This window comes from Bradyrhizobium sp. P5_C12 (genome assembly GCF_054049735.1).
In genome coordinates this window covers 170,652-227,549 of sequence record NZ_JBFULU010000008.1, presented here as the reverse complement: position 1 = coordinate 227,549, position 56,898 = coordinate 170,652, and the positions used below count along the sequence as shown (strand labels likewise).

The 56,898-nt window shown below is 65.3% G+C and carries 52 protein-coding genes (2 of these 52 running past the window's edge); 29 read left to right on the top strand and 23 right to left on the bottom strand.

Annotated elements, in window-relative coordinates; translation table 11 throughout:
• The 8 genes in view from paaB to ACXJMY_RS10580 are tightly spaced (at most 55 nt apart) and all read left to right on the top strand, a layout consistent with a single transcriptional unit that may run on beyond the window.
• Positions 1-89, top strand: partial view of a 1,2-phenylacetyl-CoA epoxidase subunit PaaB gene (paaB, locus tag ACXJMY_RS10615; RefSeq protein ID WP_194476975.1) — the 3' end only. It extends 199 nt beyond the left edge of the window; the window shows 89 of its 288 coding nt (coding positions 200-288); the start codon falls outside the window, past its left edge; the stop codon is at positions 87-89.
• Entirely contained in the window at positions 89-865 is a 777-nt protein-coding gene (paaC, locus tag ACXJMY_RS10610; protein WP_456619269.1) for a 1,2-phenylacetyl-CoA epoxidase subunit PaaC, read from the top strand. The genes paaB and paaC overlap by 1 nt, the downstream gene beginning before the upstream one ends.
• Positions 859-1,368 carry a 1,2-phenylacetyl-CoA epoxidase subunit PaaD gene (paaD, locus tag ACXJMY_RS10605; protein WP_456619268.1) on the top strand — a complete coding sequence of 170 codons (510 nt, stop codon included), beginning with the start codon at positions 859-861 and terminating at the stop codon, positions 1,366-1,368. Before paaC ends, paaD begins: the two co-directional genes overlap by 7 nt.
• A gap of 2 nt (positions 1,369-1,370) precedes the next feature.
• A complete protein-coding gene (paaE, locus tag ACXJMY_RS10600) occupies positions 1,371-2,453 on the top strand; it encodes a 1,2-phenylacetyl-CoA epoxidase subunit PaaE (RefSeq protein WP_456619267.1) in 1,083 nt (360 codons plus the stop codon).
• Between the two features lie 55 nt (positions 2,454-2,508).
• Positions 2,509-2,955 (top strand): hydroxyphenylacetyl-CoA thioesterase PaaI, encoded by a 447-nt coding sequence (paaI, locus tag ACXJMY_RS10595; RefSeq protein WP_456619266.1) that lies wholly within the window; start codon positions 2,509-2,511, stop codon positions 2,953-2,955.
• Positions 2,956-3,008: 53 nt separating this feature from the next.
• Positions 3,009-4,340, top strand: a complete 1,332-nt coding sequence (paaK, locus tag ACXJMY_RS10590) for a phenylacetate--CoA ligase PaaK (protein WP_456619265.1) — start codon at positions 3,009-3,011, stop codon at positions 4,338-4,340.
• A gap of 52 nt (positions 4,341-4,392) precedes the next feature.
• Positions 4,393-5,397, top strand: coding sequence for a quinone oxidoreductase family protein (locus tag ACXJMY_RS10585; RefSeq protein ID WP_456619299.1), 1,005 nt, complete (start codon positions 4,393-4,395; stop codon positions 5,395-5,397).
• Between the two features lie 2 nt (positions 5,398-5,399).
• Entirely contained in the window at positions 5,400-6,458 is a 1,059-nt protein-coding gene (locus ACXJMY_RS10580) for a YeeE/YedE family protein (RefSeq protein ID WP_456619264.1), read from the top strand.
• Here ACXJMY_RS10580 and ACXJMY_RS10575 read toward each other — a convergent pair.
• A complete protein-coding gene (locus tag ACXJMY_RS10575) occupies positions 6,437-7,354 on the bottom strand; it encodes a DMT family transporter (RefSeq protein ID WP_456619263.1) in 918 nt (305 codons plus the stop codon). The two genes, ACXJMY_RS10580 and ACXJMY_RS10575, sit on opposite strands and share 22 nt — an antisense overlap.
• 100 nt (positions 7,355-7,454) lie before the next feature.
• Here ACXJMY_RS10575 and pdxR point away from each other — a divergent pair, with 100 nt between their 5' ends.
• Complete coding sequence (pdxR, locus tag ACXJMY_RS10570; protein WP_456619298.1) at positions 7,455-8,885, top strand: MocR-like pyridoxine biosynthesis transcription factor PdxR; 1,431 nt, start codon at positions 7,455-7,457, stop codon at positions 8,883-8,885.
• A 10-nt stretch (positions 8,886-8,895) separates the two neighbouring features.
• On the opposite strand, the gene ACXJMY_RS10565 is transcribed toward pdxR, so the two are convergent.
• The 5 genes from ACXJMY_RS10565 to ACXJMY_RS10545 all read right to left on the bottom strand — a co-directional run bounded on the left by ACXJMY_RS10565 (position 8,896) and on the right by ACXJMY_RS10545 (position 13,666).
• Positions 8,896-10,119 (bottom strand): bifunctional alpha/beta hydrolase/OsmC family protein, encoded by a 1,224-nt coding sequence (locus ACXJMY_RS10565; RefSeq protein WP_456619262.1) that lies wholly within the window; start codon positions 10,117-10,119, stop codon positions 8,896-8,898.
• Positions 10,120-10,146: 27 nt separating this feature from the next.
• Positions 10,147-10,812 (bottom strand): sulfite oxidase-like oxidoreductase, encoded by a 666-nt coding sequence (locus ACXJMY_RS10560; protein ID WP_456619261.1) that lies wholly within the window; start codon positions 10,810-10,812, stop codon positions 10,147-10,149.
• Positions 10,813-10,815: 3 nt separating this feature from the next.
• The gene (locus tag ACXJMY_RS10555; protein WP_456619260.1) at positions 10,816-12,138 is read right to left on the bottom strand and encodes an MFS transporter; all 1,323 of its coding nucleotides are present in this window, start codon (positions 12,136-12,138) and stop codon (positions 10,816-10,818) included.
• A 33-nt stretch (positions 12,139-12,171) separates the two neighbouring features.
• Positions 12,172-13,392 (bottom strand): cytochrome P450, encoded by a 1,221-nt coding sequence (locus ACXJMY_RS10550; protein ID WP_456619259.1) that lies wholly within the window; start codon positions 13,390-13,392, stop codon positions 12,172-12,174.
• 64 nt (positions 13,393-13,456) lie between these two features.
• On the bottom strand, positions 13,457-13,666 hold the full coding sequence (locus ACXJMY_RS10545) for a ferredoxin (RefSeq protein ID WP_015687579.1): 210 nt from the start codon (positions 13,664-13,666) through the stop codon (positions 13,457-13,459).
• A gap of 154 nt (positions 13,667-13,820) precedes the next feature.
• On the opposite strand from ACXJMY_RS10545, the gene ACXJMY_RS10540 reads away from it, so the two are divergent.
• Positions 13,821-14,468: a TetR/AcrR family transcriptional regulator gene (locus ACXJMY_RS10540; RefSeq protein WP_456619258.1), complete on the top strand. Its 648-nt coding sequence runs from the start codon at positions 13,821-13,823 to the stop codon at positions 14,466-14,468.
• On the opposite strand, the gene ACXJMY_RS10535 is transcribed toward ACXJMY_RS10540, so the two are convergent.
• The 4 genes from ACXJMY_RS10535 to ACXJMY_RS10520 form a co-directional block, all read right to left on the bottom strand.
• The gene (locus ACXJMY_RS10535) at positions 14,465-15,103 is read right to left on the bottom strand and encodes an aspartate/glutamate racemase family protein (RefSeq protein WP_456619257.1); all 639 of its coding nucleotides are present in this window, start codon (positions 15,101-15,103) and stop codon (positions 14,465-14,467) included. The genes ACXJMY_RS10540 and ACXJMY_RS10535 overlap by 4 nt on opposite strands.
• A gap of 169 nt (positions 15,104-15,272) precedes the next feature.
• Positions 15,273-16,286, bottom strand: a complete 1,014-nt coding sequence (locus tag ACXJMY_RS10530; RefSeq protein WP_456619256.1) for an amino acid ABC transporter substrate-binding protein — start codon at positions 16,284-16,286, stop codon at positions 15,273-15,275.
• Positions 16,287-16,298: 12 nt separating this feature from the next.
• Positions 16,299-17,648 carry an aspartate aminotransferase family protein gene (locus ACXJMY_RS10525; protein ID WP_456619255.1) on the bottom strand — a complete coding sequence of 450 codons (1,350 nt, stop codon included), beginning with the start codon at positions 17,646-17,648 and terminating at the stop codon, positions 16,299-16,301.
• A gap of 3 nt (positions 17,649-17,651) precedes the next feature.
• Positions 17,652-18,524, bottom strand: a complete 873-nt coding sequence (locus ACXJMY_RS10520) for a MurR/RpiR family transcriptional regulator (protein ID WP_456619254.1) — start codon at positions 18,522-18,524, stop codon at positions 17,652-17,654.
• 87 nt (positions 18,525-18,611) lie between these two features.
• On the opposite strand from ACXJMY_RS10520, the gene ACXJMY_RS10515 reads away from it, so the two are divergent.
• From ACXJMY_RS10515 to ACXJMY_RS10505, 3 genes are all read left to right on the top strand, one after another.
• Positions 18,612-19,799 (top strand): amino acid ABC transporter permease, encoded by a 1,188-nt coding sequence (locus tag ACXJMY_RS10515; protein ID WP_456619253.1) that lies wholly within the window; start codon positions 18,612-18,614, stop codon positions 19,797-19,799.
• 2 nt (positions 19,800-19,801) lie between these two features.
• Positions 19,802-20,911 carry an amino acid ABC transporter permease gene (locus tag ACXJMY_RS10510; protein WP_456619252.1) on the top strand — a complete coding sequence of 370 codons (1,110 nt, stop codon included), beginning with the start codon at positions 19,802-19,804 and terminating at the stop codon, positions 20,909-20,911.
• A 228-nt stretch (positions 20,912-21,139) separates the two neighbouring features.
• On the top strand, positions 21,140-21,352 hold the full coding sequence (locus ACXJMY_RS10505; protein ID WP_456619251.1) for a hypothetical protein: 213 nt from the start codon (positions 21,140-21,142) through the stop codon (positions 21,350-21,352).
• 107 nt (positions 21,353-21,459) lie between these two features.
• Here the strand turns inward: ACXJMY_RS10505 and ACXJMY_RS10500 are convergent, their stop codons facing one another.
• Together ACXJMY_RS10500 and ACXJMY_RS10495 are read right to left on the bottom strand one after the other, a co-directional pair.
• On the bottom strand, positions 21,460-22,878 hold the full coding sequence (locus tag ACXJMY_RS10500) for an amidase (RefSeq protein WP_456619250.1): 1,419 nt from the start codon (positions 22,876-22,878) through the stop codon (positions 21,460-21,462).
• Between the two features lie 149 nt (positions 22,879-23,027).
• On the bottom strand, positions 23,028-23,804 hold the full coding sequence (locus ACXJMY_RS10495; protein WP_456619249.1) for an SDR family oxidoreductase: 777 nt from the start codon (positions 23,802-23,804) through the stop codon (positions 23,028-23,030).
• A 158-nt stretch (positions 23,805-23,962) separates the two neighbouring features.
• Here ACXJMY_RS10495 and ACXJMY_RS10490 point away from each other — a divergent pair, with 158 nt between their 5' ends.
• A complete protein-coding gene (locus tag ACXJMY_RS10490) occupies positions 23,963-25,036 on the top strand; it encodes a tartrate dehydrogenase (protein WP_456619248.1) in 1,074 nt (357 codons plus the stop codon).
• A 134-nt stretch (positions 25,037-25,170) separates the two neighbouring features.
• On the opposite strand, the gene ACXJMY_RS10485 is transcribed toward ACXJMY_RS10490, so the two are convergent.
• From ACXJMY_RS10485 to ACXJMY_RS10465, 5 genes are all read right to left on the bottom strand, one after another.
• On the bottom strand, positions 25,171-25,878 hold the full coding sequence (locus ACXJMY_RS10485) for a suppressor of fused domain protein (RefSeq protein ID WP_456619247.1): 708 nt from the start codon (positions 25,876-25,878) through the stop codon (positions 25,171-25,173).
• A 90-nt stretch (positions 25,879-25,968) separates the two neighbouring features.
• Entirely contained in the window at positions 25,969-27,042 is a 1,074-nt protein-coding gene (locus tag ACXJMY_RS10480; RefSeq protein WP_456619246.1) for a malate/lactate/ureidoglycolate dehydrogenase, read from the bottom strand.
• A gap of 11 nt (positions 27,043-27,053) precedes the next feature.
• A complete protein-coding gene (locus ACXJMY_RS10475; RefSeq protein WP_456619245.1) occupies positions 27,054-27,965 on the bottom strand; it encodes an NAD(P)-dependent oxidoreductase in 912 nt (303 codons plus the stop codon).
• A gap of 18 nt (positions 27,966-27,983) precedes the next feature.
• A complete protein-coding gene (locus tag ACXJMY_RS10470) occupies positions 27,984-29,234 on the bottom strand; it encodes an allantoate amidohydrolase (protein ID WP_456619244.1) in 1,251 nt (416 codons plus the stop codon).
• A 32-nt stretch (positions 29,235-29,266) separates the two neighbouring features.
• Entirely contained in the window at positions 29,267-30,184 is a 918-nt protein-coding gene (locus tag ACXJMY_RS10465; protein WP_456619243.1) for a LysR family transcriptional regulator, read from the bottom strand.
• Positions 30,185-30,303: 119 nt separating this feature from the next.
• Between ACXJMY_RS10465 and ACXJMY_RS10460 the strand changes: the two genes are divergently transcribed.
• The 6 genes from ACXJMY_RS10460 (at position 30,304) to ACXJMY_RS10435 (ending at position 35,882) form a co-directional block, all read left to right on the top strand.
• On the top strand, positions 30,304-31,119 hold the full coding sequence (locus ACXJMY_RS10460) for a putative hydro-lyase (RefSeq protein WP_456619242.1): 816 nt from the start codon (positions 30,304-30,306) through the stop codon (positions 31,117-31,119).
• Between the two features lie 89 nt (positions 31,120-31,208).
• Complete coding sequence (locus tag ACXJMY_RS10455; protein ID WP_456619241.1) at positions 31,209-32,453, top strand: ABC transporter substrate-binding protein; 1,245 nt, start codon at positions 31,209-31,211, stop codon at positions 32,451-32,453.
• Positions 32,454-32,604: 151 nt separating this feature from the next.
• Positions 32,605-33,483 (top strand): branched-chain amino acid ABC transporter permease, encoded by an 879-nt coding sequence (locus ACXJMY_RS10450; protein ID WP_456619240.1) that lies wholly within the window; start codon positions 32,605-32,607, stop codon positions 33,481-33,483.
• Positions 33,483-34,466 carry a branched-chain amino acid ABC transporter permease gene (locus ACXJMY_RS10445; RefSeq protein WP_456619239.1) on the top strand — a complete coding sequence of 328 codons (984 nt, stop codon included), beginning with the start codon at positions 33,483-33,485 and terminating at the stop codon, positions 34,464-34,466. Before ACXJMY_RS10450 ends, ACXJMY_RS10445 begins: the two co-directional genes overlap by 1 nt.
• Positions 34,463-35,194, top strand: coding sequence for an ABC transporter ATP-binding protein (locus tag ACXJMY_RS10440; protein ID WP_456619238.1), 732 nt, complete (start codon positions 34,463-34,465; stop codon positions 35,192-35,194). The genes ACXJMY_RS10445 and ACXJMY_RS10440 overlap by 4 nt, the downstream gene beginning before the upstream one ends.
• Entirely contained in the window at positions 35,178-35,882 is a 705-nt protein-coding gene (locus ACXJMY_RS10435; RefSeq protein ID WP_456619237.1) for an ABC transporter ATP-binding protein, read from the top strand. Before ACXJMY_RS10440 ends, ACXJMY_RS10435 begins: the two co-directional genes overlap by 17 nt.
• Positions 35,883-36,257: 375 nt before the next feature.
• Here the strand turns inward: ACXJMY_RS10435 and otnC are convergent, their stop codons facing one another.
• Complete coding sequence (otnC, locus tag ACXJMY_RS10430) at positions 36,258-36,923, bottom strand: 3-oxo-tetronate 4-phosphate decarboxylase (protein WP_456619236.1); 666 nt, start codon at positions 36,921-36,923, stop codon at positions 36,258-36,260.
• 114 nt (positions 36,924-37,037) lie between these two features.
• On the opposite strand from otnC, the gene ltnD reads away from it, so the two are divergent.
• The 6 genes from ltnD to ACXJMY_RS10400 all read left to right on the top strand — a co-directional run bounded on the left by ltnD (position 37,038) and on the right by ACXJMY_RS10400 (position 46,599).
• Positions 37,038-37,955, top strand: a complete 918-nt coding sequence (gene ltnD, locus ACXJMY_RS10425) for an L-threonate dehydrogenase (protein WP_456619235.1) — start codon at positions 37,038-37,040, stop codon at positions 37,953-37,955.
• Between the two features lie 14 nt (positions 37,956-37,969).
• Positions 37,970-38,752: a 2-oxo-tetronate isomerase gene (gene otnI / locus ACXJMY_RS10420; protein WP_456619234.1), complete on the top strand. Its 783-nt coding sequence runs from the start codon at positions 37,970-37,972 to the stop codon at positions 38,750-38,752.
• Entirely contained in the window at positions 38,749-40,026 is a 1,278-nt protein-coding gene (gene otnK / locus ACXJMY_RS10415) for a 3-oxo-tetronate kinase (protein WP_456619233.1), read from the top strand. The genes otnI and otnK overlap by 4 nt, the downstream gene beginning before the upstream one ends.
• Before the next feature lie 170 nt (positions 40,027-40,196).
• The gene (locus ACXJMY_RS10410) at positions 40,197-41,888 is read left to right on the top strand and encodes a methyl-accepting chemotaxis protein (protein ID WP_456619232.1); all 1,692 of its coding nucleotides are present in this window, start codon (positions 40,197-40,199) and stop codon (positions 41,886-41,888) included.
• A 342-nt stretch (positions 41,889-42,230) separates the two neighbouring features.
• Positions 42,231-45,410 (top strand): efflux RND transporter permease subunit, encoded by a 3,180-nt coding sequence (locus tag ACXJMY_RS10405; RefSeq protein ID WP_456619231.1) that lies wholly within the window; start codon positions 42,231-42,233, stop codon positions 45,408-45,410.
• Positions 45,397-46,599: an efflux RND transporter periplasmic adaptor subunit gene (locus ACXJMY_RS10400; protein ID WP_456619230.1), complete on the top strand. Its 1,203-nt coding sequence runs from the start codon at positions 45,397-45,399 to the stop codon at positions 46,597-46,599. The genes ACXJMY_RS10405 and ACXJMY_RS10400 overlap by 14 nt, the downstream gene beginning before the upstream one ends.
• 128 nt (positions 46,600-46,727) lie before the next feature.
• Here ACXJMY_RS10400 and ACXJMY_RS10395 read toward each other — a convergent pair whose 3' ends face one another.
• Both ACXJMY_RS10395 and ACXJMY_RS10390 read right to left on the bottom strand, forming a co-directional pair.
• Positions 46,728-48,245 (bottom strand): acetyl-CoA acetyltransferase, encoded by a 1,518-nt coding sequence (locus ACXJMY_RS10395; protein WP_456619229.1) that lies wholly within the window; start codon positions 48,243-48,245, stop codon positions 46,728-46,730.
• Between the two features lie 116 nt (positions 48,246-48,361).
• Positions 48,362-49,495 (bottom strand): nitronate monooxygenase, encoded by a 1,134-nt coding sequence (locus ACXJMY_RS10390; RefSeq protein ID WP_456619228.1) that lies wholly within the window; start codon positions 49,493-49,495, stop codon positions 48,362-48,364.
• A gap of 259 nt (positions 49,496-49,754) precedes the next feature.
• On the opposite strand from ACXJMY_RS10390, the gene ACXJMY_RS10385 reads away from it, so the two are divergent.
• From ACXJMY_RS10385 to yghU, 3 genes are all read left to right on the top strand, one after another.
• Entirely contained in the window at positions 49,755-51,413 is a 1,659-nt protein-coding gene (locus ACXJMY_RS10385; RefSeq protein WP_456619227.1) for a flavin-containing monooxygenase, read from the top strand.
• Between the two features lie 167 nt (positions 51,414-51,580).
• Complete coding sequence (locus ACXJMY_RS10380) at positions 51,581-53,257, top strand: methyl-accepting chemotaxis protein (protein ID WP_456619226.1); 1,677 nt, start codon at positions 51,581-51,583, stop codon at positions 53,255-53,257.
• A 102-nt stretch (positions 53,258-53,359) separates the two neighbouring features.
• On the top strand, positions 53,360-54,235 hold the full coding sequence (gene yghU, locus ACXJMY_RS10375) for a glutathione-dependent disulfide-bond oxidoreductase (protein ID WP_456619225.1): 876 nt from the start codon (positions 53,360-53,362) through the stop codon (positions 54,233-54,235).
• 81 nt (positions 54,236-54,316) lie between these two features.
• Here yghU and ACXJMY_RS10370 read toward each other — a convergent pair whose 3' ends face one another.
• The 3 genes from ACXJMY_RS10370 to ACXJMY_RS10360 all read right to left on the bottom strand — a co-directional run.
• Positions 54,317-54,934 (bottom strand): flavin reductase family protein, encoded by a 618-nt coding sequence (locus ACXJMY_RS10370; protein ID WP_456619224.1) that lies wholly within the window; start codon positions 54,932-54,934, stop codon positions 54,317-54,319.
• 170 nt (positions 54,935-55,104) lie between these two features.
• Positions 55,105-56,379, bottom strand: coding sequence for an acyl-CoA dehydrogenase family protein (locus tag ACXJMY_RS10365; RefSeq protein WP_456619223.1), 1,275 nt, complete (start codon positions 56,377-56,379; stop codon positions 55,105-55,107).
• 315 nt (positions 56,380-56,694) lie between these two features.
• Positions 56,695-56,898: the 3' portion of a VOC family protein gene (locus tag ACXJMY_RS10360; RefSeq protein ID WP_456619222.1), read on the bottom strand. It continues 177 nt past the right edge of the window; 204 of the gene's 381 nt are visible here — the last part of the coding sequence; its start codon lies off the right edge, out of view — the gene reads right to left on this strand; its stop codon occupies positions 56,695-56,697.

The following is a 56,898-nucleotide window of genomic DNA, read 5'->3' as shown; positions in this document are numbered from 1 at the left end:
AGAAGGGCATGATGTTCGAGCCGGCGGAATCGAAGATCTACCGGCACCCGACGTTCTACGAGGTGCCGGAAGAAGTGGGGCATATGTGATGCCCATTGCCAACATCCAGGTCTCCGAAACGCCGCTGGTGCTCTACGCGCTGCGCCGCGCCGACGACGCGCTGGTCCTCGGCCACCGGCTGTCGGAATGGTGCGGGCACGCGCCGATGCTGGAAGAGGACATGGCGCTCTCCAACATCGCGCTCGATCTCATCGGCCAGGCGCGCGAGCTCTACAGCTACGCGGCCAAGGTCGAGGGTAGGGACAATGATGAGGACCGGTTGGCCTATCTCCGCGATGTCAGGCAGTACCGCAACCTGCTGCTGGTCGAGCAGCCGAACGGCGACTTTGCCCAGACCCTGGTGCGGCAGTTCTTCTATTCCGCCTTCGCCGACCTCCACTGGCGTGCGATGATGTCTTCGCGCGATACGACGCTTGCCGCCATTGCCGCCAAGTCGGAGAAGGAGAGCGCCTATCATCTGCGCCATGCTTCGGAATGGATCATCCGGCTTGGCGACGGAACGGAAGAGAGCCACGTCCGTGCGCAAGCCGCGATCGATCATCTCTGGGCTTTCACCGGCGAGATGTTTGCGGTCGATGCCGCCGAACGCGGCCTGATCCAGGCCGGGATCGCGGTCGACCCCGAGACCCTGCGCGGTCGCTGGCTGAAGACTGTCTCGGGGGTCACCGGTGAGGCCACGCTCACGCTGCCGAAGAACGACTGGATGCAGCAGGGCGGCCGTGAAGGCCGCCATAGCGAACATCTCGGCCATCTCCTCAGCGAGCTGCAATCGATGCAGCGTACTTTCCCGGGGCTGACATGGTGACCGCACTCGACGTCGACAGGGAAACCGAGTTGCGCCAGCGCGCCTGGGATGCGGCGGCCGGCGTCGTTGATCCGGAAATTCCGGTGCTGACGATTGCCGATCTCGGCGTGCTGCGCGATGTTGCTGTCGACGGAGATCATGTCGAGGTCGCGATCACCCCGACCTACTCGGGCTGCCCGGCCATGAACATGATCGCGCTCGAAATCAAGCTTGCGCTGGAGCGTGCCGGCTTCCGCCACCCAAGAGTGCGTACGGTACTGTCGCCGGCCTGGACCACCGACTGGATGAGCGAGGAGGGACGGCAGAAGTTGCGCGCCTATGGCATCGCGCCGCCGCAGGCCTCGAGCTCCCGCCGCGCCCTGTTCGGCGAGCAGGCAATCGCATGCCCGCAATGCGGCTCCGGCAATACCGAGCTGTTGTCCGAATTCGGCTCGACCTCGTGCAAGGCGCTGTGGCGCTGCAAGACCTGTCGCGAACCCTTTGATTATTTCAAGTGTCATTGACCATGTCCGCAGCCGCTCCGCGTTTCCATCGCCTGGCCGTCAACGATCTCCGTCGTGAGGCGTCCGATGCCATTTCGATGACCTTCGCCATTCCGGGTGAACTCGCCGGCGACTACGCCTTCACGCCCGGCCAATACCTCACGCTGCGGATGATGTTGGATGGCGAGGAGGTGCGCCGCTCCTACTCGATCTGCTCCGGCCCCGATGATGGCGAAATCCGTATCGCCGTGAAGAAGGTCGACGGCGGCGCGTTTTCGAATTGGGCGGCGGACGAACTGAAATGCGGCGACGAGCTCGACGTGATGACGCCGACCGGCCGCTTCGGCGTGGTCCCGCCGGCAGATAGTCCGCGCATCCATGTCGGCTTTGCCGCGGGCTCGGGCATCACGCCGATCGTGTCGATCGTGAAGGGCACGCTGGTGCGTGAGCCGGACAGTCGCTTCTTCCTGTTCTACGGCAACCGCACGACCGACAGCATCATGTTCCTCGAGGCGATCGAGGAGTTGAAGGACCGTTTCATCGATCGTCTTTCGATCTTCCACGTTATCTCGGGTGAAGAGCAGGATATCCCGATCCTTCATGGCCGGCTTGACGGCGAGAAGGTGAGGGTATTGCTGCGCTCGCTGGTGCCGGCCGTAAGCGTCGACCACGTCTTCATCTGTGGTCCCGCTGGCATGAGCGAGGACATCGAAGCGACCTGCCGCGATCTCGGCATCGCTGACGAGCGGATCCATGTCGAGCGCTTCGTCTCCGAATTCGGCGGAAAGCCGCGGCCGAAGAAGGTCGTTGCTCCGGACGCCCCGCCGAAGGCGATCGCGTCCCTGATCATCGACGGCAAGCGCCGCGACGTGCCGGTCGCGGAGGATGAGGCGATCCTCGATGCGGCGCTACGGGCCGGCGTCGATCTGCCCTTCGCCTGCAAGGGCGGCATGTGCTCGACCTGCCGCGCCAAGCTGGTCGAGGGCGAGGCGCCGATGGACCTGAACTACTCGCTGGAGCCATGGGAGCTGAAGGCCGGATTTGTGCTCACCTGCCAGGCCAAGCCATCGTCGGAGCGGGTGGTGGTGGACTATGACCACGTTTGACAGCCTTGGCCAACCAGCAGAACATCATGGGTCAAAAATCAGCCGGGAGAAGCGCGTGAACGTCAAAGCAGCCCTGTCGCCCGACGATGTGGCCCGCGCTTGCGCCGATGCGATGTGGGCGGAGGACGATGCCTCCAAAGGTCTTGGCATGGAGATCGTCGAGATCGGCCCGGGCTTTGCGACGCTGGCGATGAATGTGCGGCCCGACATGGTCAACGGCCAGCGCATCGCCCATGGCGGCTTCATCTTCACGCTCGCCGATTCCGCCTTCGCGTTCGCCTGCAATTCGCACAATGAACGCGTGGTGGCGGCGCAGGGGCAGATCACCTTCATCAAGCCGGGCAAGCTCGGCGACCGGCTCATCGCGAAGGCGCGGGAGATCAGCCGCGGCGGCCGCTCCGGGATCTACGACGTGCGTGTTACCGCGGGCGATACCGTCATCGCGGAATTCCGCGGCCATTCGCGTGTCATTGCCGGCACGTGGCTGCCGGCGCAGGACTGACAAAGACAAGACCAATCAAGAAAAGAACAAACCAATGTTGAGGGGAAACGACGATGGCTCTGACCAGGCTCAAGGAAGGTGGCAACACCTATAGTGCCGAGACGGACGCGCATGAGCGCGCCTCGCGCGACGAGATCATGGCGTTGCAGAAACAGCGGCTCGCCTGGTCGCTGAAGCACGCCTACGACAATGTCGCGCATTATCGCAAAGCCTTCGACAAGGCCGGCATGCATCCGTCCGACTTTCGCGAGCTGTCCGACCTCGCGAAATTTCCGTTCACCGTGAAGACGGACCTGCGCGACAACTATCCCTTCAACATGTTCGCCGTGCCGCGCGAAAAGCTGGTGCGCGTGCATGCCTCCTCCGGCACGACGGGCAAGCCGATCGTGGTCGGCTATACGCGAGCCGACATCGATACATGGTCGGAGGTGATGGCGCGCTCGATTCGCGCCGCCGGCGGCCGCACCGGCATGATCATCCACAACGCCTATGGCTACGGTCTGTTCACCGGCGGATTGGGTGTGCACTATGGCGCGGAAAAGCTCGGCTGCACGGTGGTGCCGATCTCGGGCGGCATGACCGAGCGGCAGGTGCAGCTCATCAACGATTTTCGTCCCGACATCATCACGGTGACGCCGAGCTACATGCTGGCGATCCTGGACGAGTTCAAGCGCCAGAAACTCGATCCGCGCCAGTGTTCGCTCAAGGTCGGCATTTTCGGCGCCGAGCCCTGGACCAACGCCATGCGCGGCGAGATCGAGGATGCCTTCGACATGGATGCGACCGACATCTATGGCCTGTCCGAAGTGATCGGCCCTGGCGTCGCGCAGGAGTGCATCGAGACCAAGGACGGCCTGCACATCTGGGAGGACCATTTCTATCCCGAAGTGATCGATCCCGAGACCGGTGCGGTGCTGCCGGATGGCGAGAAGGGCGAGCTGGTCTTCACCTCGCTGACCAAGGAAGCCTTCCCGGTGATCCGCTATCGCACCCGCGACCTGACGCGGCTGTTGCCGGGCACGGCGCGGCCGGGCATGCGGCGCATGGAGAAGGTGACGGGACGCTCGGACGACATGATCATCCTGCGCGGCGTCAATTTGTTCCCGACCCAGATCGAGGAGGTGCTGCTCGCGACCGACTGGTGCGGCGGGCACTTCATCCTCGAGCTGACCCGGGAGGGCCGGATGGACGAACTGACCATCATAGCCGAGGCTCGCCCCGAGAGCTGGGACGGCCGCGGGCTCATCGACCATGCGGACCGGATCTCGACCCATATCAAGAACACGATCGGCATCAGCTCCACCGTGCGGGTGGTTGCGCCGGCCACGCTGGAGCGCTCGCTGGGCAAGGCCAAGCGGCTCTACGACAAGCGGCCGAAGGATTGACTTGACCCTCCGCAGGGGCGACAAGGCCCGCGAGAAGTCGCGGGTCTTTTCCATGTCGCCAGCCGATACCAAATCCGTCGAGGCGCGCTGCGTCCGCCTCAATGCCAAGGCCGAAAACGCCGCCGCGGTTGCGCCGGTTGTCGAGCGCCATCCGCTCACGCGATCTCCGAACGATCTCCTGATCGAGGTGAGAGCGGCCGCGGTCAATCCGTCCGACGTCAAGGCCGCGACCGGCCTGATGCCCTATGCCGTATTCCCGCGCACGCCAGGCCGCGACTACGCCGGTGTGGTGATCGACGGGCCGGCCGGCACGGTCGGCCGCGAGGTGTTCGGCTCCTCCGGCGATCTCGGCATCCGCCGCGACGGCACCCACGCCACGCATCTGGTGGTCGAACTTGATGCGGTGGTGGAGAAGCCGAAGACCGTCTCCTGGGAAGAGGCCGCCGGCATCGGCGTGCCCTTCGTCACCGCGATGGAAGGCTTTCGCCGGGCCGGTATTCCAAAGAGCGGCGAAACCGTTCTGGTGTTTGGCGTCAACGGCAAGGTCGGCCAGGCCGCGGTCCAGATCGCGACCTGGCAGGGCGCGCGCGTCATCGGCGTGGTGCGCAAGGCGGAGGCCTATGAGGGCCATACCAACGCTGCCATCGAGGTGATCAACGCGTCCGCCACGGACGTCGCAACGCGCGTGCGCGAAGTGACCGGCGGCAAGGGTGCCGACATCGTTTTCAACACGGTGGGCGATCCCTATTTCGAGGCCGCGCACAAGTCGCTGGCGCTTCGCGGCCGACAGATCCTGATCGCCGCAATCGACCGCATCGTGCAGTTCAACATTCTGGAGTTCTATCGCGGCCAGCACACCTATGTCGGAATCGACACGCTCGGCCTGTCATCGGCCGCAACGGGCGCGGTGCTGCGCGATCTCGGCCCCGGCTTTGCCGGCGGCCACCTGAAACCGTTCCCGATCAAGGCGAACTCCGTCTATCCGCTGGAGCGCGCCAAGGAGGCGTATGTCGCCGTCGCCGGCTCCTCGCGCGACCGGGTGATCCTGAAGCCGTGACCATGGAGTCGTCCGCGCAACTCGTCATCCTCGCCGGCCTCATTATCGGCCTGGTCTATGGCGCCGTGGGCCTGCTCAGCGGCTTCTGCCTGATGAGCAGCATGCGCGGTTTTCTTGCTGACGGCGACGGGCGGTTGGCGCGGACCTATGCACTGGCGATCGCAGTTGCGATTGCCGCCAGCCAGTTCCTCGCCGGCGGCGGCATGGTCGATCTAGGCAAGTCGATCTATCTGCAACAGACGTTTTCGGCGCCGGTGCTGTTCCTCGGCGGCCTGCTGTTCGGCTACGGCATGGTGCTGTCGAACGGCTGCGGCTCGCGCGCGCTGGTGCTGCTCGGCCGCGGCAATCTCCGGTCCTTCGTCGTCGTGATCGTGCTCGCCATCGCAGCACAGATGACGCTCAAAGGCCTGATCGCACCGGCCCGCATCGCGCTCGTCCAGGCTTCGCAAGCCACCGTCAATGCGAATTCACTGCCCGCGGTGCTGGCGACGCTCGGCCTCGGCGAAGCCGTCTCGCGCGTGTCGGCGGCTGCCGCAATCGCCGTCGCCCTGATCATCTTTGCTTTCGCGCACCCGGCATTCCGCCGCTCGCCGGGCCAGATCGCAGCCGGAGTCATCGTCGGCCTCCTGGTCGCCGGCGGCTGGTTCGTCACCGGCTATCTCGGCGCCGACGACTTCAACCCGGTCCCGGTGACCTCGCTCACCTTCATCGCGCCGATTGCCGATGCGTTGCAATACGCCATGCTCTCGACCGGCCTGACACTGAACTTCGGCATCGCGACGGTTGCCGGCGTCTTCGCCGGCAGTTGCGCGACGGCGCTCGCAACGGGCCGCTTTCATCTCGAGGGCTATTCCTCGCCACGCCACATGCTGCGTTCCGCCGGCGGAGCCGCGCTGATGGGGATCGGCGGCGTCATGGCGTTCGGCTGCTCGATCGGACAGGGCCTCACCGGCTTGTCGACGCTGGCGATGGGCTCGTTCGTCGCGGTCGCCGGCATCCTGCTCGGCACGGCGGCCGGCCTGCGCGGCGCACTGCGCGTTCAGCCGCTCGCGGTAGCCTGACCACGCAGCAGCCGGTCGCCCAGTGTTGCAAGGCCGATGCCGGTGACGATCAGCCCGGCGGCGACGGCAAGGCTCATATCGATCGGTTCACCCAGCAGGATTGCGGCGCTGGCGATGCCGACCAGCGGTGTCCCCGTGGTACCGAGCGAGGTCGTCAATGCAGAGATGCTCTTGTTGACCATCGACATCGCCCAATAGGCCAGCGCGGTCCCGATCAGGCCGGAATACAGGAACAGCAGCACAAGCCTCCACGACCATTCCGCGTGCGGCGGGCCATCCGCGATCAGCGCCGATCCCGTCAGCACGATGGTCGCGACGAGCACCTGCCAGACCAGGAGCTGCAGCGGGGACGCGATCCATCGGTGCGCGCGGATGTAGATGATGTTCGCCGCCCAGGAGATCGCGCCCAGGATGACCATGCCGGCGCCGAGCACGGCGTTCGTATTGGTCCAGTCAATGGACGTCGGGTTCAGGATCACGGCAAGGCCGATCAGCCCAAGCAGGGCGCCGGCGAGCTTTGGCGCCGTCAGCGTGTCCTTACCCAACAGGGGCGCGGCGATCGCGACCCAGAGCGGCGTGGTGTAGCCGAGCACGATGGCCTTGCTCGCGGGCAGGAAGCGTACACCGGCCGCAACCAGGACCGAGAACACCGTCATGTGCAGCAGCGCCACGCTCAGGACCACAGGAATGTCGCGCCGGTCCGGGATCACCAGATTCTTGCTCAATCCGAGCATCACGAACAATCCAGCCAGCGCGATCCAGCTCCGGATCGCTGACGTCCACAGCGGGGAGAGGAACTGGACGAGCTGCTTCGTCACCGACCAGTTCACGCCCCAGGCCAGCACGACAATCAGGAACAGGCCAACGGCCGTGCGGGGGGACAGGGAAGAGTTCATCGCAAGGTCCTTGAAGCAATCCGATGCGGTGGATAGCATCCGGAGTGGCACCTGAAAAAGTGCCAGATCGGAGAAGACAAAGGTGCCAGTTTCCGAGGCGATGATTTCTGCCCTGGTCGACCTGAAGCGGGCCGACGATGAGGGGCTGGTGGCACAACTCACGAGCCAGCTCCGAAGCCTGATCGCGGCCGGCCGTCTCGGCAAAGGCCGTGCGCTGCCGTCGAGCCGCCGGCTTGCGAGCGATCTCGGCGTCTCGCGCAACACCGTCACCTATGCGTTCGAACAGCTTGCGGCGGAGGGATATCTCGAGGCGTCGCATGGCCGCCGTCCCGTGGTGACGGTCGACGGTGGTGAGCGCACCGAGGGGACGGGCGTCGTCGCGTCGAACGTTCGCTCCGCCAAGACGCAGCTCTCGCCTTGGGCTTCGAAGCTGAAGCAAACCGACTGGCCGATGTCCTATCAGGCGCTCCTGAAACCCTTGCGCCCGGGGCACGGCGATTTCAGGGAGTTTCCCAACGAAGTCTGGGCCCGCTGCCTGCGCCGCAGCGCCGTGCGTGCGGGCAAGCGCGAACTCGGAGCGGTCAACCGGCCGCGCCTGCGCGAGGCGCTGGCGCGCTATCTCGCGAGCAGCAGGGGCGTCCGCGCTACGGCAGACCAGATCATGATCCTGCCGAGCGCGCAGGCCGCGCTGACCCTGATTGCGGCCACACTCATCACGCCCGGCGACGATGTCTGGGTCGAGGATCCCGGCTATCCCGGGGCTGCGGCTGCCTTCCGCGCCTCCGGTGCGCGCGTGATCGGCGTCGGGCTGGACGAGCAGGGCATGCAGCGGATGCCGGGCCGCGCGGCACCCACGCTGATCTTCACGACGCCATCGCACCAGCACCCGACCGGGCGGCTGATGTCGCTGGCCCGCCGCACCGAATTTCTCGCTGCGAGCAAGCCCGGCAAGACCTGGATCGTCGAGGACGATTACGACGGCGAATTTCACTATGACAGCCGGCCGGTGCCGGCCTTGCAGGGGTTAGACGCCCATGGCCGCGTGTTCTATGTCGGCACCTTCTCGAAGGCGATGACGTCGGATATCCGGCTCGGCTATCTCGTCGTGCCGCCGGCGCTGGTCAGCACCCTGGAGATCGCGCAGCGGCACATCGGCCTGATCGCGTCCAGCCATACGCAGGAGGCGTTGGCTGAGTTCATTGCTGACGGTCATTTCCTCGCGCATCTTCGTCGGATGCGCCGGCTCTATCACGCGCGCCGCGATCACCTCGTCGACGGATTGCAGCGCCATCTGGGCGATGCGCTCTCGGTCGAGGTGCCCTCGGGCGGTATCCAGCTTGTCGCGCGCCTCAAGCGCGGCACGGCTGATCAGGCCGCGGTGAAGCGGCTGGTCGCTGCGGGGGTTGAAACCCGGGCCTTATCGGGCCTGTCCCTCGGAAGGCCGCGCGATCACGGCCTGCTGCTCGGCTTTGCGGCCTGGCGCGAGACCGAGATCAGCGCGGCGGTGCGGACGATGGCGTCGTGCTTCTAGACCGGCAGCGTTAGTCAACCGCCTTGGTCACGATGCGGATTTCCGAGGTCAGTGTCCGGTGCACCGGGCACTTGTCGGCGATCTCCATCAATTTCTTGCGCTGCTCGGCATCGAGTGCGCCGTCCATCGCGATGTCACGCTCGATCTGGTCGAGCATGCCCTCGTGCGTCTCGCACTCCTCGCAGTCCTTTGCGTGGATCTTGCTGTGCTTCAGCGTGACGGTGACGCGGTCGAGCGGCAGCGCCTTGCGGTCGGCATAGAGACGCATGGTCATGGAGGTGCAGGCACCCAAGCCGGCGAGCAGGAAATCGTAAGGTCCAGGTCCGGCATCCTCGCCGCCGGCGGCGACCGGCTCGTCCGCCACGAGGCGATGCGGGCCGACGGAAATGGTCTGGTTGAACTTGCTCTTGCGGGTCTCCTGAACCACGACCTTGCGCGGCGCCTCCGGGAGATCCATCGCCTTGGCGGGTTTTGCGGCCTCGACATAGCGGCTCGCCCAGGCCGTGATCACATCGGCCGCGTAGAGCGCGTCGACCGGCTTGGTCAGCAGATGATCGGCGTGGTCGAGCGAGACGAAGCTCTTGGGATGCTTCGCCGAGACGAAGAGCTTCGTGGCGTTGTCGATCCCCACGGTATCGTCGACCGGCGAATGCATCACCAGCAGCGCCTTGTGCAGGCCGGTGACGTCCTTCATCAGTTCATGCTCGACGATGTCGTCGAGGAATTCGCGTTTGATCCGGAACGGCCGCCCTGCAAGCGACACCTCGACCTCGCCTTGAGCGCGGATCGCGTCGACATGCTCCTTGAAGAGGCCGGTGACGTGGGCGGGATCGGACGGCGCCGCGATGGTCACGACTGCCTTTGCTTCCGGAATCTGTCCGGCTGCCGCCAGGATGGCGGCCCCGCCGAGGCTGTGGCCGATCAGGATCGACGGCGCCTTGCGGGTCGTGCGCAGATGATCGGCGGCACGCACGAGATCGGTGACGTTGGAGGAGAACGTCGAATTGGCAAAATCGCCTTCACTGGAGCCGAGCCCGGTGAAGTCGAAGCGCAGCACCGCGATGCCCTTGGCGGCAAGCGCGACCGAGATGCGCTTGGCCGCCAGCGTGTCCTTGCCGCAGGTGAAGCAGTGCGCGAACAGCGCGACAGCCGCGGGCTCGCCGTCCGGCAGTTCGAGCGCGGCCGAAAGCTGGTGGCCGCCTTCACCGGTGAATTGAAAGCGTTCCGTCGGCATGGGCTTTCCCCCCGTTCTTGCTTGAACCTAATCGCCCGAATAGCGCTGTTCGGCCCAGGGATCGCCGCGGTTATGGTAGCCGCGGACTTCCCAAAAGCCCGGCGCGTCCTCGGTCAGGAATTCGATGGCCTGGAGCCATTTGGCACTCTTCCAGAAATAGAGATGCGGCACGACGAGGCGCACCGGGCCGCCATGCTCGTCCGACAGCGGCTGGCCCGACCAGCTATGGGCGAGCAGCGCGTCCTCGGCGGCAAAGTCGTCCAGCGCGAGGTTGGTGGTGTAGCCGTCATAGGAATGCAGCACCACGAAGCGCGCATCGTCGCGCGGCTGGCAGGCCGCGAGCAGCTCGCGCGTCGCCAGCCCCTCCCACTGGTTGTCGTAGCGCGACCATGTGGTGACGCAGTGGATGTCGGAGGTGAACTGAGCCTGCCTCTGGGCGGCGAACTCCACATACGTCCAGAACACCGGGTTCTCGATGGCGCCATAGACGTCGAGCCGCCAGCGCTCGCGCGAGACCGGTGGCACGACCCCGAGATCGAGCACCGGCCAGTCCTTGGTGAGATGCTGGCCGGGCGGCAGCCGCTGGTCTTCCGGCCGCGTGATCCGGCCGGTGAGGAACTGGCCGTCGCGCGCCCATTTTTGCTTGGTGCGCGTCAGCTTGCTGTCGGGTGGCAGCTCGTTGTCGTCGGCCATGGCCTACTCGTGGCGATGCATCGCGGAGGCATGCTTGGTGTCGCGCATCGTAGCATAGATGATCAGGGAGAGGCAGATCACGCCGGCGAGATAGAAGTAGAACCATTCCTCATGCCCGATGCTCTTGAAATAGAGCGCGATCGCCGGCGCGGTGCCGCCGAAGATCGAAACCGTGATCGCATAGGGCAGGCCGACGCCGAGCGCGCGGACATTGGTTGGGAACAGCTCGGCCTTGACCACGGCATTGATCGAGGTGTAGCCGGCGACGAACAGCCAGGCGCAGCAGATCAGGATGAACGCCATGAACGGCGACTTGGTTTCCTTCAGCGTCATCAGCAGCGGCACGGTCGCGAGCGTGCCGGCGACGCCGAAGAAGATCAGCAGCGGCTTGCGTCCGATCTTGTCGGAGATGGCGCCATAGATCGGTTGCAGCAGGGTGGCGAAGATCAGGGTGCCGAAGATCACGAAGGTGGTCTGGTCCTCGGTCAGCCCGACCGAGAGCTTGACGAAGGTCTGCATGTAGGTGGTGAAGGTGTAGAACGCCGCGGTGCCGCCCGCGGTGAGGCCGACCACCAGCAACAGCTCCCGCGGATATTTCAAGAGGTTCGTGATCGAGCCGGTTGGCTTGACCACCTTCTTGGCTTCCTCGAAGGCCTCGGTCTCGTGCAGGCCGCGCCGCATCACCGCGGCAAAGATCGCGAGCATGGCGCCGATCGCGAACGGGATGCGCCAGCCCCAGGCCCTGAGTTCCTCGGGCGTCAGGAAGACCTTTTGCAGCAGCAGCAGCACGATGATCGCGGTGAGCTGGCCGCCGATCAGCGTGACGTACTGAAAGCTCGAATAGAAGCCGCGGTGCTTGGGATCGGCGACCTCGCTGAGATAAGTCGCGCTGGCGCCGTACTCGCCGCCCAGGCTCAGGCCCTCGATCATGCGGGCCACTGCCAGGATCACCGGCGCGGCGAAGCCGATGGTGGCATAGGTCGGTGTCAGCGCGATGATCAGCGAGCCGAAGCACATGAAGACGACCGACAGCGTCAGTGAAATGCGCCGCCCGAAATGATCGGCGATATAGCCGAACAACCAGCCGCCCAGCGGACGCATCAGGAAGGTCGCCGCGAACACCACGGCGACGTTCAATTGCTGGACGACGGGGTCGCTGCCGGGGAAGAAGGCCGGGGCGAAATACAGGGCGAACGCCGTGTAGGCGTAGAAGTCATACCATTCGACGAGATTGCCGACCGAGCCGATGAAGATCGCCTTGATCCGGCGTTCCGCGTCGGCGATGTCGAAATGCTCGGAGGCCGGTTGGGTTGCTTGCTCTGTCACGTCCGGCCTCTCACTCCACTGGTTTTGGGAGGCCTACATCGCCTTTCCGAGCAGAAATGGCAACTGGCGCGGACCTCTGACGGTTCCCTGGGACCAGGTCACGACGCCTGCCGGATCCAGCCGGAAGTCCGGAATCCGCTTCAGCCATTCCTCCAGCGCAACCTGCATCTCCAGTCTTGCAAGGTTGGAGCCGACACAGCGATGGATGCCGAGGCCGAAGGCGGCGTGGCGGTTCTCCCGGCGGTCGATCACGACTTTGTCAGCATCCGGAAACATTTTTGGGTCGCGGTTGGCGGCCGGGAAGGACAGCAGCACCATGTTGCCCGCCTTGACCGGACAGCCCGAGATCGTGGTCTCCTTCACCACCTCGCGCGCCATCGTCACCGGCGAATAGGCGCGCAGCAGCTCCTCCACGGCGGTCGGGATCAACGCGGGCTCGGCGATCAGGCGCTCGCGGTCGGCGGGCGTCCGGGCGAGGTGCCAGAGCGAGGATCCGATCGCGCTCCAGGTGGTGTCGATGCCGGCGATCAGCAGCAACCGTAGCGAACCCAGCACGTGGGACTCTTCCAGCGGCTGGCCTTCCTTGTCCTTGGCATTCATCAGATAAGAGATGAGATCGTCGGTCGGCTTCTTCTTACGCTCCTCGATATGCGTCCTGAAATAGTCGCTCATCTCGTGCACGGCCTGGAGCAGCATGTTCTCGTCCTTGATGCCGAGCTCCAGGATCATGTGGATCCAGTTGATGAAGAGATCGCTGTCGGCCTCGGGAATGCCGAGCATATGGGCGATCGCCCGAACCGGGATGTATTTGCTGTAGCGCGCCGCGGCATCGACCTTGCCGTCGGCGATGAACCCGTCGATCAGCTCGTTGCAGATCGCACGCATCCGCGGCTCCAGCTTCTTCATCGCGTCCGGCGTGAACGGCGGCAGCAGCAATTGCTTGGCGGGCTTGTGCACGGGCGGATCGGAGGTGATCGGCGGGGCGGCATTCCTGGAAATCTCGGGCCGCGCGTCCCGCACGATGATGCGGCGCGACGAGAAATGCTCGGTGTCGTTGGCGATCTCGCGCACCGCCTGGTAGGTCGTCGGCATGTAGCAGCCGAGGAAACGCTCGGTATGCACGACCGGGCTCGCGGCGCGCAGCTCCTCCCAGATCGGGAAGGGGTCTTCCGTCCATTGCGGATCGGTGTGGTCGAAATCGTTGACCCAGTCGGTGACGGGCGGATGGGCGGCGGGCTGGCTGACGTCGGACATCTCGGAGGATCCTCGGGCTGGTGTTCGCTGAAGTCACGCGCAAGCGGGCACGGGCGAAATCGCGCTACTCCTCGATCACGTCGATTGCGATTTCCGGACAGTTGGATTTGGCAAGCCAGGCCTTGTCTTCGAGGCCCGGCGGGACGATGCCGTCTCCGGCCTCGTGGGCGTTGCCGTATTCGTCGAGCTCGAACAGCTCCGGCGCGAGCGCCTTGCAGCGCGCGTGGCCCTGGCATTTGTCGGGATCGACGTGAACCCTCAGTCGCTCTGTCATGGCGGCTTCCTCGGCGTGTGCGCGCGGACCCGAAGCGGTGCGCGTTCCTCATGTCATTCTTATCCGCGGCATTCCCCGCGGTTTTAAGTTATAGCATATTACATTCGCGTCGGGCTTCCCCTGTCAAGCGCAAACTTATAGGCTCGACGGCAACATGCGCTCACAACTTGCCCGCAAGCCGCAGAATACCTACCACCATGGCGATCTCCGCGACGCCCTGATCAAGGCCGCGCTGCGCGAGGCGGAGCATGGCGGCGCAGAGGCGATCAGCATCAAGGCGCTGGCAAAGGCGCTCGGCGTCTCGCAGCCGGCGCCATACCGGCATTTCGCCGATCGCGAGGCGCTGCTTGCGGCGGTGACGGCCGAGGCGTTCCGGCAGCTCAGCGCCGTGCTGCGCGAGGCAATGGCGAAGCCGTCGAAGCAGTCGAAACTGTCGCGGCTGGCGCAGGCGACGCTCGAATTCGGTCTGCGGCGCAACGGCATCTACCGCCTGATGTTCGCTTCGCGTATCGTGTCATGCGCCGCAAAGGACAGCGAATTGCATGGGGCGACGCGTGAGACCTTTGCGCTGGTGATCGAAGCACTGGAAGCGCCCGCGGTCGGCTATCTGCGCGAGCGGCACGCGCTCAAGATCTGGGCGGCGCTGCATGGCGTGGTCATGCTGGCCGAGCAAGGCTTGTTCACCGGTGAGGCGGCGCATGCCACGCGCGAGGATCTGGTCGAGGATTTCGTCAACGAGACGAAGGCGGCGCTGGCGGCTGCGATCAAGGACACGCGGCGCAGGGAGAAGGCCGGCGCTTAAGTCTTCGCCGCCAGCAGCTTCATCAGCTTCGTCACGGCGCTGTCCGGCGTGGTCACGACGGGGCGGCCGGTGGCCTCCGCAACCAGCGGCGCGGTTGCCGCGATGCTGAACTGCGCCAGCGCGACGACGTCGCAATCGCGCAGGTCCTTTGCAGCTTCCGTAATCAGGCGGTCGTGCGTGGCGCGGTCGCCGCGGTCGAGCGCGGCCAGCGCGCCTTCCGCGAGTTTCGGCACGATCTGAACGGAGGCGGGAAACTCCGGCGGCATCGAGACCAGCGTCGGCGGGAAGGTCGAGAGCAGGCCGATGCGCCTGCCCATCGTCACCGCCTGCTCGATCATGGCCTCGTTCGGCTTGAGCACCGGCATCGGCGCATGCGCCCGCGCCACCGCTTCGATGCAGGGACCGAAGGCCGAGCAGGTGAACAGGATCGCGTCCGCCCCCGTCGCCGCCGCGTAATCGCCGAGCGCCAGGAAGCGCTCGGTCATGATGTCCGTGAGCGCGCCGTCGCGCGCCAGGTCCGCCGACAGGCTGTCGTCGAGCAGGTTCATCAGCCGTGCCTGCGGCCACGCCGTCGCGAACGCCGACTCGATCGGCGCGATGGAATGCTTGAGGGCGTGGATCAGGGCGATGCGCATAGGGTTCGGTCGCTGCTTCTTCTCCCTCGCCCCGTTCTTACGGGGAGAGGGTTGGGGTGAGGGGCTCTATCCGCGTAAGAGGTGAGAGCCGACCTGCGGAAGCTCCCCCTCACCCGGATTGCTGCGCAATCCGACCTCTCCCCGCAAGCGGGGAGAGGTGAAGCACCGTTTACTTGAATGGAATGGCGTACATCAAGCCGCCCTTGCTCCAGAGGCCGTTGAGGCCGCGATCGAGCTTGAGCGGGCTCGCCTTGCCGACATTGCGCTCGTAGATCTCGCCGTAATTGCCGGTGACCTTGATCGCCGTGACCAGCCATTTGTTGTCGAGCCCAAGCCGCGAGCCGAGGTCGCCGGAGGCGCCCAGCAGGCGCTGGATCGCAGGGGTCTGCGATTTCGTCATCTCGTCGACATTGGCTTGCGTCACGCCGAGCTCTTCGGCTTCGATCAGCCCGTAATGCAGCCAGGTGATGATGTCGCTCCAGACTTCGTCGCCGTTGCGGGTGAAGGGGCCGAGCGGCTCCTTGCTGATGGTCTGCGGCAGCACGACATAGTCGGCCGGGTTCTGCGCAGCGGTGGTCACGGCACCGGCAAGTGCGGAAGCGTCCTGGGTCATGGCATCGCAGCGGCCGCCGAAGAAGGTCTGGTACATGGTGTCGACGCGGTCGAACACCAGCGGCTTCCAGTCGATGCCGTTGGCGCGGCCGTAGTCGCCGAGCGTAACTTCATGCGTGGTGCCCTGTGCGACGCAGACGGTGGCGCCCTTGAGGTCCTTGATTTCCTTCACGCCGAGGTCCTTCTTCACGACAAAGCCCTGGCCGTCGTAGAAATTGACCGGGCCCTGCCGCAGGCCGAGCGTGACGCCGCGCAAGTACGTCTGCGTCGAGTTGCGATACAGCACGTCGATCTCGCCCGATTGCAGCGCAGTAAAACGGTTCTGCGCCGTCAGCGAGACGTAACGCACCTTGCTGGCATCGCCGAGCACGCCGGCTGCGAGCGCGCGGCAATAGTCGACGTCGAGGCCCTTGTAATTGCCTTGCGAGTCCGGCGCAGAGAAGCCGGCAAAGCCAGCGCTGACGCCGCACACCAGCGTGCCGCGGCTCTTCACCGTGTCGAGCGTCGCCGCCGACGCGACCGCCGCCGATGCTGCGAGCAGGCCCGCCGCGATAATCATTGTCCTCATCATGCTACTCTCCCCTCAGTGATTGACACTACGCAACACGTTGTCGACGGCGGTGCCGAGCTTGTCGACGATCAGGTCGATCTCGTCAGCCGAAGCAATATAGGGCGGCGCCAGCAGCACGTGGTCGCCGCGGACGCCGTCCACGGTGCCGCCGCCGGGATAGCAGCCGAGCCCGTTGGCAAAGGCCTCCGCCTTGATCTTCTGGTTGAGCTTGAGCGCCGGATCGAACGAGGTGCGGCTGGCGCGATCGGCGACCAGCTCGATCGCCCAGAACAGGCCGCGGCCCCTGATGTCGCCGACATGGCGGTGATTGCCGAAGCGCTCGGTCAGGCGCTGCTCGAGCTGCTTGCCACGCTCCTTGACGCGATCGAGCAGGCGATCCTCGCGGATCACGTCCTGCACCGCGAGTGCGGCCGCGCAGGCGAGGGGATGCGCGAGATAAGTGTGGCCATGCTGGAACGCGCCCGAGCCTGAGCGGATCGTGTCGATGATCTTGCCACTCGCCAGCATCGCGCCGATCGGCTGGTAGCCGCCGCCGAGACCCTTTGCGATCGCCTGGATATCGGGCGCGATGCCTTCCTGTTCCCAGGCATGCGTGGTGCCGGTGCGGCCCATGCCGCACATGACCTCGTCGAGGATGAGCAGCGCGCCGTGGCGGTTGCAGATGTCGCGGACCGCCTTGAAGTAGCCGTCAGGCGCGGTCACGGCGCCGGCGGTGGCGCCGACGACGGGCTCGGCGAGGAACGCCGCGACCGTGTTCGGGCCGAGCCGTTGGAACTCGGCTTCGAGCTCGGCTGCGAGCCGCGCTGCGAATTGCGCATCGGTCTCGCCCTCGAGCTTCTCGTGATAGGCAAACGCCGGTGCCACATGGCTGAAGGCGGCCGACAGCAGCGGCGCATAGGGCGCGCGCCGCCAGGCATTGCCGCCGGCGGCGAGCGCGCCGAGCGTGTTGCCGTGATAGCTCTGCCGCCGCGCGATGAAATGCTGCCGCTGCGGTTCGCCGCGCTCGATGAAATATTGCCGCGCGAGCTTGATGCTGGCTTCGATCGCCTCCGATCCGCCGCTGACGAAATAGGCATAGGCGAGACCGCCGGGTTCATGGCCGACCAGCGTTTCGGCGAGCGCTTCCGCCGGCTCGGACGAGAAGAAGGCGGTGTGCGCATAGGCCAGGGTCGACGCCTGCTTGGCCAGCGCCGCGATCACGCGGGGATGCTGGTGGCCGAGGCAGGAGACCGCCGCGCCGCCGGAGGCGTCGATCACGCGGCGCCCGTCCTCGGCGAAGAGATAGACGCCTTCGCCGCCGATCGCCTTGGGGGGCGTCTCGCGCAACGAACGATGCAGCACGCGGCTGGTGCGAGCGGCCATGGGTCAACCTTTCTCTGAGGCGTAGGTGGAGGCCGCGGCGAGCCGCGCCTCGGTATTCTCGAGGCGCTTCTTCGCGGCCGTGCCGCCGAGCGAGAACGTCACCGCGGCGAGCGACTGCGCGATCGCGATGGCGCCGGTCAGGCTCGGGAAGAAGCCGGGCGAGGCGGCGGCCTCGAACAGCAGCACATGGTCGGCGCCCTCGGCCATCGGCGCTGTCACGCTGTCGGCGATCGCGATCAGCTTCGCACCGGCACGATAGGCGGCCTGTGCGACGCCGACGCTCGCACGCGTATAGGGCAGGAAGCCGATGACGATGACGGCTTCGCCGGGGCGGAAGGCGCCGAGGTCGAGATCGTCGGGACCGGAGGCGCCGACGATCTGCACCTGGTCGGGGCGGAACAGCCGCAGCTCGTAGTTCAGCAATTCCGCCACGCCGCGGCAGCTTCGATAGCCGGCGATCCAGATCCGCTTTGCGTCGTGGAGCGCGCGGGCCGCTTCCGCAATCGGCTGCGCCGGAATGCGCAGAAGGCCCGCAGCCTCGGCGTCGAACTTGTCGGTGACGAGTGCGACATCGGCATTGGGACCGTGGCGGCGGCTTTTCGCCCGGACGGAAAAGGGCGCTATCTGCGCCGGCCGCCGCGCCTCCGTCAGTGCCGCCCGCAATTCGTCCCAGCCCGAATAGCCGATCGCTTTCGCAAGCCGCGTGAAGGCCGCGGGATCGGCGCCGGCAACCGCCGCGAGGTCGCGCATCGAACGCGTGGTGGCATCGTAATCATTGGCGGCGACGAAGCGTCCGACCTCCTGCAACCGCATCGGGAGCGATGGCAAGGCAATGCGCAGTTCGCTCAGCGGCGAGGATTTCGCGGGCTCGGCCATGAAACATTTGTTGCACGATTTGAAGTTTGGTGCAACAGTTGACGTGCGCCGCCGGAAATCGCTGGTTTTGAGAAGGATTTTTGCGCTGTGACAATTGACGATCCCAGGCCGCCGCCGCGCCGCCGCTATTTCGCCCGGCTTGGGCGCAACGAACTGAAGGGCCTGTTCTGGCAGGCTCTGGTGGTCGGCATCGCGGTCGCCGTCGTCGCCTTCCTCTGGTCCAACACCGTCACCAATCTCTCGGCCCGCCGCATCACGACCGGCTTTGCCTTCCTCGGCCGCGAGGCCGGCATGCCGATTGCCGACAGCCTGCTCGCCTATAGTCCGAGGGACACCTACCTCTGGGCCTTCGTCGTCGGGATCGCCAACACTCTGCGTGTCGCTGTGATCGGCATCGTGCTCGCGACCATCCTGGGCACGCTGATCGGCATCTCGCGGCTGTCGGCCAACTGGCTGCTGTCGCGGCTCGCCGCCGTCTATGTCGAGACGCTCCGCGACATCCCGCTGCTGCTCCAGCTCCTGTTCTGGTATGTGCTGATGCAGGCCTTGCCGGCCGCGCGCCTGGCGTGGAAGCCGATCGACGGCGTGTTCCTGTCGAATCGTGGCCTGATCGTGCCGTCGATCCCGATCGGGCCGCAGCAGCTCTGGGTGCTCGGCACGGCAGTGCTGGGCTGCGCCGTGTTTTATGCCATCCAGCGATGGCTGATCGCGCAGCAGATGCGGGACGGCAAGCCGCGGCCGGCGTGGCCCTTTGCGGTTGGCCTCGTCCTCGCGCTGCCGGCGGCCGTGTCCGTGGCGCTTCGCGTGTCCTGGACGATCGAATGGCCGGAGCTGCGCGGCTTCAATTTCGTCGGCGGGCTGACGCTGGCGCCGGAGTACTTTGCGCTGCTGATCGCGCTCGTCACCTACACCTCGGCCTTCATCGCCGAGATCGTGCGCAGCGGCATCCAGTCGGTGCCGCGCGGCCAGTGGGATGCCGCCAATGCGCTGGGCCTGCGCCGCAGCTTCATGCTGCGGCAGATCATCCTGCCGCAGGCGCTGCGCGTCATCGTGCCGCCGATGACGAGCCAGTACCTCAACCTGACCAAGAACTCCTCGCTTGCGGTCGCGATCGGCTACCAGGACGTGGTCTCGGTCGCCAACACCACGCTGAACCAGACCGGGCAGGCGATCGAAGCGATCGCGCTGATCATGGCGGTGTTCCTGACCATCAGCCTCGGCATCAGCTTCTTCATGAACTGGTACAATGCGCGCATCGCGCTGGTGGAGCGCTGATCATGACGGCGATCACCGACATGCCGGACGTGCCGCGCGCAGCCCGCCGCCCGCAGATCGGCAACCCGGTGCTGCGCTGGCTGCGCACCAATTTGTTCTCGTCGATCCCCAACGGCATCCTCTCGGTCGTGTTGCTGGCGGTGCTGGCGAAAGGCATCTTCAGCTTCGTGCAGTGGGGCATCGCGAATGCGGTCTGGCTGACGCCGGCCAATGATTCCAGCGCATGCCGCGCGGTGCGCGGCCTCGGCGCCTGCTGGGCGATCATTCCGGAAAAGTACCGCTTCATCCTGTTCGGCACCTATCCGTTCGACGAGCAGTGGCGGCCGGCGTTGTCGGTTCTGCTGTTCATCGCGCTGTTCTATCTTTCCACCCGCCGCGCCCTGTGGCGGCGCGAACTCGCCTATATCTGGATCGGCGCGCTTGCGCTGATCAGCGTGCTGATGTGGGGCGGGGTGTTCGGCTTGTCGTTCGTCTCGCAGGATCGTTGGGGCGGCTTGCCGGTGACGCTGATCCTGGCGACGTTTGGATTGGCCTTCGGCTTCCCGCTCGGCATTCTCGTCGCGCTCGGCCGGCGTTCCAAGCTGCCGGCGATCCGTTCGCTCTCGGTGCTCTATGTCGAATTGATCCGCGGCGTGCCGCTGGTCAGCCTGTTGTTCATGGCGAGCGTGATGTTTCCACTGTTCATGCCCAGCGGCTTCAACATCGACAAGCTGCTGCGCGCGCAGATCGCGATCATCCTGTTCGCCGGCGCCTACCTTGCCGAGGTGATCCGCGGCGGCCTTCAGGCGGTCCCGCGCGGACAGTACGAAGCCGCGGACGCGCTCGGGCTGTCCTACTGGCGCAAGAACCGGCTGATCGTGCTGCCGCAGGCGATCCGCCATGTCATCCCGCCGCTGGTCAACACCTTCATCGCCTTCTTCAAGGACACCAGCCTCGTCCTCATCATCGGCATCTTCGACCTGCTCACGACCGCCAAGACCGCGATCATCGATCCCGCCTGGCAGCAGTTCTCCGTCGAGGTCTACATCTTCGTCGCTGCGATCTATTTCGTCTTCTGCTTCGCGATGTCGCGCTATAGCCGCAGCCTGGAGGCGCATAGCGCGTCGAGGTGACCCGCCTTCCTCCCTCGCTTTTGCGAGAAGGCGGCACAAGCGACCTCGTCGCTTGAGCCGGCATGCAAGCTCGCGAAAGGGAAGCGCGCGAACCGTCGGCCGCCTACACCAGAATGTGGAACGTTTATGCCGCGCCTATAACGCGAGCCTGGATTCAGACTGGCAATCCTACGCCGCGAAATCCATCTGCAGTTTGCTGGTGGCACTCAACAAGAGGCACGTCAAATCATGATGAAGTCTGTTTTCGTCGCGTCAGCCATGCTGGTCGCGCTTTGCTCCGCTGCGTCTGCTCGCGACGCAGTACACCATCCGCACATGGCGTCCGACGCCGCCGTTCAGGTATCGGAAGTCCAACCGAACTCTTTCGGCTTCGCCGCTCCAACGGAGGATGCCGGCTACGATGCGCATCAGTATCACGGCGGACCGAAAGCGAACGACTAGGATCGGACCCAACGTATCGGATGCCCGTAAGGGGTGATACAGGGCCGATCTAACGGCAGGATGCTGGCACCGGGAGGACAATTAAAGTCCCGCCGGTGCAGCCTGCGTTACATCCTCACCTTCGGCTCGATCGGCGTGGAGCCGCGCAGACCCAGAATATCCTCCAACACCTTCGCGCCGGCGATCACCTGCGCGTCCGCGCGCGGGGCGCCGACGATCTGTACGCCGACCGGGAGGCCGGACGCAGTGAAGCCGCAGGGCAGCGACAGCGACGGGCAGCAGGCGAGCGTGATGGCGTAGACGATGCCGAGCCACTCGACATAGTTCTCGAACTTCTTGCCGGCGCATTCGGCGACATAGCGGTGCTCGATCGGGAAGGGCGGCACGATCGTGGTTGGCGTCAACAGCAGGTCGTAGTTTTTGAAGAACTCGATCGCGCGCGCGGTCATGCCGACGCGCTGCGCCTCGGCGCGCGCGAGCTGCTCGACGGTGAGCTTGAGCCCTTCCTCGATGTTCCAGATCACCTCTGGCTTCAGAAGGTCGCGCTTGGTCCGCAGCAGATTGGCCTTGGTGATCGCGAAATCGAAGGCGCGCAGGACGTGGAAGCATTCATGCGCCTCGCGCCAGTCCGGATGCGCTTCCTCCACGATCGCGCCGGCCTCCGCAAAGCGTTCCGCGGCCTTGCGCGTGATCGCCTTGACCTCTGGATCGACCGGCGTGATGCCGAGATCAGGCGAATAGGCGATGCGCTTCGGCTTCTTGCCTGACTGCGCCGCCGACAGGAACGAGGCCGCAGGTGCGGGCAGCGAGAGCGGATCGGCGGCATAGTCGCCACTCATGGCGTCGAGCAGCAGCGCAAGATCCTCGACGTTGCGCGCCATCGGCCCCACCACGCCGAGATTACGGTCGATCGCCGATTTTGGCGTGTGTGCGACGCGCCCGATGCTTGGCCGCATGCCGACGACGCCGCAGAAGGCCGCGGGGCTGCGCAAGCTGCCGCCCATGTCCGACCCCTGCGCAAGCCAGGCCATGCCGGTGGCAAGCGCCACCGCCGCGCCGCCGGAGGAGCCGGCCGCAGACTTCGTCGTATCCCAGGGATTGAGCGTCGCGCCGAACACTTCGTTGAAGGTGTTGGCGCCGGCGCCGAATTCCGGCGTGTTCGACTTGGCGTAGACGACCGCGCCATTGCCTTCGAGGTTCTCGACCATGAGATCGGACTGCTTGGGCACATTGTCCTTGAAGATCGGCGAACCCTGCGTGTTCAGCACGCCGGCAACGTCGGTCAGGTCCTTGATCGGCACCGGCAGGCCCGCGAGCAGTCCGCGCCCGCCGGCTGGCTTCTGCATCAGCACCTTGGCGTTGGTCCGCGCGCGATCGAAACACAGCGTCGGCAGCGCGTTGACCTTGCCGTCGACCTCACTGATGCGCTTCTCCAGCACATCCAGAAGCTCGAGCGGCGAAACGTCGCCGGAGCGCAGCTTGTCGACGACGGTGCAGGCGGTTTCGCGGATCAGGTCTTGAGACAATTATTTGACTCCTACTCTCGTAAAAGGTCTCGTCATTGCGAGCGCAGCGAAGCAATGCAGTCTGTGACCGCGGAGGGATTCTGGATTGCTTCGCTGCGCTCGCAATGACGGTATGCGTGGCGCGTATCGTGGTCAAATCGGCGTCCGATTTAACCCCACCCGGCGCTGATGCCGCCATCCACCGTATAGATGACCCCGGACGTATAGCCAGACCGATCCGACGCCAGGAACGCCATGAGATCCCCGATCTCGCGCGCATGCGCAGGCCGGCCGAGCGGCAGGCTCTTCTGGAATTCCTTGTAACGGGTCTCGTCGCCGAACTGGTGCTTGGCCCGCGTCTTGAGCAGGGTGACGTGGCGGTCGGTGCCGACCGGGCCGGGATTGATGCCGACCACGCGGATATTGTCGGCGAGGCTTTTTCCCCCGAGCGCACGGGTGAACGCCATCAACGCCGCATTGCCGGCGCTGCCGCAGATGTAGTTGGCGTCGAACTTCTCGCCGGCGGCGCCGATGTCGTTGACGATCACGCCGCCGCCACGTGCCTTCATCTGCGCGTAGATCATGCGGGTGAGGTTGATGTAGCCGAACACTTTCAATTCCCAGGCGTGCCGCCAGGTCGCCTCGTCGATCTTGTCGATCGAGCCGCCGGGAATGTCGCCGGCATTGTTGACGAGGACGTCGATGTCGGCGGCTTCCCTGGCGAGCCGCGCCAAATCCTCGGTGTTGCGCAGATCCACGATGCTGGTGGCGGCATCGATCTGGTGCGCGGAACGCAGGCGATCGGCCAGCACCTTGAGCTGGTCGCCGTTGCGGGCGGCAAGCAGCAGATGAGCGCCCTCCTCGGCGAACGCCTCGGCGGCGGCTGCGCCGATGCCCTTGGACGCGCCCGTGATCAGGACGCGCTTGCCACGCAGATGCAGATCCATGGAAGTTACTCGCTCGGTGGGAACAGGATGAAACCAGTAGGCGGTCGGCCGCGCCATGGTCAACATTGCAGTGCAGCGTTGCACTGTCGGCGAGTTTGGTCCATTGCAGTGCGGTCAAAAAAAGCGGCGGCCTGCCAGACCAACCAAGGACGTTCTCGATGAGCAAGAAGCAATACCGGATTGCGGTCATTCCCGGCGACGGCATCGGCAAGGAAGTGATGCCCGAAGGCCTGCGCGTGCTGGAGGCGGCGGCCAAGAAGCACGGGGTTGCCGTGCATTTCGATCATTTCGACTTCTCATCCTGGGACTATTACGAGAAGCACGGCCAGATGATGCCGGATGACTGGAAGGAGAAGATCGGCAAGCACGACGCGATCTACTTCGGCGCGGTCGGCTGGCCGGCCAAGATCCCGGATCACGTCTCGCTGTGGGGCTCGCTGATCAAATTCCGCCGCGAGTTCGACCAGTATGTGAACCTGCGTCCGGTGCGGCTGATGCCCGGCGTGCCGTCGCCGCTGGCGAACCGCAAGCCCGGCGACATCGATTTCTGGGTGGTGCGCGAGAATACCGAGGGCGAGTATTCCTCCGTCGGCGGCCGCATGTTCCCGGATACCGATCGCGAATTCGTCACGCAGCAGACGGTGATGACCCGCATCGGCGTCGACCGTATCCTGAAATTCGCCTTCGAGCTCGCACAGTCGCGGCCGAAGAAGCACCTCACGTCGGCGACCAAGTCGAACGGCATTTCGATCACCATGCCCTATTGGGACGAGCGGGTGGAGGCGATGGCCGAGAAGTTTCCGGGCGTGAAGTGGGACAAGTACCACATCGACATCCTGACCGCGAACTTCGTGCTGCATCCGGACTGGTTCGACGTCGTGGTCGGCTCCAACCTGTTCGGCGACATCCTCTCCGACCTCGGCCCGGCCTGCACCGGCACCATCGGCATCGCGCCGTCCGGCAACATCAACCCCGAGGGCAATTTCCCGTCGGTGTTCGAGCCGGTGCACGGCTCGGCGCCTGATATCGCTGGCCAGGGCATCGCCAACCCGATCGGCGCAATCTGGTCGGGCGCGATGATGTTCGAGCATCTCGGCGAGAAGGAAGCCGGCAAGTCGATCGTCGATGCGATCGAGCGCACGCTGGCCGAGCGCACGCTGCGGACGAAGGATCTCGGCGGCAACGCCGACACGACCGCTTGCGGCAAGGCCGTTGCGGAGATGGTGGATTAAGGCTGGACGAACCTTGCGTAGGGTGGGTTAGCCGAAGGCGTAACCCACCACTGTTTGTCTCCGCGGAAGCAAAAGAGGTGGGTTACGCCGAGCAGATGCGCTTCGCGCATCTGCGGAGCTAACCCACCCTACGACTAAACATACGATTTTCGGGCCGGATCGAAGATTGGCGGATAGTCGTTCTCATCGAGCAGATCGAGAAACGGATCGAGCCCTTTGGATTTGATCAGCGCGAGTTCCTGCTGCGAGATCAGGTTCACGGTCAAGATCTCCACCGGATCGCCCGCGATCTCCAGCGCCTCGGCGATCTCCTTATCGGGGCCGATGACCGGCGTCAGAAACAGGAACGTCTGGAAGTCCGTTCCTGCAACCGGCGGCCACGGCAGCGCGACGCGATGGCCGAAGCCGAACCAGGTTGTGTCGATGAACGGCAGATTGGCCAGCAAGCGCAGATTGGCGCAAACCTCCTCTGTCGGCTCGCGGACATACCACATCAGCTCGGCACGCGGCTTCGCGTCCCCATGCGCGCCCGGCATCCGCTGCTCGCTCATGCCGCTGGTGAGGAGCACATAGCCTTCGTCAGATCCCTCTTGGCACACCGGCACGAAATCGCGGCCAAAGGCGTGGATGTCGATGCGGCGCTCCGCGCTGTCGATGAAGCTGTGCTCGGGCTCGCCAAGTTCGCTTTCATAGATGGCGAGCCGATGCCGGTAGAGGTCGACCGAGGGCGACGGCGCGCTGGAGCCGGATACGAGCTTTGCGAGACGGGAGAGCATGTGAACCTCTGAGGCGGTATGAGCCGGGATATCCGCGTTGTCGCCAGACAAGGCGGGCCGGTTCAAATCCGCGGCTCGAGCTTCGCATTAGTCCATATCGCCCTGCGCGATTGTGCAGGAGGCCTGGATGATGCCGAGCGATCTGCCTCGTTCCGACTAGCCGACGATCTTCTCGATCGCGGCCTGATCCAGCCCGAACTTCTGCCCGGCCGCGAGAATCTCCTGCCAGGTGGTCGGATCGACCGGAATGCCTTCGGCGAGGCGCTTCTTCTTGGTCTCACGCTCGGGATCGCCGGCGATCAGCACCTTGTCGACGCCGGGGCTAGGCGGTGAGCCCGTGTGCCAGGCGACGAAGCTTTCGACTTCGCGTGCGAGGTTTTCGCCGGTGCCGAGCTTGCCCGGGTCGATGATGATCGAGAGCATGCCGTTGAGGACGTTGTACTTGCCGTCGGACGGGCCCTTGACCGCCTGCCCGCCGGAGAGCGCGCCGCCCAGGATTTCGCACACCAGCGCGAGCCCCGAACCCTTGTGCTCGCCGAACGGCAGGATGGCGCCGTATGGCGGGATCACGGTGTAGCGCGGGTTGGTGGTCGGCTTGCCTTCATTATCGATGATGGTGCCAGGCTCGAGTTCAACGCCCTTGTTGTGGGCGACGCGGGTTTTGCCCTGCGCGATCCTGCTGGTGGCGAAGTCGAGCACGATGGGGTCTTTGCCCCTGCGCGGAATGCCGACGCAGAACGGGTTGGTGCCATGGCGGGCATCGCTGCCGCCCCAGGGCGCCACGATCGGCCGCGAGATCACGTTGACGAAATGGATCGACACCAGTCCGTGGTCGATGCACTGCTCGGCCCAGTGGCCGATGCGACCGATGTGGTGCGAGTTTGAGAGACCGACGAGACACACGCCGTTGCTCTTGGCGCGCTCGGCCGCGAGCTCCATCGCCTCATGGCCGATCACCTGGCCGTAGCCGGTGAGGCCGTCGAGGGTGAGAAGCGGACCGGTGTCGAGCACGATCTTGACGTGCTGGTTCACGGCGAGGCCGCCGTTGGTGACGCTCTGGACATAGCGCGGGATCATGCCGACGCCGTGCGAGTCATGGCCCTTGAGATTGGCCTCGACGAGGTTGGTGGATACGAGCTCGGCCTCGCGGTCCGTGGAGCCGCCCGCCTTTACAATGGCGCGGATGGCGTTGGTGAGCGGCTCTGCCTTGATGGTGCGATAGTCGGCCATTGTTGCTCTTCTTATCCTTTTACGATCCGGCGGCAGTGGACCCAGGCTGCTTCTATCAGGTTCTCGCTCGCCTCCGGCGTGCGGAACGCCGAATGCGCCGACAGCGTCACGTTCGGCAGCTTGGTCAGCGGATGATCGCCCGGCAGCGGCTCGATGTTGAAGACGTCGAGACCGGCGTGGCGGATGTGGCCCGACTTCAGCGCGTCGATCATCGCGGCCTCGTCGACGACCGCGGCGCGCGCGGTGTTGATGAGGATGACGCCACGCTTCATCGCAAAGATCTTCTCGCGCGTGATCATGCCGCGGGTCTCGTCGTTGAGTAGCAGATGCAGCGACACCACGTCGCTCCTTGCCAGCACCGTGTCGAGATCGGCGAACTCCACGCCCGGATGGCTCTTCGGCGAGCGGTTCCAGGCGATCACCTTCATGCCGCTGCCCGATGCAATGCGCGCGACTTCCGCGGCGATGCCGCCGAAGCCGATGAGACCGAGCGTCTTGCCGGTGAGCTGCATGCCGTCCTCGCGCAGCCAGTTGCCGCCGCGCATCTCGCGATCCATCATCGCGATGACGCGGGCCGACGCCCACATCAGCGCGATCGCGGATTCCGCCACCGCGGTGTCGCCATAGCCCTTGATCAGATGCACGGAGATGCCGAGTTCGGCGAGCTCTTCGGGGTTCATATAGCTGCGCGCGCCGGTGCCGAGGAAGACGACATGCTTCAGGCCTGCGCACTTCTTCGCGACCTCGGTCGGCAGCGCGGTATGATCGACGATGGCGATCTCGGCGCCGTCGAGGATCTCAGGATATTGCTCGGGCTTGATGTCGGGATCGCGGTGGATCCGCACCTTGGGATCGCCGGGTTGCTCCAGCCGCTCCATGATCACGGCCAGGGCTTCGTTGGCGTCGACGAAAACTCCGCGCATGGCGCTACTCCGCTGAAATCAGGATGCGACGCCGGCGATCGCCAGCACGGTATGCATCAGCACGTTGGTGCCAGCGGCGCAGTCGGGCTGCGTCGCATCCTCCAGCTCGTTGTGGCTGATGCCGTCCTTGCAGGGCACGAACACCATCGCGGCCGGCATGACGGTGTTGAGGTTGCAGGCGTCGTGGCCGGCGCCGGAGGTGATGCGGCGAGAGGAATAGCCGAGCGTCTTGGCCGCGTTCTCGACGGCTGCAATGAGCTTGGGATCGAAGTGCGTCGGCGGCTTGCGCCAGACCAGGTCGATCGTGACCTCGACCTTGCGGCGCGCGGCGATCTCGGCAATCGCGGCGCGCAGGTCGCGATCGAGCGCATCCATGATTGCGCCATCCGCGCTGCGGCAATCCATGGTGAAGGCGATCTCGCCGGGAATGACGTTGCGCGAGGGGTTTGCGATTACGGCTTCGCCGATGGTGCCGACCGCGTTCGGCCCGTGCTTCCTGGCAATGGCCTCCATCGCCAGCACGATCTCCGACAGTGTCGCCAGCGCATCGCGCCGCAACGGCATCGGCGTCGAGCCCGCATGGCTCTCGAACCCGGAAATCTTGCCGTCGTACCACAACACGCCCTGGCCGGAATCGACCACGCCGATGGTCTTGCCTTCCGCCTCCAGGATCGGGCCCTGCTCGATGTGCAGCTCGACGAAGCAGCCGAGCTTCTGGAAGCCGACTGGCTTGTCGCCGCGATAGCCGATGCCGTCGAGCGCCTGGCCGACGGTCGTGCCCTCGGCGTCCTTGCGCGACAGGATGTCGTCGGTGGTGAAGTCGCCGACATAGGCCGCGGACGCCATCATGGCTGGCGCGAAGCGCGATCCTTCCTCGTTGGTCCAGTTGACGACGCAGATCGGCGCCTCGGTCTCGATGCCGGCATCGTCCAGCGTGCGGATCACTTCGAGCGCGCCGAGCGTCCCCAAAATGCCGTCATACTTGCCGCCGGTCGGCTGCGTGTCGAGATGCGAGCCGATGCCGACGGGCAGTTTCGACATGTCCCGTCCCTTGCGCAGGCCGAACTGGGAGCCGAGCGCATCGACATGCACCTCGAGGCCGGCGTCCTCGCAAGCCTTGCGGAACCAGTCGCGCACCTGCTTGTCTTCGCTGCTCAGCGTCAATCGCCGCACACCGCCCTTGGCCGTCGCGCCGAATTGCGCGGTCTCGTGAATGGAGCCCCAGAGGCGGGCGGAATCGATTTGCAGGTTGGTGGCGGCTCGGCTCATGCGGTCAGTCTCTCAGTGGTCCGGCGTCTTTTTCAATGACGCGCCAGCGCGGGCGCGTCAACCGCGAGGCTGCTCTGCGCGATCTGACATGCAAGCTCGGCGACGCGCTCCACCGCCACGACGTCGGGCGAGGCGAGCCAGCTCGCCGTGAACGTCAGCGGCGCGATGTTCAGATCGGTATCGAGCAGTTGCAGCCGCCCGTCCGCGAGCTCGTTCTCGACGATGGCGTCGGGGATCACGGCGACGCCGAGCCCCTCGACCGCCATGTGAATGACGGTCGCCAGCGAAGCGGAGGCGTGCAGCCGGATCGGCGGCAGCTCCGGCCGGTCGAACACTTCGCGCACGACCTCATACGGCCTGGTCTTGCGCGGGAAGGTGATGATCGGAAACCGCGCGAGGTCGGCGCGCGTCACCGGGCCATTGCCGAGCCCGAGCGAGGGGCTCGCGAGAAAGCCGATTGGATAGTCGGCGAGCACGCGATTATGCACGCCGGAGGTCGACAGCGGTCCCACCACGAAGGCAAGCTCGATCTCCTGCGCGAGCAGGCGCGCGGTGAGGTTCGGCGTGATGTCGACCTCGATCTCCAGCGACAGGTTCGGATAGACCTGGTTCACGCTCTTCACCAGCCGCGGCAGCCAGGTGTGCACGATGGTCTCGGCGACGCCGAGCCGCATCACGCCGCGCATCGCCGAACGATCGCCGACCTCGGCCATCATCTGAGCGCGCAGGCCGATCAGCTTTTCCGCATAGACCATCATCTGCCGGCCGCTCGGCGTCGGCGAAGCCACGCGATGGTCGCGGTTGAGGAGTTTTACGCCCATCTCGCGCTCGAGCTGGGCGATGCGCTGGGAGATCGCGGGCTGGGTCGTATTGAGCCTTTGTGCGGCGCCGCGAAAGCTGCCGAGCTTCACAACCCAGAGAAACGTCTCGATCGATCTGAAGTCCAGCATTGGAAGGATTTTCCCGATCGATAAAGAATATTTATCGATATTGATTAGAAAGGAAGATTAGACTTTATAGCACGCTTGGTGTTGGCTGTCTTTGTCGAGTTTATAGGCAGGTCGATCACATGACTGTTTTGGTGGCAGTGCAGCAAACTGAAACGCCCGACGCCCTCCCGAGCCGCCAGGCGCGGCTCGCCTATCGCGGCGGCGAGGTCGGCTCGACTGCCGGCGTCGCCCCCGGCTTCGTCCAGGGCAATCTGGCGATCCTGCCGGCGGAATACGCCGGCGCCTTTCACCGCTTCTGCCAGCTCAATCCGAAGCCGTGCCCGATCATCGGCATGTCCGACGTCGGCAGCCCCCACATTCCCGCGCTCGGCGCCGATCTCGACATCCGCACCGACGTGCCGCGCTACCGCGTCTGGCGCGACGGCGAAGTCGTCGACGAGCCGACCGACGTCAGCAAATACTGGCGCGAGGATCTCGTGACCTTCGTGCTCGGCTGCTCCTTCTCATTCGAAGAGGCGCTGCTCGACGAGGGCATGCCGATCCGCCACATCGAACAGAACGTGCGCGTGCCGATGTACCGCACCAGCATCGCGTGCGGTGAATCCGGTCCATTCGCCGGTCCCATGGTGGTGTCGATGCGTCCGTTCAAGCCGGCGGATGCGATCCGCGCGGTGCAGATCACCTCGCGCTATCCCGCCGTGCACGGCGCGCCCGTGCATCTCGGTCATCCGCATCTGATCGGCATCAAGGACATCGCCAAGCCCGACTACGGTGATCCCGTTCCTGTCGCCGACGACGAGATCCCGGTGTTCTGGGCCTGCGGCGTCACGCCGCAATCGGTCATCAACGCCGCCAAGCTGCCGTTCGCGATCACGCATTCGCCGGGCTTGATGCTGGTGACGGATCTGAAGAACAGGACCATGGCCGTGATTTAATGGGCAGCGTTTGCTGCTTCTTCGGGCTTTACCGCATCCATCAATCACTTCATTCGATCAATCGAAATTCAGAAACAGAGGGCTTTGCCATGACGATCACTCGCCGCGACGTGTTGCTAGGTGCCACCGCCACTGCCGCGCTGGTGCCGCTGGCGGCGCGCGCACAGACATCGGAAGTCGTGATCGGCGTCATCTATCCGTTCTCCGGCGGCAGCGCCCAGCAGGGCGTCGACGCGCAGAAGGCCTACGAGACCGCGCTTGAGGTCATCAACAAGGACACCGATTTCGACCTGCCGCTGGCCAAGGGCGAGGGCCTGCCGGGCCTCGGCGGCGCCAAGGTTCGCCTCGTGTTCGCCGACCACCAGTCCGATCCGCAGAAGGGCCGCGCCGAGGCCGAGCGCCTGATCACCCAGGAGAAGGTCTCCGCCGTCATCGGCACCTATCAGAGCGCGGTCGCGGTCACCGTGAGCCAGATCTGCGAACGCTACCAGATCCCGTTCGTGTCCGCCGACAACTCGTCGCCGAGCCTGCATCGCCGCGGCCTCAAATATTACTTCCGCGCGTCCCCGCACGACGAGATGTACTCGGCCGCGATGTTCGACTTCTTTGACGCCATGAAGAAGAAGGGCGCCAAGATCGAGACGCTGTCGCTGTTCCACGAGGACACCATCTTCGGCACCGATTCCGGCAACGCCCAGGCCAAGATCGCCGGCGAGCGCGGCTACAAGATCGTCACCGACATCAAGTACCGCGCCAACTCGCCGTCGCTGTCGGCCGAGGTGCAGCAGCTCAAGACCGCCAACGCCGACGTGCTGATGCCGTCGAGCTACACCACCGACGGCATCCTGCTGGTCAAGACCATGGCCGAGCTCGGCTACAAGCCGAACGCGATCGTGGCGCAGGACGCCGGCTTCTCCGAGAAGGCGCTCTATGACGCCGTCGGCGACAAGCTCGAAGGCGTCATCTCGCGCGGCACCTTCTCGCTCGACCTCGCGCAGAAGCGCCCGATGGTCGGCAAGATCAACGAGATGTTCAAGGCGAAGTCGGGCAAGGACCTCAATGACCTGACCTCGCGCCAGTTCATGGGCCTGATCATCCTCGCCGACGCGATCAACCGCGCCAAATCGGCCGATGGCGAGAAGATCCGCGATGCGCTGGCGGCGACCGACATCCCGGGCGAGCAGACCATCATGCCCTGGAAGCGCGTCAAGTTCGACGAGATGGGCCAGAACAACGACGCCGACCCGGTGCTGCTGCAATATGTCGGTGGCAAGTTCGTCACCATCTTCCCGCCGCAAGCCGCGATCGCCGAGGCGATCTGGCCGATGAAGTAAGGTGCGAAGAGCGGGAGCTCAGACTTAGCTCCCGCCCTCATCCTGAGGAGCGGGCGCAGCCCGCGTCTCGAAGGACGAGGGTGGGCCCATCCTTCGAGACGCGCGCTGGGGCGCGCTCCTCAGGACGAGGGCGTATTATGGGGGACGACTTGTGACAGCCCAAGCCATTATCCAGAGTCTCGCGAGCGGCCTTCTCATGGGCCTGCTCTACGGACTGATCGCGGTCGGCCTCGCGCTGATCTTCGGCCTGATGGACGTCGTGAATTTCGCCCATGGCGAGTTCCTGATGATCGCGATGTATGCGAGCTTCTTCCTGTTCGCGTTCTTCGCCATCGACCCCTTGCTGTCGGCGCCGCTGGTCGCCGCAGCCCTGTTCGTGTTCGGGGCGGTCGTCTACCTCTTGATTGTACGCTTCGCCATGCGCGCCAAAGCAAACGCCGGCATGGTGCAGATCTTCTCCACCTTCGGCCTTGCCATCGTGATGCGCGGGCTCGCGCAGTTCTTCTTCACGCCGGACTACCGCAGCATCCCGCAGTCCTGGCTCGGCGGCAAAACCATCTCGGTCGCCGGCATCTTCCTGCCGGAGCCGCAGCTGATCGGCGCGCTGGTGTCGATCGCGGCCTTTGCCGGCCTCTACTTCTTCATCAACCGCACCGATTTTGGTCGCGCGCTTGAGGCGACCCGCGAGGATCCCGGCGCGGTTGCGCTGGTCGGCATCGACAAGAACCGCGTGTTTGCGCTGGGCTGGGGCCTCGGCGCCGCCTTGGTCGGCCTCGCCGGCGCGATCATGGCGGTGTTCTTCTACATCTACCCGGACGTCGGTGCGTCCTTTGCGCTAATCGCCTATGTCACGGTGGCGCTCGGTGGCTTCGGCAGCGTCTTCGGGGCCTTCGCCGGCGGCATCATCGTCGGCCTCGTCGAAGCGGTCACCGCATTGGTGCTGCCGCCGTCGCTGAAATCGGTCGGCATCTACGCCGTCTATCTGCTCGTCGTCTTCATCCGGCCGCGTGGCCTGTTCGGATCGATGTGATGGACAAGAATTTTGCCGCGCGGCGCCGCCGCGACCTGATCATCGCCGCGGTGCTGGCCGCGCTCGCCGCGCTGGCGCCGCTGTTCGTCAAGGATGTCTACGTCCAGAACATCCTGATCCTGACCCTGATGTACGCGGCGCTGTCGCAGAGCTGGAATATCCTGTCGGGCTATTGCGGGCAGATCTCGCTCGGTCATGCGCTCTATTTCGGCATCGGCGCCTATACCACCGAGCTCCTGTTCACCAAGTTCGGCGTATTGCCCTGGTTCGGCATGCTTGCCGGCGGCGTGATCGCGGCTGTCATCGCGATGGGGCTCGGCTATCCCTTCTTCCGCCTGCGCGGCCATTACTTCGTGATCGCGACCATCGTCATCGCCGAAATCGGGCTGCTGCTGTTCCAGAACTGGGAATGGGCGGGGGCTGCGATGGGAATCACCATTCCGGTGCGCGGCGACAGCTGGCTGAAATTCCAGTTTCTGCGCAGCAAGCTGCCGTACTTCTATTTCGCTCTGGTGCTGTGCTGCCTCGCCTGGTTCGTGACCTGGTGGCTCGAAGATTCCAAATGGGGTTTCTGGTGGCGCGCAGTGAAGGACAATCCGGAAGCGGCCGAGAGCCTCGGCGTCGTCGTGTTCAACTCCAAGATGGGTGCGGCCGCCGTCTCCGCCTTCCTCGTTGCCATCGGCGGCGCCTTTTATGCGCAGTTTCTCGCCTATATCGATCCTGAGAGCGTCATGGGCTTCCAGTTCTCGCTGCTGATGGCGTTGCCGGCCGTGCTCGGCGGCATCGGCACCCTCTGGGGGCCTGTGCTTGGTGCTGCCATCCTGATCCCGATGACGGAGCTGACGCGCTCCTATATCGGCGGCTCCGGCCGCGGCGTCGACCTCATCGTCTACGGCACGCTGATCGTGCTGATCTCGCTGGCCCTGCCGCAGGGATTGGTGAGCCTGTTCTCGCGTGCGAAGACGAAGGGGGCCACACGATGACCGCGCTCCTCGAAACCCGCGGCGTCTGGCAGCGCTTCGGTGGCCTCGTCGCCAACAGCGATGTCTCGATCTCGGTCGGACGCGGCGAGATCGTCGGCCTGATCGGTCCAAATGGTGCCGGCAAGTCGACGCTGTTCAATCTCATCGCCGGCGTGCTGCCGCCGACCCAAGGCTCGATCTGGTTCGACGGCGAGGATGTCACCCACATGCCGGCGGCCGAGCGCTGTCAGCGCGGCGTCGGCCGCACCTTCCAGGTGGTCAAGAGCTTTGAGACCATGACTGTCATCGACAACGTCATCGTCGGTGCTCTGGTGCGCAACACCGTGATGCGGGAAGCGCGCCGCAAGGCGCACGAGGTGCTGGAGTTCACCGGCCTTGCCGGGCGCGCCGACGTGCTCGCGAGCGATCTGGTGCCGGCCGAGAAGCGCCGCCTCGAAGTCGCGCGCGCGCTCGCGACCGAGCCAAAATTGTTGCTGCTCGACGAAGTCCTCACTGGTCTGACGCCGACCGAGGCGCAGACCGGCGTCGCGCTGGTGCGCAAGGTGCGCGATACCGGCATTACCGTGCTGATGGTCGAGCACGTCATGGAGATCGTGATGCCGCTGGTCGACCGCGCCATCGTGCTCGACCTCGGCAAGGTGCTGGTCGAGGGCAAGCCCACTGAGGTCGTCCGCGATCCCAAGGTGATCAGCGCATATCTGGGAGATCGTCATGCTGTCGGTGCATGAAGTCACGACCGCCTATCAGGGCCTGGTCGCGATCTCCGCGGTCAGCATCGAAGTCGCCAAGGGCGAGATCGTCTGCGTCGCCGGCGCCAATGGCGCGGGCAAGTCGACGCTGCTCAAATCCATCGCCGGCGCCGAGCGCCCGCGCTCGGGCACCGTGACCTTCGATGGCAAGCGCCTCGACGGCATGGCGCAGCACCACATCACGGCCACCGGCATCGCCTATGTGCCGGAGAACCGCCGGCTGTTTCCGCGTCTGTCGGTGCGCGACAATCTGCGTCTCGGCAGCTATCTGTACCGCGGCGAAGCGAATCGCGAAGAGCCGCTCGATCTCGTCTTCACGCTGTTCCCGCGTCTTCAGGAGCGTTTGGAGCAGCGGGCCGAGACGCTAAGCGGCGGCGAGCAGCAGATGCTCGCCATCGGCCGCGCGCTGATGACGCGCCCGCGGCTCCTGATGCTCGACGAGCCCTCGCAGGGCATCATGCCGAAGCTGGTCGACGAAATCTTCCAGGCGGTACTGCGCATCCGCGACGCCGGCATGACCGTGCTGATCGTCGAGCAGCGCATGGCCGAATGCCTCGAGATCGCCGACCGCGCCTATATCCTGCAAACCGGCCGCGTGCTGATGCAGGGCGCAGCGAGCGAGATCAGGGGCAATCCGGACGTGCGCAAGGCGTATCTCGGGCTGTAGGCGCCTTTCGTAGCCCGGATGAGCGAAGCGATATCCGGGACCGCCGATCCCGCATGTCGCTGCGCTCATGCGGGCTACGATCTTCTCGCTCCACAATCGCAGCCGTCATCCTGAGGTGCGCGCCCTTCGCGCGCCTCAGGATGGGCCGCGGTGGGTGTGGCGGGCTACGATCTTCGAGTGGTGCGGGCACGAGCGTTTTTGGCACCCTAGGTGTCATCGCCCGCCTTGTGCGCACTTGCGCGCTGGGGCGGGCGATCCAGTATTCCGAGACGCCAGTGGGATACGGAGAAGCTGCGGCGTACTGGATTCCCCGCTTTCGCGGGGAATGACAGCGTTGGGCGGGGCGGTCCCGCTCGACCCTCGACCGCACGGGACTCAATGCTCGTGCCCATGCTCCGGCAGCGCCACCCCGAACACCTTCACCAGATCCTTCACCTGTTCCGGCGACAGATATTTCGGGTTCAACCCGCGCAGCAGCAGATACAGCTTCGCCGTCTCCTCCAGCTCCTCGGTCGCGAACACGGCGGCTTCCAGCGTATCGCCGGCGACCACCGGGCCGTGGTTGGCGAGCAGCACGGATGAATATCTCCCCGCCAGCCCCCTGATCGCATCCGCCACCGCGGGGTCGCCGGGGCGGTAATAGGGCACGAGCGCGGTGGCGCCGCATTTCATCAGGTAATAGGCCGTCATTGGCGGCAGCGCGGCGCGCGGGTCGATCTCGGGCAGCATCGAGAGCGCGACCGAATGGGTGGAGTGCAGATGCACGATCGCGCGGGCCGATCCGCGGGTCTGGTAGAGCGCGGTGTGCAGCGGAACTTCCTTGGTCGGCGCATCGCCTGAGATCAGCCGTCCCTGGTCGTCCAGACGCGACAGCCGCGCCGGGTCGAGGAAGCCGAGCGAGGCGTTGGTCGGCGTCACCAGCCATCCGCCATCGTGCACCTTGACGCTGATATTGCCGGAGGAGCCCGGCGTCAGCCCGCGCTCGAACAAAGAGCGTCCGAAGCGGCAGATATCGTCACGCAGCCGTGTTTCGTTGCTCATGGCCATCATGTCTGCTTGTCTCACGCTTTGGCAGCGCGGCCAAGCCGTGTTATTCGGTTCAGCTAGCCGCCGCAAAGGCGGACCATTCGGGAAACGCTCGCAAGGGTCAGTTGCATGTCCGCATCCACGTCACAGAATCAGCGCATCGCCGTCATCGGGCTCGGCTCGATGGGGTTTGGCATGGCGACCTCGCTGAAGCGCGCCGGTCATGCCGTCACCGGCTGCGACGTCTCGGCTGACGCGGTGGCGCGCTTCGTCAAGGACGGCGGTGCGGGCGCCATGACCCCGGCCGAGGCGGCGAAGGGTGCCGACGTCGTCGTCAGCGTCGTCGTCAACGCCGCGCAGACCGAAACGATCCTGTTCGGCAAGGATGGCGTCGCCGAGACCCTGCCGAAGGACAGCGTCTTTCTGTCGTCGGCCACCATGGATCCCGACGTGGCACGGCGTCTCGCCAAGCAGCTGGAGGCGACCGGCCGGCATTATCTGGATGCGCCGATCTCCGGCGGAGCGCAGCGCGCAGCGCAAGGCGAGCTGACGATCCTCGCCTCGGGCAGTCCCGCGGCCTTTGCGAAAGCGCGGCCCGCACTCGATGCCATGGCCGCCAAGCTCTACGAGCTCGGCGATGCCGCCGGCCAAGGCGCCGCATTCAAGATGATCAACCAGTTGCTCGCCGGCGTCCACATCGCCGCCGCCTCGGAGGCGATCGCGTTCGCGGCCAAGCAGGGTCTCGACATCCGCAAGGTCTATGAGGTGATCACGGCCTCCGCCGGCAATTCCTGGATGTTCGAGAACCGCATGCCGCACGTGCTCGACGGCGATTACACGCCGCGCAGTGCGGTCGAGATCTTCGTCAAGGACCTCGGCATCATCCAGGACATGGCGCGCAGCGCCAGATTCCCGGTGCCGGTCTCGGCTGCCGCCCTCCAGATGTTCCTGATGACGTCAGCTGCCGGCATGGGCCGCGACGACGATGCGTCGGTGGCGCGGATGTATGCGCAGGTCACCGGCGTCAAGCTCCCCGGCGACAAGTAAGAAGAGGATTTCCAATGCCCCGTTTCGCCGCCAACCTCTCGATGATGTTCACCGAGGTGCCATTCCTCGACCGCTTCGATGCCGCCGCGGCAGCCGGCTTCACCGCGGTCGAATTTCTCTTTCCCTACGAGCATCCGGCTGAGGCGGTCGGCGAGCGGCTCAAGCGCAACGGCCTGACCCAGGCGCTGTTCAACCTGCCGCCGGGCGACTGGAATGCCGGCGAGAAGGGCTTTGCGGCGTTGCCGGCGCGCTTTGCCGATCTCAAGGCGAGCCTCGAGACCGCGCTACCTTACGCCAAGGCCACCGGCGTCAAGCGGCTGCACCTGATGGCCGGCATCGCCAACCGCGGCGAGCGCGTCGCGATCGAGGCCTTCTACAAATCGGTGGCGTGGGCTGCGGAATTCTTCGCGCCGCACGGCATCGACATCGTGCTCGAGCCGATCAATGCGCGCAACGTGCCCGGCTACTTCCTCAACGATTTCGGCTTCGCGCGTGACCTGATCCAGGAGTTGAGGCTTCCGAACCTGAAGCTCCAGTTCGACATCTATCACTGCCAGATCATTCATGGCGACGTCACCATGCGGCTGCGCGAGATGATGCCGATCATCGGCCACATCCAGATCGCCAGCGTTCCCTCGCGCAACGAGCCCGACGGCGAGGAGCTGAACTATCCGTTCCTGTTCGCCGAGCTCGACCGGCTCGGCTATGCCGGCTTCGTCGGCTGCGAATACAATCCGCGCGGCAAGACCACCGACGGCCTTGCCTGGTTCAGGCCCTATGCGGGAGTGAAGCCGTGACACTTGCGTTGGGCTGTATCGCCGACGACTACACCGGCGCCTCCGATCTCGCCAACACGCTGACGCGCGCGGGCCTGCGCACCGTGCAGACCATCGGCGTGCCTGCGGACGATCTTGCGCTGCCCGAGGTCGATGCCGTCGTGGTGTCGCTGAAGAGCCGCTCGATCGAGGCCGGCCTTGCCGTGTCGCGTTCGCGCGCGGCGGAGAAATGGCTGCGTGGCCGCGGCGCGGGCCACGTGCTGTTCAAGATCTGCTCGACCTTCGATTCCACCGATGCCGGCAATATCGGCCCGGTGATGGACGCACTGCGTGCCGATTGCGGCGAGGCCGTCGTGCTGGTGACGCCGGCCTTCCCGGAGACCGGCCGCACCGTCTACCAGGGCAATCTGTTCGTCGGCGCCGTGCCGCTGAACGAGAGCCCGCTCAAGGACCATCCGCTCAACCCGATGCGTGATTCCAGCCTGGTGCGCGTGCTCGCGCGCCAGAGCAAGATGCCAATCGGCCTCGTGGATCTTGCGACCGTCACCCGCGGAGCGGAGGCGGTGCGGGCGCGTCTTGCGGAACTATCGGCCAAGGGCATTGGCGCCGCCATCATCGATGCCGTGTTCGACCGCGACCTCGAAACCATCGGGCTCGTTGCTGCCGAGCACCGGCTGTCTGTCGGCGCCTCCGGCATGGGTCTTGGGCTGGCGCGGGCGCTGGTGTCGACAGGCAAGGTCAAATCGACAGCGGCAAGCAGCGAGGCGGGGGCAGCGGTCGGCGGACCGGCGGCTTGCCTGGCCGGAAGCTGCTCGCAGGCGACGCTCCAGCAGATCGCCAATGCCGAACGCGTCATGCCGGTGCTTCATCTCGACCCGGACCGTATTATTACGGGCGGGCACGAGGCGCAGCGCGCGCTGGACTGGGCCAGGCCGCGGCTCACCGAAGGTCCGGTCCTGATCGCATCGAGCTCGACGCCGGATCAGGTCGCAGCGCTCCAGGCGCGTCACGGCCGCGACGCGGCCGGTCACGCCATCGAGCAGGCGATGGCCGATATCGCCGAGGGCCTGGTGCAGGCCGGCATCAAGCGCCTGATCGTTGCCGGCGGCGAGACATCCGGCGCCGTGGTTGATCGGTTGAAGATTCCTGGATTTCTCGTAGGAGTGGAAATTGCCGCGGGCGTCCCGGTCCTGCGTGCGGTCGGCGTCGCGAAAGGCGAGATGTTGCTCGCCTTGAAGTCCGGAAATTTCGGTGGCGCGGAATTTTTCACGGATGCGCTTGGGCTCATGCGCTGAGCGCAGAGCGTTCTTAGCGCCATGTTCATTTGTTTCGGCTTCCGTACTCGTACGGAGTCGTAGTTAACATCTGCTCAGGTGCTCTGGTGTCTGATGTCGGCGCTGCTCCCTTTGGTTGATTCGTAAAACGTCCGGACGCGCCGCCGCGCCAGCACAAAGAGACATTTATTATGCTCGCCACCATCTCCATTCGCGCCAAGATCATCAGTGTCGTGGCGTTCCTGCTGGTCGCGATGACCGGTATGGGCCTGCTCGCCGTCATGAAGATGCGGTCGATGAACGCCAACACCACCGACATCACCACGAGCTGGATGCCCAGCGTGCGGGTGCTCGGCGAGCTCCGCGCCAGCGTCATTACCTACCGCAACGTGGTGCGCCAGCACATGCTGTCCGAGACCCTCGAGGACAAGCTCGCCAACGAAAAGACGGCCGGCACCGTCATCGAGGCGCTCGCCAAGTCCCGCGTCGCCTACGAGCCCATGATCACCTCGCCGGAGGAGCGCGGGCTCTACAACGACTGGGTCAAGCTCTGGGACCAGTACAAGAAGGGGACCGAAGAGGTCTTCGCGCTGTCGCGCAAGGAGGCCGGCAAGGTCCCACATGAGGCGCAGGAACTGAACACCAAGACCGTGAACAAGATCGGTCTTCAGGCGGACGAGGTCCTGACCAAGGACATCGAGCTCAACAACAAGGGCGCCAACCAGGCGGCCCAGGACGCGGCCGACAGCTACTACTACGCCTTCATGCTGGTCTCGATCATCCTCGGCTCCGCCGTCGTGGTCGGCATCGGCGTCGGCTTCTATCTGGTGCGCGACGTCTCCAGCGGCATCAACTCCATCATCGAGCCGATGCAGGCGCTGGGCAAGGGCGACCTGACCGCCAAAGTCCCGCACCAGGGCGAGAAGACCGAGATTGGCGCCATGGCCGACGTGCTCCAGGTGTTCAAGGAAGCGCTGATCGCCAAGAAGGCGGCCGACGAAGCCGCCGCGCACGACGCCGAAGCCAAGATCGAGCGCGGCCGCCGTGTCGACAACATCACCCGTGAGTTCGAAACGATGATCGGCGAGATCGTCCAGACCGTGTCGTCGGCTTCGACCCAGTTGGAGGCCTCCGCCTCGACGCTGACCTCGACCGCAGATCGCTCGCAGCGGCTGGCGACCACGGTCGCGGCGGCTTCGGAAGAAGCCTCCACCAACGTGCAGTCGGTTGCCTCGGCGACGGAGGAGATGGCCTCCTCGGTCGGCGAGATCAGCCGCCAGGTGCAGGAATCGGCGCGGATGGCGGGCGATGCCGTCGGCCAGGCGCGCGCCACCACCGAGCGCGTCAGCGAGTTGTCCAAGGCGGCGTCCCGCATCGGCGACGTCGTTGAGCTGATCAACACCATCGCCGGCCAGACCAACCTCTTGGCGCTGAACGCGACCATCGAGGCGGCGCGCGCCGGTGAAGCCGGCCGCGGCTTCGCCGTGGTGGCGTCCGAGGTGAAGGCGCTGGCCGAGCAGACCGCGAAAGCGACCGGCGAGATCGGCCAGCAGATCTCGGGCATCCAGGCCGCGACCAACGACTCGGTCGGCGCGATCAAGGAAATCTCCTCGACCATCGAACGCCTGTCGGAAATCTCCTCGGCGATTGCGGCCGCGGTGGAAGAGCAGGGCGCAGCGACCCAGGAGATCGCCCGCAACGTGCAGCAGGCAGCCCAGGGCACCCAGCAGGTCTCCTCCAACATCACCGACGTGCAGCGCGGCGCCACCGAGACCGGCACGGCGTCCTCGCAGGTGCTGTCGGCGGCGCAGATGCTGTCGAACGACTCCGGCCGGCTGAAGACCGAAGTCAGCAAGTTCCTGACCAACGTCCGCGCGGCGTAAGCCTCCCCAACGTCGTCCCGGACAAGCGCGCCTAAAGCGCGCGCAGATACGGGACCCATATCCACAGGGAGAAGTTTTGCGAAGACTGGTGGTTACCACTCTCACGCCACAACCGCGTTCTGGGGTAATGGGTCCTGGCTTTCGCCAGGACGACACCGCATATAAAACGAGCAGCCTTCCCCTCGCATAGCTGCGATGCTTATTCCGCAGCGCGGTAGCACGGAAGTGAAGAGCGCGCTGTCGCTTGGCGTTGGCGCTGTCGGCGGTGCTCGGGTAAAGGGGAAAGAGGATCCCCACGGGGGCGGATTCCGTTTCCTCGCCTGACCTGGATTTGCCTGGCGCATGATAGCTCTGGTCCGTATTGCCCTGAGCCGGCCCTATACTTTCGTCGTGCTCGCGCTTCTGCTTCTGATCATCGGACCGCTCGCGGCGCTACGGACGCCGACCGACATCTTTCCGGACATCCGCATTCCCGTGATCGGTGTGGTCTGGCAGTACACCGGCCTGCCGCCGGACCAGATGTCGGGGCGCATCACCACGCCGTTCCAGCGGGCGCTGACGACCACCGTCAACGACATCGAGCACATTACGGCCAACTCCTATAACGGCTTTGGCATCATCAAGATCTTCTTCCAGCCCAATGTCGACATCCGTACCGCCAACGCCCAGGTCACCGCGATCTCGCAGACGCTGTTGAAGCAGATGCCGCCGGGCGCGACGCCGCCTTTGATCCTGAACTACTCGGCCTCGACGGTGCCGATCATCCAGGTGGCGCTGTCGGGCGAGGGGCTGACCGAACAGAACCTCGCCGACATCGGCATCAATAATCTGCGTACCCCGCTCGTCACAGTGCCCGGTGCGGCGATTCCCTATCCGTTTGGCGGCAAGCAGCGCCAGGTCCAGATCGACCTCGACCCGACCGCGCTCCAGGCCCGCGGTCTCTCCGGTCAGGACGTCGCCAACGCGCTCGCGGCCCAAAATCTGATCACGCCGGTCGGCACCCAGAAGATCGGCGCGTTCGAATACAACATCCAGCTCAACAACTCGCCGCTCAAGATGGACGAGCTCGGCAATCTGCCGATCAAGACCGTCAACGGCGCGATGGTCTATGTGCGCGACGTCGCAACCGTCAGAGACGGCAATCCGCCGCAGACCAACATCGTCCATGTCGACGGCAACCGCTCGGTGCTGATGATGGTCCTGAAGGCGGGCGCGACCTCGACGCTCGATATCATCGCCGGCATCAAGCAGAAGGTGATCGACGTCAAGGATCAGATGCCCGAAGCGCTGAAGATCGGCTTCATCGGCGACCAGTCGGTGTTCGTCCGCGGCGCGATTCAAGGCGTCGCCTTCGAGGGCGTGATCGCGGCGCTGCTCACCAGCGTCATGATCCTGCTGTTCCTCGGCAGCTGGCGCTCGACCGTCATCATCGCGGTCTCGATCCCGCTCTCGGTGCTCGGCGCCATCATCATGCTGTCGGCGATCGGCGAGACGCTGAACATCATGACGCTCGGCGGATTGGCGCTCGCGGTCGGCATCCTCRTCGACGACGCCACCGTGACCATCGAGAACATCAACTACCATCTCGAGCAGGGCAAGCCGGTCGAGCAGTCGATCCTCGATGGCGCCAACCAGATCGTGACGCCGGCCTTCGTCTCGCTGCTCTGTATCTGCATCGTGTTCGTGCCGATGTTCTTCCTCACCGGTGTCGCGCGCTTCCTGTTCGTGCCGATGGCGGAAGCGGTGATGTTCGCGATGATCTGGTCGTTCATCCTGTCGCGCACCCTGGTGCCGACCATGGCGAACTATCTGCTCAAGGCGCATGTCCATCACGAGGGCGCGCGGCCGAAGTCACGCAATCCGTTTGTCTGGTTCCAGCGCGGCTTCGAGAAACGGTTCGAGTTCATTCGCGGCGGTTACCACAATCTGCTGGGCCTTGCGCTGGCGCACCGCGCGGTGTTCGTGATCGGCTTCCTCTGCGTGGTCGGCGCGTCCTTTGCGCTGGTGCCGTTCCTCGGGCGCAACTTCTTCCCCGCGGTCGATGCCGGCAACATCCTGATGCATGTCCGCACCCAGGTCGGCACCCGCGTCGAGGAGACCGCCAACCAGCTCGCCGACGTGCAGAAGGCGATCCGCAAGCTGATCCCCGGCGAGATCGAGACGCTCACCGACAATATCGGCATGCCGATCTCCGGCATCAACATGACCTACAACAACACCGGCGTGATCGGCCCGCAGGACGGTGACATCCAGATCAAGCTGAAGGAAGGCCACAAGCCGACCGAGGAGCATGTGCGGGTGCTGCGCGAGCAATTGCCGCGGCTGTTCCCCGGCGTCAGCTTCGCCTTCCTGCCGGCCGACATCGTCAGCCAGATCCTGAACTTCGGCGCGCCGGCGCCGATCGACCTCCAGATCCGCGGCGCCAATATCAACGCCAACTTTGCCTACGCCAACGCGCTGCTGGCAAAGGTGCGGCGGATTCCCGGCGTGGCCGACGCGCGCATCCAGCAGTCGCCGAACAACCCGACCTTCAACATCGACGTCGACCGCACCCGTGCGCAATATGTCGGCCTGACCGAGCGCGACGTCACCAACAGCCTCGTGGTCAATCTCGCCGGCTCCTCGCAGGTCGCGCCGACCTACTATCTCAACCCGGACAACGGCGTGTCCTATTCGATCGTGATGCAGACGCCGCAATACCAGATCGACTCGCTCAGCGCGCTCCAGACGCTGCCGATCACGGCCGCCAGCAATTCGCAATCGCCGATCCTCGGCGGCATCGCCGACATCAAGCGATCGACCTCGAGCGCGGTGGTGTCGCAATACGACATCCAGTCGCTGGTGCAGGTTTTCGCCACGACCTCGGGCCGCGATCTCGGCGCGGTCGCGAACGACATCCGCCAGGTGATCGCCGACACCGCCAAGGAGGTGCCGAAAGGCTCCTCCGTGGTGCTGCTCGGCCAGGTGCAGACCATGAACAGCGCCTTTACCGGCCTGTTGTTCGGCCTGCTCGGGGCGGTCGTGCTGATCTACTTCCTGATCGTCGTCAACTTCCAGTCCTGGTCCGATCCGTTCGTGATCATCACGGCGTTGCCGGCCGCGCTCGCCGGCATCGTCTGGATGCTGTTCGCGACCGAGACGACGCTGTCGGTGCCGGCGCTGACCGGCGCCATCATGTGCATGGGCGTTGCCACCGCCAACAGCGTGCTGGTGATCTCTTTCGCCCGCGAGCGTTATGAGGAGCTCGGCGACCCCATTGCGGCGGCGCTCGAGGCCGGCTTCGTCCGGTTCCGCCCGGTGCTGATGACGGCGCTTGCCATGATCATCGGCATGGCGCCGATGGCGCTGGGGCTGGGCGAGGGTGGTGAGCAGAATGCGCCACTCGGCCGCGCCGTGATCGGCGGCCTGATCTTTGCAACGTTTGCCACGCTGATGTTTGTTCCCGTGGTGTTCAGTATGGTACACAAGACACAAGGCGCCAAAGCCGCCGCCGCATCGGAGACTCCGCATGTCGCCCACTGAATCCCGCTCACCGGTGTCGCGCCGGAAACTGGGCATCGTCGGCGTGGTGGCGGTCATTGCGGCAGGCCTCGTCGTGGGCACCGGGATTCGCGCCCGCGAGGAGCAGGGCTCCAAGCTGAAGGAGTGGACCGACGATCAGGCCGTTCCGAGCGTCGCGGTGACCCTGCCCAACGCAAAATCCCTCAACGCCACACTCGACCTGCCGGGCCGGCTGGAGGCTTACTACCGCGCACCCATCTTCGCCCGCGTCTCCGGCTATCTGAAGAGCTGGAGCGCCGACATGGGCGCGCGCGTCAAGGCGGGGCAGGTGATCGCCGAGATCGAGGCGCCCGACCTCGACCAGCAACTGCTTCAGGCCCGTGCCGATCTTGCCAGCCAGCAGGCCAGCGCGAGGCTGTCGGAAGCAACGCTGAACCGGCGCAAGACGCTGGTCGCTTCCAACTTCGTCTCCGCGCAGGAGATCGACGAGCGCACCGCCGATCTCTCCAACAAGAACGCCGCCGTCCATTCGGGCCAGGCCAATGTCGAGCGGCTGGAAGCGCTGGCCGGCTACAAGAAGATCACCGTTCCCTTCGATGGCGTGGTCACGGCGCGCGATACCGACGTCGGTGCGCTGATCAACGCCGGCGGTGGCTCGGGTCCGGCGATGTTCGTGGTTTCCGACATCACCAAGCTGCGCGTCTACGTCAACGTGCCGCAGAACTACGTGCCGGCGATCAAGCTCGGCGCCAAGGCCACCATCGTGTTGCCGGAGTACCCGAACCGGACCTTCCAGGCGACGGTGGAGGCCTCCTCGCAGGCCGTCGACGTCGCTTCGGGCACCACGCGCATGCAGCTCGGGCTCGACAATTCCAGCGGCGAGCTGATGCCTGGCGGCTATGCCAGCGTGAAGCTCAATTTGCAGCGCGATTCCGCGCCGCTCAGCATTCCCGCGAGCGCCCTGATCTTCAACGGCAGCGGCCTCAGGGTCGCGACCGTCGGCGCGGACGACAAGGTGTTGTTCAAGACCGTGACGATCGCGCGCGATCTTGGCAAGGAAATCGAGCTCGCCTCGGGCATCGCGCCCGACGACCGCGTCATCACCGCACCGGCGGACGGTCTGTCCAATGGCGACCCGGTGCGCGTGGTCGGTGCCGGAGCCAAGGGCAAGCCGACGACCGCCTCGGAGACGCAGGCGCCGAAGGGCTGAAGCTGACGTTGTAGGGTGGGTTAGCCCTGCGACTGCGCGAAGCGCAGTTGCCGGGCGTAACCCACCAACTTTGTCCCGCATTTTCTGAAGCAGGGTGGGTTACGCTTCGCTAACCCACCCTACGAGAGCTAAGCCAGCCGCCACTCCGGCACGCCGTCGGCCGTCATCGTGATCTCGCCCAGCGAGTCCACCGGCGTGCGATCCATATCCAGCAGATGCGCCAGCGTCGCGCCGTCGCTCGCCGGAATCCGCGCCAGCGTCCGGCGGTCATCCGCCGTGCGCAGCATGACCACACCGTGCTCGACGTCGCCGCCGCGGCCGTAGAGCACGGTAAAGCTCTCGACCTTGCCTTTGCCGCTCACCTCGGCGACGAACTCCGGTACCGCGCGCTTGTTGCGGTCGGCGACGGCCTGCACACTCGTCTCCTGCGCCAGCGCCTCGCGCGGCGGCGTCTTCGACACCACCAGCGCGTGGTGCTTGGTGACGAAGCCGCCCTGGCCGTAGAGCAGGCCGAGCTTAGCGCCATCGCGCAGGCGCCGCACCATCGCGCAGGCCGCATGCGTCATGTAGGTGTTGAGCGGGGCGCCGAAGAAAGTGAGCCCGCCGGTCACCGTCGGCTGCACATCGGGTCCGAGCCCCAATGTCCGCCGCGCCATCTTGGGCACGCAGGGAAAGCAGCTGTAGAGCTCGATCGCCTCGAACTTTCTGCCGTCGCCGCCGGCGAGATCCATCACGGCCTTCAAGACGGCATTCTGCGGATGGCTCTCATAAAACTGGTCGCGCAGCAGATAGTCGCGCGGCTCCTCCGCCGAGGCGCCACCCAGCGGATACACCAGTCTGTCCTCCGCGATCCCGGCCGCCCGCGCCTTGGCAAGGCTGGTGAGCAGCAGCGCGCCGCCCATGTTGACGCTGGGATTGGCGACCATCAGCTTGTTGTAGGGCCACGCGATCAGCCGGTTGTCCGCGGTCGGCGTCGTGATCTCGTCAGGCGCATAGCGCCGCTTCAGCCAGGCATTCGGGTTTTGCGCGGCCGCCTCCGAGTAGCGCGACCAGAGCGTGCCCGACTCGGCCATCGCCTCGCTCGGTGTCTGGCCCCAATGCGCGGACGAGGCCGCTTCGTAGAACGGATAGACGGTCACGGGCCGGAACACGCCGAGCTTGACGGCGAGCGGTTTCTGGAACGCCGCACCGCGCTTCGGCTCCTCGACATCATGGGCGAACGGCGTCCACGGCAGCTTTGTCCCAGTGCGCTCCGCCTTGGTCGCCGTCGATTGCGCCTCCGCGCCGCACACCGCGGCGACGCTGCATTCGCCGCGCGCGATGCGCTTTGCGGCCTCGTGGATATAGCGGATCGGGCTCTCGCCGCCGACCGGGCCGTAATAGCAGTGTGAAGGCGCAATGCCGAGGCGCTGCGCCAGAAGCTTTTCCGGATCGCGGTAGCGCCAGCTCAGGAAGTTGACGACGTCGAGCGACTGCACCTCGCCGAGCAGCCTTGCGCCGGCATCCTGCTCGGCGCGCCGCAGCGCCTGCTCCAGCAGGTCGAGCGGCTCGAGGCCCTCGGTGATGTCCTTGGGCCGGTCGATGATCTCGCCGATGCCGACGATGACGGGGATGCGGTCTGGGGGAAGGGTGGACTTGTCTGTCATGGCCTCAATTCACGATATTAGCTGTCGTCATTGCGAGCGAAGCGAAGCAATCCAGACTGTCTCCGCGGAAAGATTCTGGATTGCTTCGCTTCCGCTCGCAATGACGGCGCAGGCAACTACTCCGCCATCAGCGCATTCATGTGCTCGACGGCCTCCGCAAACTCTTCCTTGAACTCCTGCACCACCGCGCCTGCCGACTTCACGCTGTCGATCAGCCCGACGCCCTGGCCCACAAAGTAGCTGACGAGATCGCGCGCTTTGGCGTTGCCGGCCGCGGCCGCGCGGTCGATCGAATTGAAGGCGTCGCGGCTGATGATGCTCTGAAGCGGCATCGGCAGCGCGCCCGGGCTCTCCGGTGCACGGTCCCAGGCATCGGTCCAGACCGAGCGGAGCTGCCGCGCCGGCTTTCCGGTGCGGCCCTTGGAGCGGATCGCGTCGCGCGAGGAGGCCGCGATCATCTTCTCGCGAAAGATCTCCGTGGTCTCGGCCTCGACGGTCGCCAGCCACACCGAGCCGGTCCAGGCGCCGGCCGCGCCCATCGCCATGCAGGCCGCCATTTGCCGTCCCGTCATGATGCCGCCGGCCGCCAACACCGGCACGTCGCGGATCTTCTTGATCGCCTTGATCACCTCCGGCACCAGCACCATGGTCGAGACCTCGCCGCAATGGCCGCCGGCTTCGGTGCCTTGCACCACGAGGATGTCGACGCCGGCCGCGACCTGGCGCAGCGCGTGCTCCTTGGCGCCGACGAGGGCCGCAACCGGCACGCCGTGGGTCCTGCCCATCTCGATCATCGCTTTCGGCGGCACGCCCAGCGCATTGGCGATCAGGCGGATCGGATGGCGAAAGGAGACCTCGAGCAGCTCCAGCGCCGTCCTGGCGTCGAACGGTTGCGGCTGGTTGTCGGCAACGCTGGTCGCGGTCAGCTCGATGTCGTATTTCTTCAGCAGATCGCGCGTGTAGTCGCGGTGCGCCTGCGGCACGCGCGCCTCCAGGCTTTTCCAGGTGACGTCCTTCTCGCCCGCGGTCGAGATGTTTTCGGGGATCAGCACGTCGACGCCGTAAGGCTTGCCGTCGATGTGCGCGTCGATCCATGTCAGCTCGCGTTCGAGAGTCTCCGGCGTGTGGGCGGTGGCGCCGAGCACGCCAAAGCCGCCGGCGCGGCTGACGGCGGCGACGACGTCGCGGCAATGGCTGAAGGCGAGCAGCGGGAACTCGATGCCCAGCATGTCGCAGATCGGCGATTTCATGGCTCTCTCCCGGCAGCGGCTTTCGCGTTGCTGTTGTTGCTTTGTTGCTTCCTTGGGCGAAGGCCGTTCGACGCTAGCCCATCGCCACCCGCGATGCCAAGCCGGATTTGGCTGCGCATCTTGCGTGCAGGCGTCACGCGGCGGCCATTCCGTCGCGCAAAATAAGCAGAGCAGCAGATGCCGATAAGCCTCTTGCGCTTTCGCGAGGTCGAGAGAATGCTGCTCACAACAACAGAAAACGACCAGGGAGTGTCAACCGATGTCGCCAGCGCAATCGAGCCCGGGTCAAACCGCGGAAGCCTGTGACGTGGTCGTCGTCGGCGCGGGCTTTGCCGGCATGTACATGCTGCATCGCCTGCGCGGGCTCGGTTTCTCGGCGCGCGTCTATGAGCAGGGCAGTGGCGTCGGCGGCACCTGGTACTGGAATCGCTATCCCGGCGCGCGCTGCGACGTCGAGAGCATGCAGTACTCCTACTCGTTCTCGGAAGAGCTCCAGCAGGAATGGGACTGGAGCGAGCGCTACGCGCCGCAAGCAGAGATCTTGAAATACGCCAACCACGTCGCCGACCGTTTCGATCTGCGCCGCGACATCCGGTTCGACACCCGCGTCGAGCGCGCCGCGTTCGACGAACGCACCAACACCTGGTCGGTGACGACCTCCGACGGCAAGACAGTCGAAGCCAAATTCGTCGTGCTCGCCACCGGCTGCCTGTCGAACGCGCGCAAGCTCGACATCAGGGGTCTCGAGAATTTCGAAGGCCCTGTCTACCACACCGGCAACTGGCCGCATGAGCCGGTCGACTTCACGGGCCTGCGCGTTGGCCTGATCGGCACCGGATCGTCCGGCATCCAGTCGGCGCCCATCATTGCCGAGCAGGCAAAGCATCTCACCGTCTTCCAGCGCACCGCGAACTTTTCGGTCCCCGCCCGCAATGCCGTGCTGACCGAGGAGGAGCGCGAGGCGTTCCGCAAGAACTATCCGGAAGTCCGGCGCTTCGCCCGCGAAGTCGCGCGCAACGGCATCTATGCCGAGCCGCCCGATCGCGGCGCGCTCGACGATGGCGACGACATCAGGCATGGCAAATATTCGGCGCGCTGGGAGCGCGGCGGTCTCACCTTCATGTATGTCTACAACAATCTCGGTCTCGACCGCACCGCGAACGACACCGCGGCAAACTTCGTGCGCGGCAAGATCGCCGAGATCGTCAAAAACCCTGATACCGCAAAGCTGCTCCAGCCGGACAGCCATCCGATCGGCACCAAGCGCATCTGCATCGACACCGATTACTTCGCGACCTTCAACCGGCCGAATGTCTCATTGGTCGATATCAAGACCAATCCGATCGAGGAGATCACTGCGAACGCCGTGCGTGTCGCAGGCACCGATCACGAGGTCGACGCGCTGGTGCTGGCGACGGGCTTCGACGCCATGACCGGATCGGTCGCCAGGATCGACATTCGCGGCCGCAACGGGCAGACGCTGAACCAGAAATGGGCCGAAGGCCCCAAGACCTATCTCGGCCTGATGAGCGCCGGCTTTCCCAACCTCTTCATCATCACCGGGCCCGGCAGCCCGTCGGTGCTGTCGAACATGATCGTGTCGATCGAGCAGCATGTCGACTGGATCGCCGATGGCCTCGCCCATATGCGCAAGCACGGGCTTGCGACGATGGAGGCGGGCCGCGAGGCCGAGGAGAAATGGGTTGCCCATGTCAACGAGGTCGCCCACGGCACGCTCTATCCGCAGGCCAATTCCTGGTACATGGGTGCCAACATCCCCGGCAAGCCGCGCATCTTCATGCCGTATATCGGCGGCGTCGGCGTCTATCGGCGGATTTGCGACGAGGTTGCGGCGAAGGGATACGAGGGGTTCGTGATGGAAGCCGTAACGCAGCCGCGCAGGATGGTGACGCGCTAGCTCGCCGGCGCGGCCGACCCCAGTCCGGAAACATCCGGAAACAATCCGGTGTGCGGGCGCTCAACATTTCGGCGTATCGATCCGGCGAACTGTAATTGTTCGGTAAGCCACCTCCACTACAACGAACGCGCGCAGGCGCGGAATGACTATCTGGAATGGAGAGTGCGATGGCTTGGTTCAACAACATGTCTGTTGGGCGCAAGCTGCTGCTCACATTTTCGGCGGTCGTGCTGCTGGTGGTCGTGCTCGGCGGCTTCGCGCTGAAATCGCTGTCCGACCTGCACGGCGCGGCGCGCGAACTGTCCGGCAACTGGCTTCCGAGCGTCGACAAGGCGAGGGGCCTGCAATACCAGATCGCCCGTATCAGGACCAACCAGCTCTCCGTGCTGATGGCCAAGGAGGGCGATCGCGAGGAGATCCGCCAGACCCTGCGCAAGATCGAGCAGGCCGTGACCGACAGCCTCAAATCCTACGAGGCGTTCGTCACCTCGCCGGAGGAGCAGGCGGCGCTGAAGCGCCTAAGCGGGCACTACGCCACCTTCCTGGAGTCGGACAAGGCTCTGGACATGCTGGGCAGCAATCCCGAGGGTGCCCGCGAAAGCTTCTTCGCGGGCAGAAACCAGTTTCGTGAGCTGCTCGAGGACGCCGACAAGCTGGTGAAGGTCAACACCGACGGCGCCGGCCGTTCCGTCGCCACGGCGGAATGGACCTACGACAACGCCCGCGCTGTCATCGGGGTCGTGCTGCTGGTCACGATGGCACTCGCGGCCGCGGCCGGCTTCGTGCTGCGTTCGGCCATCGGCAAGCCGCTGCTCGCGCTGGACAAGGCGATGGGGCGGCTCGCCCAGAACGACACCACGACCGAGGTGCCGGCCACGGCGCGGCGCGACGAGGTCGGCGCCATGGCCCGCGCGGTGCTTGTCTTCAAGGAGGGCATGATCGCCGCCGATCAGATGCGCGCGCGTCAGGAAGAGGAGCGGCAGGCGAAGGAGCGGCATGCCGCCTACATCATGGGGCTGGCGCAGGCGTTCGACGCGGCGGCAAGCTCCGCCATCGGCGGTGTGGCCGATGCCGCGGGCCGCATGCAGGCAACCGCAGGCGGCCTGTCGTCGACCGTCGGCCAGACCGGCGAGCAGGCCATGACGGTGGCTGCGGCCGCGCAGCAGGCCTCGGCCAACGTGCAGACGGTTGCCTCCGCCGCCGAGGAGCTGACGTCCTCGATCCACGAGATTTCCCGGCAGGTTGCGCTCGCCTCGCAGGTCAGCCACAAGGCAGTGGATCAGGCCAACCGCACCAACGATATCGTCGGCGGCCTGCAGCAGGCGGCGCGCCGCATCGGCGAGGTCATCGACCTGATCAACCAGATCGCCAGCCAGACCAACCTGCTCGCGCTGAATGCGACCATCGAGGCCGCGCGGGCCGGCGATGCCGGCCGTGGCTTTGCCGTCGTCGCCAATGAGGTCAAGAGCCTGGCGGCCCAGACCTCGCGGGCGACCGACGAGATCGGCCAGCAGATCGCTTCGGTGCAGCAGGCGACCGCGCAGGCGGTCGACGCGATCACCGCGATCGGCAGCACCATCCAGGAGATCAGCCAGATCTCCACCACGGTCGCCTCCGCGGTGGAAGAGCAGGGCGCGGCAACGCAGGCCATCGCCCGCAGCGCCGAGCAGGCCTCCGCCGGCACCGGCACGGTGACCCGGAACATCGAAGGGGTGAGCCAGTCGGCGCGATCCGGCGGCGGCGCCGCGCAGGAGATGCTGTCCGCGGCCACGTCGCTGTCGCGCGAGGCCGATCAGATGCGCTCGCTGGTCCAGGACTTCCTCGGCAAGGTCAAGGCTGCATGACAATGGCCTGAGGCCCGCGCCGGACGCAGAGCCGGCAGGGCTTGTCATCGGCCATTCCCGGGCTAATTAATGCAGGCGCATCTTTCCGCCGGAGCCCCCCGCATGACCGACGCCCCCACCTACGTGCCGCCCAAAGTCTGGACCTGGAACAAGGAGAATGGCGGGCAGTTCGCCAGCATCAACCGCCCGATCGCCGGCCCCACCCACGACAAGGAGCTGCCGGTCGGCAAGCATCCCTTCCAGCTCTATTCGCTGGCGACGCCGAACGGGGTGAAGGTCACGGTGATGCTGGAGGAGCTTCTGGCGCTCGGCCACAAGGGTGCCGAATACGACGCCTGGCTGATCAGGATCGGCAACGGCGACCAGTTCGGCAGCGGTTTTGTCGACATCAACCCCAACTCGAAAATCCCGGCCCTGATGGACCGCTCCGGCCCCGAGCCGATCCGGGTGTTCGAATCCGGCTCGATCCTGTTCTACCTTGCCGAGAAGTTCGGCGCCTTCCTGCCGAAGGACATCAAGACCCGCACCGAAGCCATGTCCTGGCTGTTCTGGCAGATGGGCAGCGCGCCCTATCTCGGTGGCGGCTTCGGCCATTTCTACGCCTATGCGCCGAGCAAGATCGAATACGCCATCGACCGCTTCGCGATGGAGACCAAGCGCCAGCTCGACGTGCTCGACCGGCGGCTCGCCGACAACGAATATCTCGCCGGCAGCGAGTACAGCATCGCCGACATCGCGGTGTGGCCCTGGTACGGCGCGCTCGCCAAGGGGCTGGTCTATGGCGCCGGCGAATTTTTGTCGGTGCAGGACTACAAGAACGTGCAGCGCTGGACCGACCAGATCGCCAAGCGTCCCGCCGTCAAGCGCGGCCGCATGGTCAACCGCGTTTCCGGCGATCCCGCCAGCCAGCTCCATGAGCGCCACGACGCCAGCGATTTCGAGACAAGGACGCAGGACAAGCTCGCACCTGCGACGTAGGTGCGTAGGGTGGATTAGCCGAAGGCGTAATCCACCATCTCGTTGCAAGAATTCGGCGGATTACGCTTGCGCTAATCCGCCCTACGATTTCTTCGCTCCCCCCGCCGCCGGAAACACCACACGATCGTCGGTGCGGCAGTATCGGTCGGCGAACATGCGGCCGATCGGGTGATAGCGGTCCATATGCACCCGCATCGCCTTGGGGTCCCACAGCTCATCGCGGATGTAGAAGTGGATGCCTTCGCCCATGATGAGCTGGCGGTCGCCGTTGACGTCGATCGTCTTCCAGGTCCTGCACTCCATCGCCCAGGGCGTGTCGGCAAGCCGCGGCACGGCGACCATCTTCGACGGCGCGAGCCTCAAGCCGAGATAGCCGGGCTCGCCGATCTCGGGCGGAAAGTCGCCGCTGCTCTCGTGCATCGCGCGCGCCAGCGGCTCGTCGGCGATGTTGACCACGAATTCGCCGGTCCGCTGGATGTTTGCGAGCGTGTCCTTCTCCTCGCCGTTCGGCTTCCGGTTCACTGCGATCATGCACAGCGGCGGATCCTCGCAGAACACGTTGAAGAAGCTGAACGGCGCCGCGTTGACCACCCCGCTCGGGCCGACCGACGTCACCCACGCGATCGGCCGTGGCAGCACGAACGATGTCAGCACCTTGTAGCGCTCGCGCGGCGTCAGCTCGCTGGCGGTGTAGTCCATGGATGCTCCGTTGCTTTCTTCGCCTCTCCCCGCCTGCGGGGAGAGGCCGACGCGCGGAACGCGCGGCGGGTGAGGGGGACTCTCCGCGAGTCCACTGTCACCGTCCTTGTGGAGACTCCCCCTCACCCTGACCCTCTCCCCGCAAGCGGGAAGAGGGGAAACAGAAGAAGTCACGCCATGCTCAGCTCGTGCCGCCCGACCACCATCCAGTGCACCTCGTCCGGACCGTCCGCAAAGCGCAAATGTCGCACGTCCTGATACATCTCCGCGAGCGGGGTCCAGTGCGAGATGCCGGTGGCGCCGTGCATCTGGATCGCCTGGTCGATGATCTTGCAGGCGCGCTCGGGCACCATGGCCTTGACCATGGAGACCCAGACCCGGGCCTCCTTGTTGCCGAGCACGTCCATCGCCTTGGCGGCCTTCAGCACCATCAGCCGCATCGCCTCGATCTCGCAGCGCGCTTGCGCGATGATCTGCATGTTGCCGCCAAGATGAGCGATCTTCTTGCCGAAGGCTTCGCGGGTCAGCCCACGCTGCACCATCAGATCGAGCGCCTTCTCGGCCTTGCCGATGGTGCGCATGCAGTGATGGATGCGGCCGGGGCCGAGGCGGAGCTGCGAGATCTCGAAGCCGCGGCCCTCGCCCAGCAGGATGTTCTCCTTCGGCACCCGCACATTGTTGAAGCGCATGTGCATGTGGCCGCGCGGCGCGTGGTCCTGGCCGAACACGTACATGGGTCCGAGCACCTCGACGCCGGGCGTGTCGCGCGGCACCAGGATCTGCGACTGCTGCTTGCTCGGCGCCGCGTCCGGATTGGTCTTCACCATCACGATGAGGATCTTGCAGCGGGGATCGCCAAGGCCGGAGATGTAGTACTTCTCGCCGTTGATGACCCATTCGTCGCCGACGAGTTTTGCCGAGGTCGAGATGTTCTTGGCGTCGGACGAGGCGACGTTCGGCTCGGTCATGACATAGGCCGAGCGGATTTCGCCGTTGAGCAGCGGCTTCAGCCACTTCTCCTTCTGCTCCTTGGTGCCGACGCGCTCCAGCACCTCCATGTTGCCGGTATCGGGCGCCGAGCAGTTCATGCTCTCGGAGGCGAGCGGGCTCTTGCCGAGCTCGGAGGCGATATAGGCGTAGTCGAGGTTCTTCAGGCCCTGGCCGGTCTCGTCATCGGGCAGGAAGAAGTTCCAGAGGCCTTCCTGCTTGGCCTTGTTCTTGGCCTTCTCCAGCACCTCGAGTTGCTTCGGGGTAAAGCTCCAGCGGTCTTCCTTGCTCTCGCCGGCCTTGGCGAACTCGATCGACATCGGCTCGACGGTGTCGCGGATGAACTTCTTGACGTGATCGTAGAGCGGCCGGACCTGGTCCGACATGCGCAGGTCATTGAGCTCGTCGCCGGGATTGAGGGTATAGTTGGTGGTGCGGGGAATGTAGGTGTGTTTCATTGTTCCTCCCGTTTCATTTGATGCGTGCTGGCGGCGAGAATAGTCGCAGCGCGACCAAAGCGCGAGCGCGCATTTTTTCAGGCGAGCCATGCCATGCGATGGAATATCGCGAGAGCGTTTGAAATGTTGTTTGAACGGTGCCGAAGGTTCGGTGTGCCCGCGCGGCAATCTCCGCTGTCATCGCCCGCCTTGTGCGCACTTGCGCACTGGGGCGGGCGATCCAGTACTCCGTGACGGATGTGATTGAATCGAGAAGCCGCGGCGTACTGGATGCCCCGGTCAAGCCGGGGCATGACGCCGGTGGTTGCGGCTAGATCACGCCGCCATCCGATGCATCGCGCAGATCTTGTTGCCGTCGAGGTCGCGCAAATAAGCGATATAGAGCTTATTCCCCGCGCCCTCGCGGATGCCGGGCGGATTCTCGATCGGCGTTCCGCCGGCGGCGACACCGGCGGCGTGCCACTTGTCGACCTGCTCAGGCGAGTTGGCGGCGAAGCCGATGGTGCCGCCATTCGCGCA

Bases quoted from the DNA above. Each gene is read 5' to 3' on its own strand.
- ACXJMY_RS10565 (WP_456619262.1), bottom strand. From the start codon at position 10,119: ATGCCGACGGAACGCTTTCAATTCACCGGTGAAGGCGGCCACCAGCTT.
- ACXJMY_RS10575 (WP_456619263.1), bottom strand. From the start codon at position 7,354: ATGAACTCTTCCCTGTCCCCCCGCACGGCCGTTGGCCTGTTCCTGATT.
- ACXJMY_RS10560 (WP_456619261.1), bottom strand. From the start codon at position 10,812: ATGGCCGACGACAACGAGCTGCCACCCGACAGCAAGCTGACGCGCACC.
- ACXJMY_RS10440 (WP_456619238.1), top strand. From the start codon at position 34,463: ATGACCGCGCTCCTCGAAACCCGCGGCGTCTGGCAGCGCTTCGGTGGC.
- ACXJMY_RS10510 (WP_456619252.1), top strand. From the start codon at position 19,802: ATGACGGCGATCACCGACATGCCGGACGTGCCGCGCGCAGCCCGCCGC.
- ACXJMY_RS10455 (WP_456619241.1), top strand. From the start codon at position 31,209: ATGACGATCACTCGCCGCGACGTGTTGCTAGGTGCCACCGCCACTGCC.
- yghU (WP_456619225.1), top strand. From the start codon at position 53,360: ATGACCGACGCCCCCACCTACGTGCCGCCCAAAGTCTGGACCTGGAAC.
- otnI (WP_456619234.1), top strand. From the start codon at position 37,970: ATGCCCCGTTTCGCCGCCAACCTCTCGATGATGTTCACCGAGGTGCCA.
- paaD (WP_456619268.1), top strand. From the start codon at position 859: ATGGTGACCGCACTCGACGTCGACAGGGAAACCGAGTTGCGCCAGCGC.
- paaK (WP_456619265.1), top strand. From the start codon at position 3,009: ATGGCTCTGACCAGGCTCAAGGAAGGTGGCAACACCTATAGTGCCGAG.
- ACXJMY_RS10465 (WP_456619243.1), bottom strand. From the start codon at position 30,184: ATGCTGGACTTCAGATCGATCGAGACGTTTCTCTGGGTTGTGAAGCTC.
- ACXJMY_RS10550 (WP_456619259.1), bottom strand. From the start codon at position 13,392: ATGTCCGACGTCAGCCAGCCCGCCGCCCATCCGCCCGTCACCGACTGG.
- pdxR (WP_456619298.1), top strand. From the start codon at position 7,455: ATGATTTCTGCCCTGGTCGACCTGAAGCGGGCCGACGATGAGGGGCTG.
- ltnD (WP_456619235.1), top strand. From the start codon at position 37,038: ATGTCCGCATCCACGTCACAGAATCAGCGCATCGCCGTCATCGGGCTC.
- ACXJMY_RS10495 (WP_456619249.1), bottom strand. From the start codon at position 23,804: ATGGATCTGCATCTGCGTGGCAAGCGCGTCCTGATCACGGGCGCGTCC.
- ACXJMY_RS10370 (WP_456619224.1), bottom strand. From the start codon at position 54,934: ATGGACTACACCGCCAGCGAGCTGACGCCGCGCGAGCGCTACAAGGTG.
- ACXJMY_RS10410 (WP_456619232.1), top strand. From the start codon at position 40,197: ATGCTCGCCACCATCTCCATTCGCGCCAAGATCATCAGTGTCGTGGCG.
- ACXJMY_RS10520 (WP_456619254.1), bottom strand. From the start codon at position 18,524: ATGGCCGAGCCCGCGAAATCCTCGCCGCTGAGCGAACTGCGCATTGCC.
- ACXJMY_RS10525 (WP_456619255.1), bottom strand. From the start codon at position 17,648: ATGGCCGCTCGCACCAGCCGCGTGCTGCATCGTTCGTTGCGCGAGACG.
- ACXJMY_RS10395 (WP_456619229.1), bottom strand. From the start codon at position 48,245: ATGACAGACAAGTCCACCCTTCCCCCAGACCGCATCCCCGTCATCGTC.
- ACXJMY_RS10545 (WP_015687579.1), bottom strand. From the start codon at position 13,666: ATGACAGAGCGACTGAGGGTTCACGTCGATCCCGACAAATGCCAGGGC.
- ACXJMY_RS10505 (WP_456619251.1), top strand. From the start codon at position 21,140: ATGATGAAGTCTGTTTTCGTCGCGTCAGCCATGCTGGTCGCGCTTTGC.
- otnC (WP_456619236.1), bottom strand. From the start codon at position 36,923: ATGAGCAACGAAACACGGCTGCGTGACGATATCTGCCGCTTCGGACGC.
- ACXJMY_RS10535 (WP_456619257.1), bottom strand. From the start codon at position 15,103: ATGCGCATCGCCCTGATCCACGCCCTCAAGCATTCCATCGCGCCGATC.
- ACXJMY_RS10460 (WP_456619242.1), top strand. From the start codon at position 30,304: ATGACTGTTTTGGTGGCAGTGCAGCAAACTGAAACGCCCGACGCCCTC.
- ACXJMY_RS10585 (WP_456619299.1), top strand. From the start codon at position 4,393: ATGTCGCCAGCCGATACCAAATCCGTCGAGGCGCGCTGCGTCCGCCTC.
- ACXJMY_RS10380 (WP_456619226.1), top strand. From the start codon at position 51,581: ATGGCTTGGTTCAACAACATGTCTGTTGGGCGCAAGCTGCTGCTCACA.
- ACXJMY_RS10490 (WP_456619248.1), top strand. From the start codon at position 23,963: ATGAGCAAGAAGCAATACCGGATTGCGGTCATTCCCGGCGACGGCATC.
- ACXJMY_RS10435 (WP_456619237.1), top strand. From the start codon at position 35,178: ATGCTGTCGGTGCATGAAGTCACGACCGCCTATCAGGGCCTGGTCGCG.
- ACXJMY_RS10445 (WP_456619239.1), top strand. From the start codon at position 33,483: ATGGACAAGAATTTTGCCGCGCGGCGCCGCCGCGACCTGATCATCGCC.
- ACXJMY_RS10580 (WP_456619264.1), top strand. From the start codon at position 5,400: ATGGAGTCGTCCGCGCAACTCGTCATCCTCGCCGGCCTCATTATCGGC.
- paaE (WP_456619267.1), top strand. From the start codon at position 1,371: ATGTCCGCAGCCGCTCCGCGTTTCCATCGCCTGGCCGTCAACGATCTC.
- ACXJMY_RS10480 (WP_456619246.1), bottom strand. From the start codon at position 27,042: ATGGCCGACTATCGCACCATCAAGGCAGAGCCGCTCACCAACGCCATC.
- ACXJMY_RS10475 (WP_456619245.1), bottom strand. From the start codon at position 27,965: ATGCGCGGAGTTTTCGTCGACGCCAACGAAGCCCTGGCCGTGATCATG.
- ACXJMY_RS10400 (WP_456619230.1), top strand. From the start codon at position 45,397: ATGTCGCCCACTGAATCCCGCTCACCGGTGTCGCGCCGGAAACTGGGC.
- ACXJMY_RS10365 (WP_456619223.1), bottom strand. From the start codon at position 56,379: ATGAAACACACCTACATTCCCCGCACCACCAACTATACCCTCAATCCC.
- ACXJMY_RS10385 (WP_456619227.1), top strand. From the start codon at position 49,755: ATGTCGCCAGCGCAATCGAGCCCGGGTCAAACCGCGGAAGCCTGTGAC.
- paaC (WP_456619269.1), top strand. From the start codon at position 89: ATGCCCATTGCCAACATCCAGGTCTCCGAAACGCCGCTGGTGCTCTAC.
- ACXJMY_RS10540 (WP_456619258.1), top strand. From the start codon at position 13,821: ATGCGCTCACAACTTGCCCGCAAGCCGCAGAATACCTACCACCATGGC.
- ACXJMY_RS10470 (WP_456619244.1), bottom strand. From the start codon at position 29,234: ATGAGCCGAGCCGCCACCAACCTGCAAATCGATTCCGCCCGCCTCTGG.
- ACXJMY_RS10390 (WP_456619228.1), bottom strand. From the start codon at position 49,495: ATGAAATCGCCGATCTGCGACATGCTGGGCATCGAGTTCCCGCTGCTC.
- ACXJMY_RS10530 (WP_456619256.1), bottom strand. From the start codon at position 16,286: ATGATGAGGACAATGATTATCGCGGCGGGCCTGCTCGCAGCATCGGCG.